Raw genomic sequence first — 57,671 nt, forward strand, 5'->3', positions numbered from 1 at the left:
TTTCAATAACATTTGTCAACAAAGATTAATAGCATTTTTTTATGTGTATTTTTTTGTTTATATACTGTGGATATAAAATTTTTCTAGGAGGATAAGCGATGAATGTCCACTTATCAGATATATGGGATAAAACCTTAACTATTATAAAAGGTGAACTTACAGAAGTAAGCTTTAATACTTGGATTAAGAGTATAACACCTGAATATATAGATGATACCACTATAACTTTTGGAGTCCCAAATGACTTTACAAGAGGTATATTAGAATCTAGATACAAAGACCTTGTTATAAATGCAATAAACATGGTCACATCTAAGAAATATAATGTAGAGTTCAAAATAATAAGTGAGGATGTTATAACATCAGATGATTCCGAACCTAAAATTCAAAAACAACATATTATAGCAACTGTATCTCCCGATGAAATGAACTCGGTTCTTAATCCTAAGTACACATTCAATTCCTTTGTTATAGGTAATAGCAATCGTTTTGCCCATGCAGCATGTCTAGCAGTAGCTGAATCACCAGCTAAGGCTTATAATCCTTTATTTATCTATGGAGGAGTAGGTCTTGGAAAAACTCACTTAATGCATGCAATAGGTCATTACATTTTAAAAAATAATTCCAAAGCTAAAGTAGCTTATGTCTCATCAGAAAAGTTTACAAATGAACTTATTAACTCTATTAAAGATGATAAAAATGAGGAATTTAGAAATAAATATAGAAACGTAGATCTTCTACTTATAGATGATATTCAATTCATCGCAGGAAAAGAAAGAACTCAGGAAGAATTCTTCCATACATTTAATGCACTATATGATGCAAATAAACAAATTATTCTATCAAGTGATAGGCCGCCAAAGGAAATTCCTACACTTGAAGATAGGCTTAGGTCTCGTTTTGAATGGGGATTAATAGCAGATATTCAGCCTCCAGATTTTGAAACAAGAATAGCAATATTAAAGAAAAAAGCAGATGTAGAAAAACTCAATGTCCCTAATGAAGTTTTAACCTATATAGCTACAACCATAAAGTCTAATATAAGAGAACTTGAAGGTGCTTTAATAAGAATAGTTGCTTTTTCATCATTAACCAATAAAGAAATAAGTGTAGATTTAGCTCAGGAAGCACTAAAAGACATAATATCTAATAGGGCAACTAAACAAATCACAATAGAATTAATTCAAGAAATTGTTGCATCTTATTACAACCTAAAAATTGAAGACTTTAAATCAGCTAGAAGAACTAAAAATATAGCATATCCAAGACAGATAGCTATGTTTTTATGTAGGAAGCTTACCGATAACTCACTCCCAAAAATAGGTGAAGAATTTGGGGGACGTGACCATACTACTGTCATACATGCTTACGAAAAAATAAATGAAGCTTATAAAAGCGATGAAAGTCTTAAAAATATTATAGAAATCCTGACAAAAAGGATTAATCAAAATTAACTAACAACTTGTTGATAATAATTAGTTAATTACCTGTTGATAAAAAATATAAAATAAAAGCCTTGTTAATTCTGTGGATAAGTGATGAAAATTTATCAAAGCTTTATCCACAGATATTTTTGGCCTATTATCTTTTAAATCAATGATATTTGTTACTTATACACATATCAACAGCCCCTACTACTATTACTATATATTTTATTATATCTTCTCTATCTATATAAAAAACTTTTCAACTGTTAATAAAGGAGGTTCTTATAATGAACTTTACATGTGATAAAACTAATTTGCAAGAAGCTATCTCTATTGCTCAGAAAGCAGTAACTGGTAAGTCTACAATGCCTATTTTACAAGGATTACTTTTAAATGCTAGAGGAAATAAACTAACAATAAATAGTTCAGATATAGATCTTGGTATTGAAACTAAGTGTAATGCTAACATCAAGGAAGAAGGATCTATTGTAGTAGATTCGAAGCTTTTCGGAGATATCATAAGAAAATTACCTAATTCAGAAATACAAATTAAATCAATAAGTGAAGGAACTATAGAAATTACTTGCCAAAGGTCAAGATTTACTCTTGTTCACATGAAAGCAGATGAATTTCCACAACTTCCATACATAGATGAAGATGAAATCATCTCAATTCCTCAAAAACTTATTAAAAACATGATAAGATCTACGATATTTGCAATTGCAATAGATGAAACTAGACCGATATTAACAGGAATATTGTTTGAAATAAAAAATAGAACGTTAAACTTAGTTGCTTTAGATGGCTTTAGACTTGCGCTTAAAAAAGAGACAATTGATACCGAACAAGAATTTAGTGCAGTAATTCCAGGAAAAACTCTTCATGAAGTAGTTAAAATACTTGAAGATGAAGGGGATGTTGATATAACATTTACCACTAACCACATTTTATTTAATTTAGGAGAAACAAAAGTAGTTTCAAGACTTTTAGAAGGTGAATTCATAAAATACCAAGCAATAATTCCAGAGGAACATGAACTTAGTATTTCTGTAAACAGAGCATCTTTGTTAAATTCAATAGAAAGAGCTTCACTAGTTTCAAAAGATGCTAGCAGTAATTTGATCAAATTCAATATTAGCGAAGATAATATTGTTATTACTTCTAATTCTCAATTAGGTGATGTTAGAGAAGAGGTATCTATAAAGCTACTAAAAGGTAATGAGCTACAAATCGCTTTTAATTCAAAATATTTAATCGATGCTTTAAAAATTATGGAAGAAGAAACAATAACACTTCAATTCACTTCAGCAGTAAGTCCTTGTATAATTAAAAATATTGAAAATGATAATGTTATATACTTAGTTCTTCCTGTTAGAATATCAAACTCATAGAAAACAAAGTCTTGCAAGAATAGAATACTTAACTTGCAAGACTTTTATTTTTAATGCATAATTATTAATGGGGTATACAGTACCATATTATGATCTGGGAAATAATCATCTGCAATATTAAATCTATATTTATTTTTTTTGAAAATTAGTGTAAAATAATATTTTAGGGTATTAGAATGATTAAAATTGTTAATAAGGAGAGTCAGCATAAGTATGCTGAAGATATTATGAGCGAAATAGTCATAGAAACAGAATTTATTAAATTGGATTCATTTATGAAACTTGCTGCAATAGTTAGTTCTGGATCAGAGGCAAAAATGATAATAAAAAGCCAAGAAGTAACTGTTAATGGAGAAATAGAAGAACGAAGAGGAAAAAAACTTTATAAAGGTGATGTTGTTGAATTTAATGGCGAATCTTATAAAGTTGTTTAAGTCGCCTTTAAAGATAATAATTAGCAAAACGATTTGCCTATGCAATATCATAAGGAATTATTTAAACCGTTATAGTCTAAAAAATACCTTATGTTATTAACGCATAGGCTGAAACTTTTAGCATGTTGTTAAATTTCATATGTTTCAGTGAGTTTAAACTCCCTTTATGGTATAATTAAAGGAGAAAAATATGTTTATCGAAAATCTAAAATTAAGAAATTTTAGAAATTATAAAGAACTTAATATAGACTTATATAGTGGTGTAAATGTATTTACTGGTGATAATGCTCAAGGAAAAACAAATGTCTTAGAGGCTATTTATTATTGCAGTCTAGGTAAATCACATAGAACAAACAAAGACAAAGAATTAATATTATGGGATGCTTTAAGTGGTCAACTTGAAGTAACAGTAAATAAGACTAGGTTAAACAAAAAAATAAAAATTGATATTTTAAAAGAAGGTAAAAAAGCAATATCAATTAATTCAATAAAGTTAAAAAAAATATCTGAGCTTATTGGAATTTGTAACGTAGTTATGTTTTCACCAGAAGATTTGAAAATTGTAAAAGACTCACCATCTTATCGTCGTAAGTTTTTGGATATAGAACTTTGTAAGTTAAACTCTAAGTATTATTTTAATCTTGTTCAATATAATAAAGTTTTAAACGAACGAAATGTTGTATTAAAGAGTAATAATGGCAATAATCTTGATATAATCGAAGTATATGATATGCAACTGGCTAAATTTGGTTCACATATCGTAAAGGATAGAGTTGATTATATAAATAAATTAAATAGATATGGACAGGAAATTCATAAAGACATAACCGTTTCAAAAGAAAAAATTTCTTTTAGCTATATCACTGATGCAAAAAACTTAAATGGTATTGAAGTGGAACTAATTAACCTACTAAAGAAAAATCGTCAAAGAGACTTTATTAAAAAAAGTACTACTGTTGGACCTCATAGGGACGATTTCTCTATCGAGATAAATGATATCGACACTAGGAGTTATGGATCACAAGGACAGCAAAGAACTTCGATCCTGACTATTAAATTTGCCTCTCTTAAGATAATTAAAGAACTTATAGGAGAATATCCTATACTCTTATTAGATGACGTACTCTCTGAGTTAGATACAAATAGACAAAAGTATATTTTGAATTCCATAAAGGATGTTCAAACCGTAATTACATGTACTGGTATGAATGAGATAAATAATTATCTAAATGATGATTATAAACTTTTTATTGTTAATGAAGGATGCATTGAGGAGAAAATTTGAAGGTGAGGAGTGGATTGTGTGTTTTTACATTTAGGAGAAAATGTAGTGGTTCCTGTTAGAGATGTTATAGGCATTTTTGATATAGATACGACAATGTATGGTGCAGATACTGTTCAATTTTTAAGGCTAGCAGAGGAAGATGGCTTTATAGAAAAAATAACAAATGATAAACCAAAGTCATTTATTGTGGCAGAGGTGAATAAAAAGTCTAAGATATTTTTATCACCTATCTCTTCAGCTACATTGTGTAAGAGAACACAATCTATATACGAGGAATACTAAAATTCAAGATTAAGTAATAGGAGGGTCCTATGACAGATAAAAAACAAAGCTATGATGCAAGTCAGATACAAGTACTTGAAGGTTTAGAAGCAGTTAGAAAAAGGCCAGGAATGTATATTGGAAGTACTAGTTCTAGAGGACTTCATCATCTAGTTTATGAAATAGTTGATAATAGTATAGATGAGGCTTTAGCAGGTTTTTGTAAAAATATTGATGTTATTATTCATGAAGATAATTCTATATCAGTAAAAGATGATGGCAGGGGTATGCCTGTAGGTATGCATGCTAAGATGAATAGACCAGCAGTAGAAGTTATTATGACTATTCTTCATGCTGGAGGAAAATTTGGTGGTGGTGGTTATAAGGTTTCTGGAGGATTACATGGTGTTGGAGCATCTGTAGTAAATGCATTATCTGAAACTTGTATTGTAACTGTAAGCATAGATGGAAAAATTCATAGGCAAGAATTTCATAGAGGAAATGTTGCAACTGAATTAGAGGTAATAGGTGAAACCGAGGAACATGGAACTGAAGTTTTCTTTACACCTGACCATGAAATATTTGAAACACTTGAATTTGATTATGACACTTTAGTTCAAAGATTAAGAGAATTAGCATTCCTTAACAAAGGAATTAATATATCCATAGAAGACAGAAGAAATGATAAGTCTGATAGTTTTCATTATGATGGTGGTATAAAATCATTTGTAAGTTACTTGAATCGAAACAAAGAAGCATTGTTTCCTGAACCAATCTACATTGAGGGAATTCAAAATGATATACTAGTTGAGATTGCACTTCAATACAATGATACATATCAAGAAAATATCTTTTCTTTTGCAAATAACATAGACACAGCAGAAGGTGGAACTCATTTAGCAGGTTTCAAGAATGCAATGACTAGAGTTATAAATGATTATGCAAGAAAGTTTGGTTTTTTAAAGGAAAATGATAAAAATTTATCAGGAGAAGACGTGAGAGAAGGTCTTACAGCAATCATCTCTGTAAAAATTCCTGAACCAGAATTCGAAGGACAGACTAAAACAAAGTTAGGAAATTCAGAAGTAAGAGGAATTGTTGATAGTATACTTGGCGGAAGTGTTAGTACATTCTTAGAGGAGAATCCTTCTGTTGGAAAGATAATAGTGGATAAAGCATTAACTGCTTCAAGGGCTAGAGAAGCTGCTAAAAAGGCTAGAGAGTTGACTAGAAGAAAGTCTATACTAGAAAGTACATCACTTCCAGGAAAGCTCGCTGACTGTTCATCAAAGGATCCTTCAGAGTGTGAAATCTATATAGTTGAGGGAGATTCGGCAGGAGGCTCTGCAAAGCAAGGAAGAAACAGACGTTTCCAAGCAATCTTACCACTTAGAGGTAAGATTATGAATGTTGAAAAACAAAGGTTAGATAAAATTCTAGGATCAGATACAATAAGATCTATGATAACAGCTTTTGGAGCTGGTATAGGAAAAGATTTTGACCTAGATAAACTTAGGTATCATAGGATAATAATAATGACTGATGCCGATGTTGATGGAGCTCATATAAGAACTTTATTACTAACATTTTTCTATAGATACATGCGAGATATGATTGAGAAGGGGCACGTGTATATAGCTCAACCACCGCTATATAAGGTATCTAGAAATAAAAAAGAATGGTATGCATATAACGACGATGAGCTAAAAGATATCTTGAAGGATATAGGTGGTAAAGATAATAGCACTGTAATTCAAAGATATAAAGGACTTGGAGAAATGGATGCTCAACAACTTTGGGATACAACGATGGATCCTGAACATAGACTTTTATTAAAAGTGGATATGGGTGAAGCTATGATGGCAGATGAAATATTCACAATACTGATGGGTGAAAAAGTTGAGCCAAGAAGAGAATTTATTCAAGAAAACGCAAAGAATGTAGTGAATCTTGACGTATAGTCCATAGATTGAGGTGAAAGCATGAACAACAATGAAGGTAAAACATTACCTGTTGATATTAGTAATGAAATGAAAAAATGCTATATAGATTATGCAATGAGTGTTATCGTTGGTCGTGCACTTCCAGATGTAAGGGATGGTTTAAAGCCTGTTCATAGAAGAATACTTTATTCGATGTATGAACTAGGCATAACACCTGATAAGCCACATAGAAAGTGTGCAAGAATAGTCGGAGATGTACTAGGTAAATATCACCCACATGGTGATTCATCAGTTTATGATGCATTAGTTAGATTAGCTCAAGATTTCTCAATGAGATATACTCTTGTAGATGGCCATGGAAATTTTGGTTCTGTCGATGGTGATGGTGCAGCTGCCATGAGATATACAGAAGCAAGAATGGATAAGATGGCTAATGAAATGGTCAGAGATATAAACAAGAACACTGTAGATTTTATTCCTAACTATGATGGAGATGAACAAGAACCAACGGTAATACCTTCAAGGTTTCCTAACCTTTTGGTAAATGGTTCATCTGGAATCGCTGTTGGTATGGCTACTAATATACCTCCGCATAACTTGACAGAAGTTATCGATGGTGTAAATTTATTAATTGAAAATCCTGAAGCTACAGTACTGGATCTTATGACTAAAATTAAAGGACCAGACTTTCCTACAGCAGGAATAATTATGGGTAAGTCTGGAATAAGAGAAGCTTATGAGACTGGAAGAGGTAAAGTTGTAGTTAGAGCAAATGCAACCATTGAAGAAGATGGTGGAAGACATAAAATTATAGTTACAGAAATACCTTATCAAGTAAATAAAGCTAAGTTGATAGAAAACATAGCAGACCTTGTAAAGGATAAAAAGATTGTTGGAATTTCAGACCTTCGTGATGAATCAGACAGAGATGGTATGAGAATAGTAATAGAACTTAAAAGAGATGCAAATCCAAATGTAATATTAAATCAATTATATAAGCATACAAAACTTCAAGATAGTTTTGGTATTATAATGCTTGCCTTAGTTGACAACCAACCAAAAGTTCTAAATTTAAAGGAGGTTCTAGTTCATTATCTTAACTTCCAAAAAGAAGTTATAACAAGAAGAACTCAGTTTGAATTAGAAAAAGCAGAAGCTAGAGCTCATATTTTAGAAGGCTTAAAAATAGCATTAGATAATATCGATGAGGTTATAAGTATAATACGAAGTTCAAAATCAACTAATGAAGCCAAGGAAAGACTTCAAGAAAGATTCGCCTTATCTGAAAAACAATCAACTGCTATAGTTGAAATGAGGTTAAGAAGTTTAACTGGTTTAGAAAGACAAAAGATAGAAGATGAATTAAGTGAACTTATGGCCTTAATTAACAAGTTAAAAGAGATTCTGGCAAATGAAGCTTTAATTCTAAACATCATAAGGGATGAACTTAATGAAATTAAGGGAAGATTCGGTGATGAAAGAAGAACTGCTATAGAAGCGTCACAAAATGATATTAATATAGAGGACCTTATACAAGAGCATAAGGTTGTTGTGACATTAACGCGTGCTGGATATATAAAGAGAATAGCAGAAAGTACTTATTCAGCACAAAAAAGAGGTGGGAAGGGGATCCAAGCTGCTACCACCAAGGAAGATGATATAGTAGAAAATATATTTGTTACATCGACACATGATCATATATTATTCTTCTCTAATTTTGGAAGAGTATACACATTAAAAGGTTATGAGATTCCAGAAGCAGGTAGAACTGCTAAAGGAACTAATGTAATAAATTTATTATTGCTAAGACCAGAAGAAAAAATTCAAGCTGTTATAACTTTAAGTGAGTTTGAGAAATCTCAATACTTAGTATTTGGAACTAAGAAGGGTATCATTAAGAAAACAACATTAGAGGATTTCAGTAATATTAGAAAGAATGGTCTTAATGCAGTAGGACTAAGAGAAGATGATGAGTTGATTTCTGTTAGGCTATCTAGTGGGGAAGATCAGATTATAATGGTTACTCAAAATGGATATTCTATTAGATTCAAAGAAGAAGATGTAAGACCAATGGGAAGAACAGCTACAGGTGTAAAAGGTATATCACTTCGTGATGAAGATAATGTTGTAAGTATGGAAATTGTAGATGAATCTATGGATATATTGGTTGTAAGTGAAAATGGCTATGGAAAAAGAACTCCTATAGGAGAGTATAAGTGCCAAAATAGGGGTGGAATGGGCATAATAACTTACAAGGTATCAGAGAAGACTGGAAAAGTTGTAGCAGCTACTATGGTTAATGATGAGCATGAAATCATGATTATAAATAGTGCTGATATAGTTATTAGGATTAATTCAAAAGAAATATCTACAACAGGCAGAAGTGCAATGGGAGTTACCTTAATGAGAAATAACGATGAAACAAAGGTTCTTGCCATAGCAAAAGTTATTAGTGATGATGAAGAAATAGAAGATTTACAAGAGCATAATGAGATTCAATCGTTAGAACAAGAAGCTGAAGTGCAAGAAGATACTAATAATAGTGAAGAGTAATAGAAGGCTGCTCTGAGAACTTAAAAGTTCCAGGGCAGCTTTTCTGCTTTGAATTTTAAATATATCTTAATTACAAGTAAAATAAGAGAAGTTTTTCTTTAACAACGCAATCTAGTGTATCAATATAAAAAAATAAAAGAAAAATTGAGAAATATGAAGATTATTATATATAAATTAGAAAAATGAAATAATATAAAATACTATTGTAATTAAATTATGTTAGAATAAATTTCGTCGCTTAGAGCAACAGAAAAATAATGTTGATAAGTGATGAAAAAAAGTTGTTGACAAATAACTTTTTAACTGATATACTGAATAAGCTGTCAGATGACAGTAGTTGATCTTTGAAAATTGAACAGAAGAACAAGACCAGACAAATTCTGAGGTTTTAAAATAAAAACCAAAGTCAAGATTAGAACTCAACAATTTAAATTGAGAGTTTGATCCTGGCTCAGGACGAACGCTGGCGGCGTGCTTAACACATGCAAGTCGAGCGATGAAGCCCTTCGGGGTGGATTAGCGGCGGACGGGTGAGTAACACGTGGGCAACCTGCCTTATAGAGGGGGATAGCCTTCCGAAAGGAAGATTAATACCGCATAAAATGCAATTCTCGCATGAGAGATGTATCAAAGGAGCAATCCGCTATAAGATGGGCCCGCGGCGCATTAGCTAGTTGGTGAGGTAACGGCTCACCAAGGCGACGATGCGTAGCCGACCTGAGAGGGTGATCGGCCACATTGGAACTGAGACACGGTCCAGACTCCTACGGGAGGCAGCAGTGGGGAATATTGCACAATGGGGGAAACCCTGATGCAGCAACGCCGCGTGAGTGATGAAGGCCTTCGGGTTGTAAAGCTCTTTGATTAGGGACGATAATGACGGTACCTAAAGAACAAGCCACGGCTAACTACGTGCCAGCAGCCGCGGTAATACGTAGGTGGCAAGCGTTGTCCGGATTTACTGGGCGTAAAGGATGTGTAGGCGGATTTTTAAGTGAGATGTGAAATACCCGAGCTCAACTTGGGTGCTGCATTTCAAACTGGAAGTCTAGAGTGCAGGAGAGGAAAGTGGAATTCCTAGTGTAGCGGTGAAATGCGTAGAGATTAGGAAGAACATCAGTGGCGAAGGCGACTTTCTGGACTGTAACTGACGCTGAGGCATGAAAGCGTGGGGAGCAAACAGGATTAGATACCCTGGTAGTCCACGCCGTAAACGATGAATACTAGGTGTAGGGGTTGTCATGACCTCTGTGCCGCCGCTAACGCATTAAGTATTCCGCCTGGGGAGTACGGTCGCAAGATTAAAACTCAAAGGAATTGACGGGGGCCCGCACAAGCAGCGGAGCATGTGGTTTAATTCGAAGCAACGCGAAGAACCTTACCTAGACTTGACATCTCCTGAATTACCCGTAACTGGGGAAGTTACCTCTTTGAGGTGACAGGAAGACAGGTGGTGCATGGTTGTCGTCAGCTCGTGTCGTGAGATGTTGGGTTAAGTCCCGCAACGAGCGCAACCCTTATTGTTAGTTGCTACCATTTAGTTGAGCACTCTAGCAAGACTGCCTGGGTTAACCAGGAGGAAGGTGGGGATGACGTCAAATCATCATGCCCCTTATGTCTAGGGCTACACACGTGCTACAATGGCGAGTACAACGAGACGCAAGACCGTGAGGTGGAGCAAATCTATAAAACTCGTCCCAGTTCGGATTGTAGGCTGAAACTCGCCTACATGAAGTTGGAGTTGCTAGTAATCGCGAATCAGCATGTCGCGGTGAATACGTTCCCGGGCCTTGTACACACCGCCCGTCACACCATGAGAGTCGGCAACACCCGAAGTCCGTGAGGTAACCGTAAGGAGCCAGCGGCCGAAGGTGGGGTCGATGATTGGGGTGAAGTCGTAACAAGGTAGCCGTAGGAGAACCTGCGGCTGGATCACCTCCTTTCTAAGGAAAATGACACAGTAGTTTTACTTGTAAGACACTGTGTCCACTGGGTCTTTCTTCTGTTCAATTTCCAGAGATCAAAGCCTAACGGCTAAGAGATTTGGAAGTCTTTTTTATGTAAAGCGAAAGCTTGTATAAAAAGGAAAAGTTGTTCTTTGAAAATTGCATAAGATATTAAAAACCAAGTAAAGTTATTTATATAAACTTTGTATAATTAAGACTAATTTAATTTGATAAGATTAACCGATAACGTGTTAATTAGACCAAATTAAAAAATTGATAGAACCAAGCAGTGCGAGGAACTGAAAACTCGAGGAAGCGGAGTTTACTTATGTAAATGAGCACCGCAGAGGCGAAAGTGACGAAGCAATGCGCAGGTTATAGCAATTTTTAGGTTAAGCTACAAAGGGCGTATGGTGAATGCCTTGGCACTAGGAGGCGAAGAAGGACGCGATAAGCTGCGATAAGCTTCGGGTAGGCGCAAATAGCCAGTGATCCGGAGATTTCCGAATGGGGAAACCTATGCATCAAACGATGTATATCCTGTAGTGAATACATAGCTACATGAAGCCACACCTGGGGAACTGAAACATCTAAGTACCCAGAGGAAGAGAAAGAAATTCGATTTCCTAAGTAGCGGCGAGCGAAAGGGAAAGAGCCCAAACCAGAGATTTATCTCTGGGGTTGTGGAATACTCATAAAAGCTAGAGTTTGTTATTCGAAGATAGCTGGAAAGCTAAGCCATAGAGGGTAATAGCCCCGTAGGAGAAAGCGAATGATAGCGAGAGTATATCCAGAGTACCACGAGACACGTGAAACCTTGTGGGAAGCAGGGAGGACCACCTCCCAAGGCTAAATACTACCTAGTGACCGATAGTGAAGAAGTACCGTGAGGGAAAGGTGAAAAGAACCCCGGAAGGGGAGTGAAATAGAACCTGAAACCGTATGCCTACAACCGGTCGAAGCACCATATGAGTGTGACGACGTGCTTTTTGTAGAACGAGCCAACGAGTTACGGTATGCAGCAAGGTTAAGTACTTAAGGTACGTAGCCGAAGGGAAACCAAGTGTGAACAGCGCGACTAGTTGCATGCCGTAGACCCGAAACCGGGTGACCTATCCATGGCCAGGTTGAAGCGAGGGTAAAACCTCGTGGAGGACCGAACCACATTGGTGTTGAAAAACCATGGGATGAGCTGTGGATAGCGGAGAAATTCCAATCGAACTCGGAGATAGCTGGTTCTCCTCGAAATAGCTTTAGGGCTAGCGTCGGGTAAAATGAGTAATGGAGGTAGAGCACTGAATGAGCTAGGGGCTGACAACAGTTACCGAACTCTATCAAACTCCGAATGCCATATACTTTTACCCCGGCAGTCAGACTGCGAATGATAAGGTCCGTAGTCAAAAGGGAAAAAGCCCAGACCATCAGCTAAGGTCCCCAAGTGTAAGTTAAGTGGAAAAGGATGTGGGATTTCTAAGACAACTAGGATGTTGGCTTAGAAGCAGCCACTCATTTAAAGAGTGCGTAATAGCTCACTAGTCAAGAGATCCTGCGCCGAAGATGTCCGGGGCTCAAACTTACCACCGAAGCTATGGACTCCGTAAGGAGTGGTAGAGGAGCTTTCTGTATGGGCAGAAGCAGTACCGGAAGGAGCTGTGGACTGTACAGAAGTGAGAATGTTGGCATAAGTAGCGAGAATTAAGTGAGAATCTTAATGGTCGAAAACCTAAGGTTTCCTGGGGAAGGCTCGTCCGCCCAGGGTTAGTCGGGACCTAAGCTGAGGCCGAAAGGCGTAGGTGATGGACAATCGGTTGATATTCCGATACTACTATTAGCGTTATTATCGATGGGATGACGCAGGAGGATAGGGTGTGCCAACTATTGGATGTTGGTCTAAGCATTTAGGGGTGTACGTAGGCAAATCCGCGTGCTAATACTCTGAGGTGTGATGGGGAGCGAAATTTAGTAGCGAAGTACCTGATTCCACGCTGCCAAGAAAAGTCTCTAGAGAGCAAAATAGTACCCGTACCGCAAACCGACACAGGTAGGTGAGGAGAGAATCCTAAGACCAGCGGAAGAATTACAGTTAAGGAACTCGGCAAATTGACCCCGTAACTTCGGGAGAAGGGGTGCCTAGCGCAAGCTAGGCCGCAGAGAATAGGCCCAAGCAACTGTTTAGCAAAAACACAGGTCTCTGCTAAAGCGAAAGCTGATGTATAGGGGCTGACGCCTGCCCGGTGCTGGAAGGTTAAGGGGATTGCTTAGCGCAAGCGAAGGCATGAACTTAAGCCCCAGTAAACGGCGGCCGTAACTATAACGGTCCTAAGGTAGCGAAATTCCTTGTCGGGTAAGTTCCGACCCGCACGAATGGCGTAATGATTTGGGCACTGTCTCAACTGTAAATCCGGCGAAATTGTAGTGCAAGTGAAGATGCTTGCTACCCGCGATTGGACGGAAAGACCCCGTAGAGCTTTACTGTAGTTTAGCATTGAGTTTCGATATTGTCTGTACAGGATAGGTGGGAGACTGGGAAGTAGGGCCGTCAGGTTCTATGGAGTCAACCTTGGGATACCACCCTGACAGTATTGGGATTCTAACGGAAACCCATGAATCTGGGTGCCGGACATTGTTAGATGGGCAGTTTGACTGGGGCGGTCGCCTCCAAAAAAGTAACGGAGGCGCCCAAAGGTTCCCTCAGAACGGTCGGAAATCGTTCGAAGAGTGCAAAGGCAGAAGGGAGCCTGACTGCGACACCTACAAGTGGAGCAGGGACGAAAGTCGGGCTTAGTGATCCGGTGGTTCCTCGTGGGAGGGCCATCGCTCAACGGATAAAAGCTACCTCGGGGATAACAGGCTGATCTCCCCCAAGAGTCCACATCGACGGGGAGGTTTGGCACCTCGATGTCGGCTCGTCGCATCCTGGGGCTGGAGAAGGTCCCAAGGGTTGGGCTGTTCGCCCATTAAAGCGGCACGCGAGCTGGGTTCAGAACGTCGTGAGACAGTTCGGTCCCTATCCGTCGCGGGCGTAGGAAATTTGAGAGGAGCTGTCCTTAGTACGAGAGGACCGGGATGGACTGACCTCTGGTGTACCAGTTGTTCCGCCAGGAGCATGGCTGGGTAGCTATGTCGGGAAGGGATAAACGCTGAAAGCATCTAAGCGTGAAGCCCACCTCAAGATTAGATTTCCCATAGCGTAAGCTAGTAAGATCCCTTGAAGAACACAAGGTTGATAGGTGAGGGGTGTAAGCATGGTAACATGTTCAGCTGACTCATACTAATAGATCGAGGGCTTAACCTAAACAAAGTTTTTAATATCTATGCAATTTTCAGAGAACACTCTGAGCTTTAAAAGAAATTTTAAAGTGTATCCAGTGATTATGCCTGGTAGGTAACACCCGTTCCCATTCCGAACACGACGGTTAAGCTACTAAGGGCCGATGATACTGCAGGAGAGGTCTTGTGGGAAAGTAGGTTGTCGCTGGGTATTGGATCTTTAGCTCAGTTGGTTAGAGCATCCGGCTCATAACCGGACGGCCTGGGGTTCGAGTCCCTAAAGGTCCACCATGGGGGATTAGCTCAGTTGGGAGAGCACCTGCCTTGCACGCAGGGGGTCAAGGGTTCGAATCCCTTATTCTCCACCAAAAACCGTGATTCATTATCACGGTTTTTTTATTTTTTGATTTATAAAATAAATTCAATATTTTTATGAGATATAAAATTAATAATAAACAAGTTTTAATAAAGAAAAGTAAAGGTATTATTTTAATTAAGAAACTAAACATTATATTATTTTAACTAAATATGTGCTAATATCATTTTATAATAACTAATTTAATGATATAGGTGTAAACTTAAAATTTTAAAATTAAGGTCAAATAATATTAAAAATAAAATAAATTAAGCTTATTTAAAGTTATTAGATACGGTGATAATAAAATGGGTATTAAAAGAGTAAGACAATTTGTTATTCAACTTACAGATACAATGAGAGAAGAAGACTATATATATGTTAATAAATATCTTACATCTAAAGAGACTATTATTTTTAGAAAGCTTTCTAAAAATGATCAAAAGCATTGTGTAAGGGTTGCAAAAGGATTAGAGAATATAATTATTGAAAAGTGTGGAGATAATTATAATAAGGCGGAAATAATAAAATATATAAGACTTGGCTTATTACATGATATAGGAAAATCATTTAAAAAAGTAAATGTAATTAATAAGTCAGTTTTAGTTATGTTAAATAGTCTGACAAAAGGAAAATTAATAAAATTTGTTAATATTAAGAGTATAGATTGTTATTATAATCATGGTGAAAAAGGCTATGAAATGTTAAAGGATCAATGTGACGATAAAGAATTTTTGCAAGTAATAAGATACCATCATAACAGGAATTATAACAATGTTGCAGTAAAACTTTTAAGAGATATTGATGATAAAAACTAAATATAAAGTTACAATAATAGGTTTTAAGAAAGTTACTAAACACTACTTCAGGTAATTTTATTAGTTGAACATTATTATCTGAAATGTTATTAATGGTAATTGAGAGATAATTAAATAAATATAAATAATATTAAGGAGAATAAGATGTCACCAGATGAGAGAAGAAAATTTATTCTTAATAAGTTAATAGATGATAAAGAAGTTTTGAAAGGACAGGTATTAGCAGAGTTTCTTAAGGTTACTAGACAAATAATTGTTAAAGACATAGCTATTTTAAAAGCAGAAGGACATAATATAATTTCAACTCCAAAAGGTTATATGATACAACAAGAGAATAAAGATTTGAAAAAGGTAATAGCTGTTTTTCATGATGAAAAAGATATTGAAACAGAACTAAGCATCATTGTAAAATATGGTGGTATAATCGAGGATATTAGAGTTGAACATGCTGTTTATGGTGAAATAACAGCTATGCTTATGATAAAAACTATTTATGAAGTACAAAGTTTTATACAAAAATTGAAAGATTCAAAGCCTCTTTCAGCGTTGACTGGAGGCGTGCATTTGCATTTAATTCGATATAAAGATGAAGAAATGCTTCAAAATATCCTTAGAGAATTAAAAGAAAAAAATCTATTATTAGAATAAACATCAGTAAATATATGAAGCATCACTTTTAATGAGGTTGTAAATAGTGTAAAATAAACATACATATAAAGTGAAAATTTTTATGGAAAAAGAGAAAAATAGAATGTATTAGAGCATAACTTACTAAACTTAAGTAAGTAATAATAAAATATATACAAATTAAGAAAGTAGGAGGAAATAATAATTGGCTTATAAAAACGGTGTTTTAAAAAAGTTCATAGTACCTATAGTTGTTGTATTTTTTCTTTTAGTAGGGTTCTTTAATAGTATAGTAAATCTAATAGTAAATATACAATGGTATGAAGAGGTTAAATATTTAGCTATATATTTTACAAAGTTAAAATCATTAGCTATTGTAACCATCCCATTATTCTTTGTGTTTTTCATACTCATATTTTTGTATTATAAAAGTATAAGAAAAAGTTTCAATAAATCTAGGAGTGCTGTAGATACAGGTAGCAATAAAAGAAATAAGTTAGTTTTTCTAGTGGATGCAGTTATATCATTCTTTTTATCAATATCTATAGGAAATGGTTTTTGGTATGAGATATTGCAGTTTGTGAATTCTACTAATTTTAATGATACTGATCCTATTTTTAATAAAGATATAAGCTTTTACATATTTAAATTACCTTTATTAAAAGGAATATATCAAGTATTATTAACGACTTTAATTTTACTTATAATAGCAACAGTAATATTTTATATAGCTGTAACTGCCTATGATAGACTTAATAAAACAGTTAATAACAATGTTATAAATTTAAATAAGAGTAATATTAAGATTATTTCCATGGAAATCGCTCAGTTTGCAGGTAAGCAATTAGCTTCTTTAGCAGCTTTAGTACTTCTAGTTACTTCTTATGGATATGTTCTAAAAGGATATGAAATTGTATATAGTTCTGCAGGTGTTGTTTATGGAGCTAGCTATACTGATGTAACTATAACATTAAACTTTTTTAGGGCAATAGCTATTGTATCATTTGTTGCAGCAATTGTTGTGTTTATGAGTATATTAAGAAAGAAGATAAAACCAATAGCAGTATCAGTAATTGCTATATTTGTGTTAACAGCAATACAACCATTAGTTTCTACTGCTACAGAAAGTATTATAGTTAAATCAAATCAGAGAAACTTAGAAAAGAAATATATTGGATATAACATAGATTATACTAGGAAAGCTTTTGATATTAATGATATTAAGTATGAAGAATATGATGTAAATAGAAATTTAACCGCTGAGGATATTAATAATAATAGAGGTATAATTGATAATATTAAAATCAATTCATATAAACCAGCTTTAGAATTCTATAATCAAGTTCAAAGTATGAAATATTATTATGACTACAATGATATAGATATAGACAGATATACAGTGGATGGGAAGTTTACTCAGGTATTTTTAGGTACTAGAGAATTGAATCCAGCATCATTGACTCAAGGTACAAATACATGGGAAGGAAAGCACCTTTTATATACACATGGTTATGGTGTTGCCATGAGTAAAGTTAACTCTATTACTGAATCAGGAAAACCAAATTTTATAATAAAAGATATTCCAATGGAGAATAAGTCTGGGATAAAAATAGAAAACCCTAGAATATACTTTGGAGAAGCTGATAGCAACTATGTAATAGTAAACACTAAGAGTGGAGAAGTTGATTATCCAGAAGGTGGAGAAAATAAATTAAATAAGTATGATGGTAATGGTGGAATAAAACTAAGTTTTGCTAAGAAGTTACTTTATGCAGCTTATTTTGGAAGTGAGAAAATCTTATTAAGTAATGAAATAACTGCTGATAGTAAGATTATGTTTAATAGGACTATAACAGATAGAATAAACAAAATAGCACCATTTCTAACTTACGATAGGGATCCATATATGGTTATTAGTGAAGGAAAGCTATATTGGATAATTGACGGGTACACTACTAGCAATAGATATCCAATGTCTCAACCATATAACAATATAAATTATATAAGAAATTCTGTAAAGGTAGTAATAGATGCTTATAATGGAGATACAAATTTCTATATCTCAGATGAAAAAGATCCTTTAATTCAAACATATAAAAAGATATATCCAACATTATTTAAGGATTTAAATACGTTATCAAAGGATATAATAAGTCATTTTAAATACCCAGAAGACATTTTTGATTTACAATCTGAGGTTTTAGGAAAGTATCATGTTACAGATCCAGATGTATTCTTTGATGGTAGTGATTTATGGCAAGTGTCAAAGGATGATACAGATGTATCTAATAATGCAAATGAAGCGAAAAATACTGATTACCAAACATTAAAGTTACCAAAGTCTAATAAATCTGAGATGGTAGTTATTAATTACTTCAATATAAGAAATAAGAATAATATGTCATCTATGTTAGTAGGAAGAATGGATGGAGAAAACTATGGAGATCTGGTTGCTTATAGATTCCCAAGTAACGAAAGTATATATAGTCCAGCTTTATTCCAAAAGCAATTTAAACAGGATGCTGTAATCTCTAAGGAACTTTCGCTTCTTAATACGCAAGGATCAAATGTAAATTATGGTGATACTGTAATAGTACCGATGGAAAACTCACTCTTATATATAATGCCTTTATATATAAGAGCCACTGGAGAAAATAGTATACCAGAAGTAAAGAAAATAGTATTATCCAATGGTGAAAAAACTGTAATGGGTGATAACATGGAAGTAGCATTGGGATTATTATTTGGAGATATAAAAAATACTGAAAAAACAGATGGTACAGAAGGTAAGAATGATAGTAATACAGGCAATTTAACCCTAGCTAAACAAGCAAAAGATATATATAACAAGATGATAGAAGCTCAAAAGAGTGGAGATTGGTCTGCTTATGGTAACTATCAAAAACAACTAGGGGAGATAATAGAACAGATAAATAAATAATGGTTCCTATAGGGAGGAATAGCTTTAATGGATTATGATGTTCTGATTTTAGGTGGTGGCATCTTTGGGTGTGCCATCGCCTATGAATTATCGAAATATAGTTTAAATATAGCAGTAATAGAAAAAGAATATGATATAGCTACAGATATTGAAATAATCAATTCTACTATAGTGTTTGATGGAACTATAGCAAAAAATGATATTATGTCTACTTTAGAACAAAGAGGGAATGTATTGATAAAAGAACTTGCTGAAAAGTTTAATTTATCATATCAGCCCAAGGATATGTTATACTTAGCTTATTGTGATAAAGAAGCTCAAAAGTTGCAAAAAACTTATGAAGATGCTGTTGATAGAGGCATTGAAAATATCGAGCTCATAAACAGTAAAAAGGTAGCAGAGGTAGAACCTAACCTTAAAAAGGAAGTAATAAATGGTATTTTATCTAGAAATACAGGAATAATTGAGCCATATGATTTAGCTCTTGCATTAGCAGAAGTTGCTTTTGATAATGGAGTTAATTTTAGATTTAATGAGAAAGTATTAAGTATAGAAACAATAGCGAAGGGTTCAATAATTACAACTACTAAAAATAAATTTAAGTGCAAGATGGTTATAAATACAATTCCCCAAAAGAATTATGATATAGAAGATAATCTGATTGATGAGGAATATAAAGCTGTAAGACGAAAAATAAATTATTTTCTAATGGAAAATGAGGGTGATAAGAAACTTTCAAATATCATGCTTTCTATTAGTGAGAATAATCAAATATCTGTGGCAGTTCCCAATCCTAATTCCACAGTTGGAGCTATAATACATGATGATATAATTTCTATGAGAGAAGCTAAAGATATCATAAAGAAGCAGGTAAAAGGTATAAGAAATAACTATATTAGTGCATACTATAGTGACACCTATTACAGTGATACTATAATAATAAATGATAGTTATGTTGATAAAGGTTATATTAAGATATCAGGTAAAAATTATTCAGAGGTAACTATGACACCTGCTATTGCAAAAATTATTTCTGAAACTATAAGAGAAAATATAAAGTGCACTCTAAAAAAGGATTATACAGATAAGCGTAGAGATATATTTAAGTTTAGAGATCTTTCTAATGAAGAAAGGCAAGAACTTATTGATGTAGATAAAAAGTATGGTAATATAGTGTGCTATTGTAACAAAGTATCAGAAGGCGAAATAGTAGATGCTATTAGAAGACCTTTAGGAGCTAGAACGGTTGAAGGGGTAAAAAGAAGAACTGGAGCAATGCAAGGAAGTTGTAAAGGGGCAACTTGTCTTCATAAGATAGTTAATATATTAGCCAGAGAACTTAATAGAGACGTCCTAGAGATAGTAAAGGATACAAAGGACTCTAATATTATTGTAGGTAGAATGAAGGAATTTGATGGAATATAGGTGTGATAGGTGATGAAAGAGATATTTACCACTATTGTGAGAATTAAAGGTGGCAATGCAAAAGTATGCCCTGTTAAATCAACAGAACCTGTAGAAAAGGAACTATTTATAGAGCTTTCAAAGGCAATCAGCAGAGTTTATATAGGTTTGCCAGTCAAACGAGGAGATATAATTTGCAAAAATATATTAAACACTGGCGTTGATATAATCGCAACTAAAAATATATTGGAATAGTGCTATTGACAAGGTTTACCTAAAATTTTATAATATACTATGTGTAATATTATAAATAATATCAGTTTATGAAGAGTCTAGTAGCAATGTTTTATATTATAGAGAGTCAGTGGGCGGTGCAAACTGATATATAGATATTTGTGAATCCAACTCGGAGACAATGCGATGAGCAATCGGTTAATTACCGTTAAAGATTATTAAGAGGACTATATATATGTAGTCAATTAGGGTGGCAACGCGGAGCTCCGTCCCTTTCATTAGGGATAGGAGCTTTTTTATTTTTAAATAGAACTGAAAGAGAGGAAGAATAAAATGTTAGATCTTAAAAGAATAAGAAGCAATAAAGATGAGATTAAAGCAGCTTTAAGCAACAGAGGTGAAGATTTTGATCTTACTGTTATAGATAAGGTAGTTGAGCTTGATGAGTCAAGAAGAGCAATCTTAGTAGAAGTAGAAAACAAAAAGAACCAAAGAAATACAGAATCAGCATTAGTACCAAAGCTAAAAAAAGCTGGCGAAGATGCTTCTGAAGTGCTTCAAAGAATGAAATCTCTATCAGACGAAATTAAGGAATTAGATGACAAAGTTAGAGCAATAGATGAAGAAATAGAGTACATAATGCTTAGAATTCCAAACATACCTAATCCATTAGTTCCAGATGGGGCAACAGATGAGGATAATCTTGAAATTAAAAGATGGGGAGAACCAAGAAAATTTGAAAATGAGCCAAAAGCGCATTGGGATCTAGGTGTGGATCTAAAAATATTAGATTTTGAAAGAGCTGGGAAGGTTACTGGTTCAAGATTTACTTTTTATAGAGGTCTTGGTGCTAGATTAGAAAGAGCACTAATCAGCTATTTCTTAGATACACATGTTGATATAAATGGGTATACAGAAATTATGCCTCCATTAATGGCTAATAGAAATAGTATGAAAGGTACAGGACAACTTCCTAAGTTTGAAGAAGATGCTTTTACAATACAAAATAACGGATACTTCTTAATTCCTACAGCAGAGGTACCTGTAACTAATTATTATAGAGATGAAATTTTAGTTGGTGAAGAATTACCTATAAAGCATGTAGCTTATTCAGCTTGTTTTAGATCTGAGGCTGGTTCAGCTGGAAGAGATACTAGAGGACTTGTAAGACAGCATCAATTTAATAAAGTTGAACTTGTTAAGTTTACAAAACAAGAACAAAGTTATGAAGAATTAGATAAACTAGTTAAAGACGCAGAAAGTATACTAGAAGGACTTGGATTACCATATAGAAAGGTAAGAATATGCAAGGGTGATTTAGGATTTACAGCGGCTTTAAAATATGATTTGGAAGTATGGATGCCAAGTTATAATAAATATGTAGAGATATCAAGTTGTTCAAATTTTGAAGATTTCCAAGCTAGAAGAGCAAACATAAAATATAGAGAAGATGCAAAAGCTAAACCACAATTTGTTCACACATTAAATGGATCTGGTCTTGCAGTAGGAAGAACTTTTGCTGCTATTCTTGAAAATTATCAAAATGAAGATGGCAGTGTAACAATTCCAGAAGTTTTAAGAAAATACATGGGTGGAGTAGAAGTTATAAAATAGTTTCATTAGAAAAAAATAAAGTATGAAAATTGTTAATGTATAGTTATTTGGTTATGTAAAAATATAATAAAATAGTTTTATAATTTATATAAAGTTGTCTTATGATAAGTAAAGAATTTTGGTTATTCTTATCTGTATCAGGAGACAACTTTTTTATTGAAAAGGTTTCCTAATATGTACAATATATTGATTTATTTTACTTTCACTGATATTATTAAGTTAATATTTTAGGGGGTATAGCAGTGAAAAATCATTTAACGGAAAAAGATAAAAATATTTTGATTACATTTACTTTAATAATAGCTTTTTCGATAATTTCAATCATGATATATTCTATTTCAATGATTGATGATAGAAGATACTTAAGTCTTCAAAGCAAGGCTAATAATGAAATGATAGCTAAAAACTATGATGATGCTATAGTGACCTTTACGGAGATGCTTGAATATGATCGAGATAAAGAAATCATCAATAAGAATATAGAAGAATTAAAAGCTTTAAGAAAAATAGAAGTTAATAATATTAATGTTAATGGAGGAGAACGTAGCGTAAAATGTGCTGTGGATGCAAGATACGTAAAAGATGTTGTTGTAATAGAAAAACCAAGTAAAGTAGAGAAAAAGGAAGATGATAATAATGAAAAATCTTATAGTAGTTTTAAAGACAAGCTACAAGACGGAATAAATAGTTTAAAAGAAGGATATGATAATCTTATCAACGGTCTTTTAGGAAGAAATTAAGAAAATTCAGAAAAAAATAAAAAAATATGTTGACACGAATATAATTTGCTGATAAAATTATATTCGTATCCGATATGGAGAGATGGTCGAGTTGGTTTAAGGCACCGGTCTTGAAAACCGGCGTGCGGGTAACCGTACCAAGGGTTCGAATCCCTTTCTCTCCGCCAAAGCTACCTTTAAGTAGGTAGCTTTTTTATTTATAAATTAGATTTTTTTTAATATATCAATGCTCAGTGTAAGTCTTTTACCTTAATCTTATTCAATTTGGGTATTATAGACTAAATTTTTGGATATTCATTAAAATCCATATAGCATTCTCTGGTCATTAATATACTAGTAACATAGAATTAGCTAAAAGTTACTAATAAACCTAATTAATAAAAGTTCTTGTTGTAAATTTATAATGAAAATATCTTATTAAGGAAAGAAATTTGAGTTTTTTATAAATATTATTAAAAATACTGTTGACATACGATTTCATAGTTGTTATAATAAAACTCGTGATAAACGAGGAGAGATGGTCGAGTTGGTTTAAGGCACCGGTCTTGAAAACCGGCGTGCGGGTAACCGTACCAAGGGTTCGAATCCCTTTCTCTCCGCCATATAGTTTTAAACTTAATATAGTTTCTAACTTCACAACCTGGAGGCATACTCAAGTGGCTGAAGAGGCGCCCCTGCTAAGGGCGTAGATCGGATAACCGGTGCGAGGGTTCAAATCCCTCTGCCTCCGCCAAAAACACCTATTAATTAGGTGTTTTTTATTTCCAAAAAAATTTGTAGTAGTAATTGATTTTCTCTTATTACTATGATATACTACATTTGTTGCATGCGGCAGTAGCTCAGTTGGATAGAGTAGCTGGCTACGAACCAGTTGGTCGGGAGTTCGAATCTTCTCTGCCGCACCATAAAAAACAAGGATTGGATTTTTTCAATCCTTGTTTTTTTGCATATAAATAATATTTAGAACTCGTTTAGCGTAAAAAATACTATAAGGCTAAAATTTCATGCCTTATAGTATTTTTGTATTATAGAGAAATAAATAAAAAAGTTACGAACTATAGATGAAACAAAAATATAAGTAATTTAATCTAAATAAGGATTAACCATAATGCCATTCCCCCATCCTTCAGACTGTGTTGAAGAGAGGACATAAAATTTATTATTTTGCTTTACTGCAATTTGGTTATCATCAGTTTTATAGACTTCAGATCCTTTTCTAAAAGAATTTGATGAATAATTGAAAATAGGCTTAATGAAAATATTTGTTTTACTCTCGATTGTACCAATTTTCGTAAATTTATCAGTTTCATCGAGATTCTGAATATTATATGTGCAAAGTACATATAGTTCATCGTTTACTTTTAAGTATGACCAATTCAAAGTTGCAGTTCTAGATAGGATATCTATAGCAATTATTATGAAAATAGATGTAATTATAAATTTAAAGAACTTTCTCATAATGACCTCCAATGTTTATTTAATGTAATAATAACATGTAGATTAAATAAAAAATAATAAACTTTTGTTTATAAATTTACAAAAAATATATATAGTTACAATATCATAGTAAATAATATAGTTTATTTGATGGAAGAATTATATAATTATAATTGGCAGTGATTTATTTATAAGTTTGGGGGTCAAAAAATGCACAAAAATGAAAAACAATGGTATAGGTATGCGTTTATTATATTATCTGTTACTATATTTCTACTTTTGGTATATAGGTTAACAACATCAGCGGAAATTAGGCATGGGATTAATGCTGTTAACGGACAAATAGATTTATCTAATGTAGAACTTGATAAAAATAATTATGTTGATTTAGATGGAGAGTGGGAGTTTTATTGGAAAAAGCAGCTTTCCTATTTACAGCAAGATCAATTTAAGCAAAAGCCTGATGCAGTACTAAAGCTTCCAAGTGTATGGCGCAGAAATATTGTCAATGGAGAAAGATTGACTTCCTTTGGATACGCTACATATAGATTGAAGGTGAAAGTTAAAAACAAAGATCAGTTATTAACATTAAAGTTGCCTGCAATTCATACTTCTTATAGTGTTTATATAAATGATAAACTAATAGGTTCAGGTGGTATAGCAGGACAAGATAAGGCGACTTCTAAGGCTGATTTAAAAACTGTAATTTCAACATTTGCACCTCCTGGAGAGGAATTTTATATTATTATTCATGTATCCAATTTCAGTGGATCTTTATCTGGAATTTGGGATTCTATACAATTAGGAAATCAAGAGAGCATTAATTCTCTTTGGTCAGATTACATAAAAAAGGACTTATTTTTATTTGGTAGTTCATTAATTATGGCTATATACCATTTGAGTATATTTTTTATGAGAGGAAAGAAAAAACCTTCCTTATATTTTGCTATTCTGTGTATAATTGTAAATATTCGAATCAGTGTTCTTGATAGTTATTTTATCTATAAAATCATTCCTTCTGCTTCCTATGGATTAGTAAACTTTTTAAATTTCTTCACAATATTCTGGGGACCAGTTATATACGCTTTTTTCATTTTTGAATTATTTCCTTTTAAGAAAGCTAAAGTTATAAAAAATGCTATTAGTTACATAGCTATTCTTGAAACATTAATTGCGCTGATAATGCCTGTACATGTATATACCGTAGGCACAATAGTTTATGATGCTATTGATGTAGTTACATTAGGAATTTGTACTTTTATATCCATTAGAGCAGTATTTAAAAAACAAGAAGGTGCAGTGATAATTTTAACAAGTAGTATCATTGTTGTTTTTTCAATGATATATGACACTGTCTTTGAATTAAAGTTAGTTGGTGGACATACGGAGGTTACCCCTATTGCATTTTTCATATTTATATTTTTACAGGCGTTTACCTTAGCTAGAAATTTTTCTAAAGATTATAATGATGTAATAGTTATGACAACGCAGTTAGAAGATATGCTTAATAAAGAAAAGACTCTTACTGAAAAATTAACAAAGCTTGATAAGTTAAAGGATGAGTTTTTAGCTAATACATCCCACGAACTTAGGACTCCATTGAACGGAATAATAAATATGACTGAGGCAGTATTAAGCGGTGCTGAAGGATATGTTAATGATATGCAGCGTAGAAACTTAAGTCTTGTAGTTTCTAGTGGAAAGAGATTAAACAATCTTGTAAATGATATTTTAGATATGTCTAGACTTAAATATAAGGATATTAGATTAAATAGAAAAACCTATGATGCAAAAAAATTGATTTTTTCGGTAGTAAATATTTTTGAATATATTAAACCAAATAAGCAAGTGAGAATAGAGTTAAGTATTGAAGAAAAGTTACCATTTATACTTGTTGATGAGGATAGGTTTAATCAGATTCTATTTAATATAATCGGTAATGCTATGAAATTTACTCACAAAGGAAAGATTGCCGTTAGTACTGAAAGAATTGATAACTTTGTGGAAATTAGGATTGAAGATACTGGTATAGGTATATCAGAAGATAAGCTTGATCAGATATGGAATGCATTTGAGCAGATAGATGCATCTATTACAAGAAAATATGGTGGTATGGGGCTTGGATTATCAATAACAAAAAATTTGGTAGAACTTCATGGTGGAAGTATAAATGTAGAGTCTCAAATAAATAAAGGAACAATCTTTAGATTCACAGTACCAATATCAGAGGAAGAAATTGAAGAGAATAGTTCAAAATCTAACTTAGAAGATAAAAAGTATAACTATGCATTATCAGTACCAGAAAGAATACATGGAGATTCAGGAAAAATATTGGTAGTAGATGATGAAATAATTAATTTACACTCCATTGCTAATATATTAAAGCATGAGAATTATGATATAACTTGTGTTGCTGATGGGGAAAGTGCTATAGAGATACTTAAAAGAGATAAGAGCTTTTCTTTAGTAATTTTAGATATAATGATGCCGGATATGACTGGTTATCAGGTATGTAAGGCAATAAGAGAAACAGATAATTTATTTGAGATGCCAATTTTAATGCTAACAGCTAGTAATCAGCCAAAGACTGTTATACAAGCATTTAAAGAGGGAGCTAATGACTTTTTGTACAAACCTTTTGAAGTAGATGAACTACTAGCAAGAACTAAAACTTTGACAGAGCTAAAAAAGTCAGTTATCAAAGCTTTCGATATGGAGATGGCATTTCTGCAAGCACAAATAAAGCCACACTTTTTATTCAACGTAATAAACACAATTGTAGCTCTTTGTGATGATAATCCAGAGGAAGCTAGTGAATTATTAATTGAATTTAGCAGTTATCTAAGAAGTAGTTTTGATTTTAGAAATTTAGAACAAGCTATAGCATTAGAAAAAGAAATAGAGTATGTGAATTCTTATTTGAAGTTAGAGAAAGCTCGATTTGGAGAAAAGTTAACTATAGAATTTGATATAGATGATAGCATTAAGGCAAAAATACCTCCACTAGTGATTCAACCATTAGTTGAGAATGCTGTTAAGCATGGTGTTATGAAAAAAAGCGAAGGTGGTACGGTTAGATTGTCGATAAAAGAGACTAATGGAGAAATTAATGTTTCAGTAAAAGATGATGGGGTTGGTATTTCTAAGGATATTCTACAAGGTATATTAAAAAATGATTCAAAAAGGAGAAGTGTTGGGGTAAAAAATATTGATAAGAGATTAAAAAGAATTTCTGGCAGGGGGCTTCAGATAAATAGTAATGAAGGGGAAGGAACTGAGATTCAGTTTTCAATTTAGCTATTTGTTCAGTTTTTGTTCAGAGCTAAAGAGTACAATATATTATAATGAAGTTCATAATAATTTCGATTATATGACACATTTAGACAAATGAAACATAACTGTACAAAAATTAATTCGAGCTATCATAAGGCTTCTATTAATTAATATGTTTTGTACTGATATATTTGTTCTGATAATCAACTACATACTTCTAATTATTTAACAAAGCAAACCTAATTTTAAATTACATTTCAATAGTAATAATAAGCATCCATTATCAGCAATTTATTTGTTGTCAATGGATGTACCCTATCTTAAATTTTCATTTAAATATTGTGTAGAAAAATTATCAGAACTTATGTATCATGATTTATACATAGTAGCGGCCCATAAACAATAGGGGAAGTAAATGTTATTAAATGATAATTAATACATAAACTGATGTATATAAATTTTATATAAAAATATATGTTTAGTCTATATTTTATTATAGGTGGTTAAATTACGGATGGATAATTATAGAGAGAAGTTGAAGAAAATCACAGAAACTTTATTAAAAGATGAAGATGATTATGGTGAAATAAAAAAGGCTACAGATGATTTATATGATGTTTTTGTAGCTGTGTCGGATTTAAAGGAAGATGATGCAAGTTGCAGAGAGGATGTTTATCTTTCTAAAGGAAAAGCAATAGGAACAGTTTGGGCGGCAATGTGTATAAAAGAATTTATGAGGACTAAAAGATTTATCAAAGGTGTATTTCTTGCAATAAAAGAAGCTCAAAAAAAATTCAAAGATACACAAATTCATATATTATATGCTGGAACTGGGCCTTTTGCTACTTTAATATTACCATTGACTACTATGTTTTCTAGTGAAGAAATTAAGGTTACTTTACTTGAAATAAATTCTGAAAGTATTAAAAATCTTAAGACGGTTATTAGTGTTTTGGGAGCTGCAAGTTATATAGAAGAAATTGTTCAATGTGATGCAACCACATATAAAGTAAATAAGGACAAGAATGTTCATATGATTGTTACGGAGACTATGCAGAGGGCACTTAAGAAGGAACCTCAGGTTTCCATCACTTTAAATTTAGTTCCGCAGATGATTGAAGGTGGTATATTAGTACCACAGAATGTAACAGTATCTGCAGCATTAATAGACCCCAAGAGAGATTTAGATAGAATTATGGGGATTGAAGGTGCCGACGAAGATTTTTGCTATATGCTAGGCAAAGTATTTGAACTAACTAAGGATACAACGGTAGTAGAAAATAAAGAGGGATATAAATTTCCAGAGATTGAAATTCAGATTCCAATGAATATAGAAAGAAGATTTAGAAGTTTAAATTTGCTTACGGATATACAGGTTTTTGGAGAGGAAAAATTGACATATTTGCAATGCTCATTAAACTTACCTCAAAAGCTTATGTACATAGAGTGGGAAATCGATAATTTAGAAAAATTTATATTTGAATACATAGTAAACGAAACTCCAGGATTTATGTTTCGAAAGATATAACAATTGATTTAAGGTATTATAGGAGATTTATCTTGCAATATGTAAGAAAATGTGAAGCTATATAATGGTTTTCTAACTAAATATCTAGTTTAAATTAATAAAAACTAAACTAGTATAAAATATATAAACTTTTAAAACTACGAAATTGGGATTTAGATTAAGGAAGTGAAAATAAAGTTGAAAAGCTCTATATATAATTATGATGAAGGTAATATTTCATTATGCCCGGTAGAGTCATATCATTCAGAATTTCTGTTTAGATTATTTATCGAAAGTCGTTCTGACTTGTCCTTAATAAGTGGTTTAGATGAAGAACAAAAGTTAAATATTATATATCAACAATTTATTATGGAACAGCAACAATTAGAAGTAATGTATCCGAAAGCTGACTTTAATGTTGTGATGCTTAATAATGAGCCAATAGGAAGGTTTTATGTTTATTATGGAGAGAGGAAAGTGCGTGTTTTAGAAATAGCACTTTTGGAAAAATATAGAAGGATAGGAATTGGTTCAAAATTACTGATAACAGTAATTGAAGAGGCTGGTAGGTTAGGAAAAAATCTAAATCTTCAAGTAGCATGGTTTAATGCAGGGGCATATACATTCTATGAAAAGCTTGGATTTAAGGTTATAGATGATTCTTATGTATATAAAACGATGGAATATGCAAAAGGCTATAATCGTATGTAGTAATACTACATACTTAGATTATAAATGTTTTTAAATTATATTATGGAAGGGGAAATCAATTATGGATCCAATTTTAGCTCAAATTATTTTATGGCCAGGAAATTTTGTACCAAGGGGTTGGCTAGCTTGCGAAGGACAGGAATTACCAATAAACCAGTACACTGCACTTTATTCACTTTTAGGAACAACTTATGGGGGGAATGGAAGTACCACTTTCAAACTACCAGATTTAAGAGGAAGAGTTCCAGTAGGGTCAGGTATCTGCGGTGGTATTAATTTTCAACAAGGCAACAGTGGAGGAAATTTTAATGTTACATTAACACAACAACAAATGCCAGCACATACACACTCAACTACTGTAACTCAAGGAGCAGTAACAGTAAATGGAGGAATACCTTTTAATGGAGGAGAAGGCACTACTAATACACCTTCAGCAAGTTCTAAATTAGCAGTAGGTATTACAGCTGGTGGGGATATACCTAATATTTACAACACATCAGAGGCAACGGGTTCAGTTACTGGTAGCTTTACAGGTCAAGTTACTGGAACAACAGTAACAGTTGGAAGTGCAGGAGGCAATCAAGGTGTTAATGTGATGCAACCATTTTTAGCATTAAGATATATTATTGCTACTGAAGGAATTTATCCTAGTAGAGATTAACAATAATATTTGGAGGTAAGATGGTACTATTTAAAAGTAAGAATAATAGATGTAAAAGAATAGTTGCAATACTTCTAATATTTACAATGCTTAATTCTATCATTTATGGATGGAATTTTGGTATGTTAGAGGTACATGCAGTAGGTTTAGTTAATGGAGGAAATAACGGTGTTATCACTTTTGGCACATTAAGTACACTTGAGCTTAAGTCGTCAACTTCTGTTGCTGGTGGGCAAATCAATGTCATAGATAACCTTGGAAGTGGATTTGATATATATTCTGAAAATGGGTCATCAACTAAGTTAATGATCAGGAATATGACAGGAGCTGGATCATTTACTACTTATAACGCTACTCCGCCAGCTGCATTTGTACAAGTTATAGGAACGGCGCAAAATGCATCTAATCCTACACCTATACAATATGTAGACTTTAGAGCTAATACAGGTATCTTTGATCTTGATAGCTTAAAGGTTACTAGTGGCGACAATAACTTTAGTAGTTATAATTTTAATGTTGAACCATTAGACAGTTCATACATGCCTACGGGACAAATAAAGACTGTTTCTAATGTAGCTACATACGTTTTTTCAACATTAGATTTATCAGGAGATAGCAATTTTGATGGGATTTATGGTTTTAGAATCACTGTAAGTCAAGGCTGTCAGATTTGCGTTGATGATATAGCTGTTACGAATCCACGTATGCCAGTACCGCCAAATATTTCCCCAACTCTTAATCCTTTTATGCCTATATTGCCAGCTATAACAGAAGACGATACTGCAAATAACGGACAAATTATTAACTCATTTATAGGTACATCAATAAATGATGCTGATACTGGTGCACAAAAAGGAATAGCAATAATTTCTATGGATAATCAAAATGGAGCATGGGAGTATTCAAGTGATGGGGTTAGTTGGAACCCTATTAGTTCAGTAAATCTCACTAATGCTTTATTATTGAGGGAAGAAGATAAAGTAAGGTTTGTTCCTGATGGTAAAAATGGTACAATACTTCCAGCAAAATTAACATATAAAGCTTGGGATCAAACAGTAGGTACTACAGGAACTAGGTTTGATGCTTCAACAAGTGGGGGGAGTTCAGCTTTTAGTATAAATTTTGATATTGTAACAGTTAATGTTGCGAGTATTAATGATGCTCCAGTCATTACTCCCCCAGGTAACAATTTCACACAAATAAGTGAAGTTGATACTAATAATGTAGGTAACACAGTAGCTGATATCATAGGAACATCAATTACTGATGTAGACACAAGTGCAACAAAAGGTATTGCTATTATACACGCGACTAATGGTAATGGAAGTTGGCAGTATTCAACAGATAATGGATCAAATTGGTTTGATGTTGGTGTTGTTGATGATGAGAGCAATTCATTATTACTAGGAAATACAGATAAAGTAAGGTTTGTTCCTAATGGAATAAAAGGAACAACTGCATCAATATTTTATAGAGCTTGGGATAAGACTTCTGGAAATGCAGGAGATAAAGTTTCAACAATTTCAAATGGAGGAACTTCAGCATTTAGCTTTGATTTTAGTAAATCAAATATTACTGTAAGTGATGTCAATTATGCACCGACCTTAACAAGTGTAGCTACACTCAATGGATTAGATAAAACTAATACTATAACTTATGCAGACTTGGTAGCAGCTGCTGACGAAGCAGACTCTGATGGAGATACTGTAAGCTTTAGAATTGAAGGTGTAAATACAGGAAATTTACTTAAAAATGGTTTACCAGTAGCTACTGGGGTAACAACTATTGGGCCAGGTGAAAGCTTAAGTTGGACTGTAGCAAATAATACAAGTGGTTTAATAAATGCATTTACAGTAAAAGTTTTTGATGGAACAGCTACTTCAAGTACAGCTGTTCAAGTTAAAGTAAATGTACAAGATACTACTCCACCTGTAATACCAGGTGCAAATTGCCCAAATGACGGGACTTATTTGGTAGGAAATACTCTTAATTTTGGAGTTTTCTCAAATGAAGTTTTATTTGTAACAGAAGGTGCAACTGGTAAGCCGTATCTAGAAATACTACTGGGCAAAGGTACAGCAAATGCAAGAACAGTAAGAGCAGAATATGTTTCAGGCTCAGGAACTAACACTTTGAACTTTGCTTATACTATTGTAAGTGGAGATTCTTCTGGTCAATATGAAACAGAGCTAAACCCAATGATACAATTAAACAATTGTACCATAATGGATACATCAGGGAATAATGTAGTATCAAGCTTTTCAAACTATGATTTATCAAGAGTTATTGTTGATACTTTTGCTCCAGTATGGAGAACTGGTTATCCAAAGGTAGATACAATAACATCAAACTCAATAAAAGTAGTGATGCAATCAATTGATGAGACAGGAACAGCTTATTATGTTTGTTTACCAAATAATTCAGGTGAACCATCAGTAGCTCAAGTGAAAGCTGGGCAAGATGCTACAGGAAGTCCATTAGTGTCAAGTCTTAGTGGTTCGTCACCAGTAAATATAACGTCAGATACTTTCTTTACTGTAAGTTCATTAGCCGTAGCAGCAGATTATGATATATATGTTGTTGTAGAAGATGCTTTTGGAAACATAGTAACAACAAATAAAAGGATAGATGCTAAAACAAAAACAATTCCAATAGCTGATTTTTCTATAAGTTCAAAGACTGCTAATACAGCAAGTTTAACTTGGACTAGTGCAATCGGAACTTCTGGTATAGTCGTTGAACAAGCCTTGGTTGGTACAGTAAATTGGATTCCTGCAGTAACAGGACCATTAGCACTAAATGCTAGTACAGCAAAGGTAATAGGGCTTGCAGCAAACACTGCTTACAAGTTTAGATTAATTGTAACTGGTGGAGTTAATGAAGGAATTTCAAATGTAGTAACAGTCTCTACTGATGAACTTCCATTAGTAATCTCAGTGGCTGGACCTTCTAATAGTACGTATAAAGTGGGGGACATTCTTGATTTTAAGGTAACTTATGATAAAAATGTAACAATATTAGGAGGAACGCCAAGTCTCAAGCTTGCAATAGGAAGTAATGCAAGGGAAGCTACTTATAAATCAGGCTCAGGCTCAAGTGTATTAAGTTTTAGATATACAATTCAAGCAGGTGATTTAGATACAAATGGAATTACATTTGCAAGTAGTAATATATCACTTAATGGTGCAACAATTAGAAGTACAGCTAATGAAGATGCTAATCTAAGTTTAAATGGTGTAGTAAATCTTTCTGGAGTTTTAGTTGATGGAGTGTCGCCTATGGTAACCTCATTATCATTACCAATAAATACAACTTACAAAACTGCAGATGCCATTTATGTTACAGCAAATTTTGATGAAAGTGTATTTATATTACCAGGACCAACTGGTGTGCCATATATTGAATTGACAATTGGTACTAAAAAAGTGAAGGCTCAATATTACTCAGGATCAGGCTCTCAAACTATAAAATTTGCTTACACTGTAGCAAGTGGAGAAGTTGATAGTGATGGAATAGATATAGCTACAATCATAAACCCAAATACTGGAAGTATAAAGGATAATATAGGGAATGAAGCAGTATATGCTTATACCAATGTTAATTCCTCAGGTTTATTTGTAGATGCAGTAGCACCGACGTTGACAAACTCAGTAATAAGTTCAGATAAAAAGACTATTATTCTAAGTTTTAGCAAAAATTTAGTTAGTGCTGTAGCTGATTTTGGTAGTGTGGTCAACCTTTCAACAGATGGTGGATTAATTTATAAACCAGTTAGTTCATTGGCTAATATTAATGGTTTGGATATTAATGGAAAAGATATAGTGATAACTTTTGATACTCCATTAACAGGTAGTAAAAATAAAGTAGCTATAGGAGCAAACTCAATAAAGGATGTACTTGGAAACTTACAAACAAATGTTATAGAAACAGGCAACTTAGGTTTAGCTAAACCTATAGCTGTAAAAGTACCAACTGTTGGTGTATATAAAGCAGGAAGTCAGCTTAATTTTACAGTTGTATTTGATGAAAATGTAATAGTGGATACATCATTAGGAACACCAACGCTTCAGCTTACAGTAGGAAGTACCTCAAGAGAGGCTGTATATTTCTCAGGAAATGGTTCAAATGAGATAACTTTTGCTTATACTGTTGAAGCTGGTGATAATGACAATGATGGAATAAAAATAGCAAGTACAGCTATTGAGCTTAATGGCGGAACTATTAAAAACTCATCAAATGATAATGCTGATTTAATTTTAAATAACATTCAAGATTCTTCAGTAGTTAAGATTGATACTAAATCGCCTACTATAACTTCATTAACATTACCACTTAATAAAACGTATAAGGTTGGGGAAGCCATTCAAATTATAGTAAACTTTGATGAACTAATACTTCAAATGGCCCCAACAACTATTACAATTAAAGTTGGTGATAAATCAATAGCGGTTCCATGTATAACACCGCCACCAGGTCCTGTAAATGCTATGGTCTTTATTTATAATGTTACAGCTGGAGATATTGATGAAGATGGAATATCTTTAGGTAATATTATATATTATATCGGAACTGTGAAGGATATGGCTGGAAATGATGCAATACTTAGCTATAGTAGTGTAGATACTTCAGGAATACTTGTAGATGCAGTTGCACCAAAGTTTGTAGGGGTTGAATTGAATCCAGATAAAAAGATAGTTACCTTAAGTTTTGATGAAGATATAGTGGATGTAACAGGTTCTTTATTAGAGGATTCAGTTTATCTTTCAACAAATGGAGGAACGACTTATAGTCAATTTAGTTCATTAGCTAATAAAGGATCAATTTCTATTAATGGCAAAGACTTAATTGTAGATTTCATTACACCATTAGATGGTAGTAAAAATAAAATAAAAGTTGTAGAAAACTCAATAAAAGATGTTTTCCAAAATATAAAAACAGACGTTACAGAGACATCAAATCTTGGAACTACTATTTCAATAGCAATGGATGAACCTTTTACAGAGCAAAATTTAAATGGAAGAGTTCTTACTATAAATATTGACGGTGAAACCTTTAAAGATGCAAGTTTAGATAAAGCTAACTTTATTATAAACAATGCACCAAAGGGGGTAACTGTTAAAGCTGTAACCTATACAGATAGTACACACGGTCTAATAACCCTTAGTTATGATGGAAGCGATATGGATTCATTTATAACTAATGTAGGTGTTACAGTTTTAGGTTCAGAACTTACAAAAGGCAAAGATATTAAAACCAATGGTATAGTGATCAAAGTAATGGATGATCCAGAAGCAATTAGTATTAAGAATCTTTCACCTATAAAGGAAAGAGAAGAAGACAAACAAGTTATCACAGTTAATATAACAGGCGGTCAATTTAATGATGGTTTAAATAAAGATAACTGGACAGTAACAAATCTTCCAGCTGGAGTAACTGTAGGCTCAGTTACAAAGGTAAATGCTAATACAGCTGAAATTGTATTGGTTGGTAATTCAACAGACGATTATGATAGTGATATTAACAATGTTACAGTAAGCTGTGGAACATCAGAATATAATGATTCCACTGGTGGAAGTTCATTAATTGCTGATACTGGAGTAACTTTTACAGCTAAGACTATTGGAGTTGTAACTACTAATTCAATAGCAAGTATAGGTAAAACGTCAGCTACATTATCAGGAGATGTAATAAGTTCAGGTGATGGAACAATAAAGGAAAAAGGTTTCATTTATAGAATTTCAACTGAAGCAACTGGAGCTAAAAAGGTTGTATCAAATGAAAATACTTTAGGACAATTTATAGCAAGTCTTACAGGCCTTAAAGCAAATACAACTTACTATGTAAAGGCTTATGTTGAAAATGAAGAAGGTATAAGTTATGGCAGTGAGATGTCTTTTACAACTATGCCATATTCAACAAATGCTAAGTTAAAGAACTTAGAAAGTAGTAGTGGAACATTAACTCCAAAGTTCGATACTGATACTAAGAATTATACAGCAGTTGTAGATTATACTGTAGATAGTATAATCATTACCCCTACATTAGCTGAGGAAAAGGTAGTTATGCCATCTACCATGAGCTTTGCATCTATATTAAAAGATACAAATATAGCTACAGCTACTATAAAGGTTAACGGTGTTCTAGTTAATAGTGGACAACCAAGCCAAAGCATTTCCTTAAAAGAAGGAGACAATACAATAACAACGATAGTAACAGCAGAGGATGGAGTTACAACAGAAACTTATACATTAGTTGTAACAAAAAAGCCAGCTCCAACTGTTGTCAAAGGTAAAGTTGTTGATAGTGACGGTAAAGTTGTTGATACTATTGAAGTAAAAGTTACAACTGAACTTGATGGCACATTAACTGCAGGACTAAAAGCAAAAGAGATTTTATTTATTAATACTGCAAGTGGTAATAACAGCGTATTAGAGGATTTACTAAAACTAAGTATTGATACAAATTCTGATTCTAAGGGTTCTATTTTACAAGATGGAACAGTTAAATTTAGTAGTTTAGAAAAAGGAAAAAATTATGAATACAAGGTTATTTGTTCTATTGGTAAATTTAAAATGGAACTTGGAATAATAAGAATAAAAGTAGACAACAATGGCAACGTAGAATTAACTAGTACATTAATAGATCCATATGGAGTAATAACTGATGCTAAGAGTGGTAAGGTTATTGATGGGGTAAATGTAGTAGTATTCTATGCGGATACACAAAGAAATAAAGACGCAGGTATTGTTCCAAATACAGAGGTTTCATTACCTATAATTTCTGGATTTGCGCCTAATGATAATAAGAACCCACAAATCAGTGATAGTTTTGGTTCTTATGCATTCATGGTATATCCAAATACAGATTACTATATTGTAGCAACAAAAGATGGTTATGAAAAATACACAAGTCCTATAATATCAGTAGAAAAAGAAATAGTAAAATGGGATTTCAAGATGAACCCATTAGAAAATAATACTACATTTGTAACTAATCCAGATACTAGCATGCCAGCGACAGGCTCAGCTATTGATAAAAAAGTATTAGTTGAAGTTGGTATAGTGCTAATTTTAGTAGGAATAGTTTCAGTGTTTACAAGTGTTAGAATCAGCAGAAAGAAGAAATCAAATAATAAATAAGTGAATTAAAACAAGTTTAAGCTACTCAATTAATTAGGATTGGGTAGCTATTTTCTATTGCACAAAAAAATATAAATATCTTTCTCTTTTGAAGTACATTGCTTATATGAAGTCTTTGGATTAATAAGAGCTAATGCTTAAAAGTTCCACTACTAAAGAAAGAATAATGATATCGCTATCAGTTATTACTGATTTATCATGGTTAAGCCGAGTTTTAATAAATTCTCAAGTTATTTTTTGGTATAAACCATTGATTATAACAGAAGTAAAAACAATAGAATCTTTTAAGTTGTTTATTCTTATAATAAAATTTTTATTAAACTCTGACATATGAGTTATCCCCTGTCGTTGAATTAATGAATTTTTTAACGGTAGCTTAGTAAATATGCTGGAGTTTTTTGTTCTCAAATATCTCCATAACGTTTAACTAGCGCAACGAGTTAATTTATTTTTGAATTTCAATTACATAAATTTGAATATTATACATTTGTATCTTGATTTCCATTTAATAATTACAAGTATAAGATATAAAATAGAAGTGTAAGCACGAACCAGATGATAATTATCGTCAAAATAACAAAAATATTAAGTGTTTTCGATAAAGTTTTTATAAAGAAACAGTAAAAAGGTCGAAAGTATGATAAAATATAAGGGTTAACATTTAGATTGAAACGGAATTATAACAAATATAAATTATAAGAAAAAATTATGAAAGGAGATATTTATGAGAAGAAGAAAAAGAAAAAGAATATTAGCTGAGTTTCTAGCTTTGACTTTGCTAATTAATATGTTCTTTACAGGGGTTACACAAGAAATAGCCTATGCAGCGTCTGGAACTATTACGTTTAATACAACTGACGGAACTTCAATGGGATCACTTCTGTTAGATGGTCAGTGGAATTCAACTGATATTTCAGGAATTGACTTAAAATTTTTTAATGCAAATAATGCTAGTGATGCTACAAATGAGGTTTTGGCAGGAGGTTTTATTTACTCTGTGGATTATAGTGGTATTGTTGCAATGGATGCTTCAACAGGGACTCAATACCAATATACGGTTATTAAAGCTGGAAATGGTAGCAAGTTTAGTTTGAATGCTATTTATTTAAATGATTGGGTTGGAGGAATGGGAGCAACCATTGAATGTTATGATGGGAACATGTTCTTAGGATCAGATAATATCAATGCAGATGGCGGAATTTTGTTTCATACTTCATCTGTATCAAACCCAAGTAAGTATCAAGCTATAACAGAAATAAGAATATCAAATAGTAGTGATGTTACTTATGGAAATCCTGTTGCTATTAATAATATAAGTATTGGAGATCCTATAATTCCAAATGCAGCTCCAATTCTTAATCCTATAAGCCCTACAATGCCTAATATTACAGAAGATTCTACCATAAGTGGTGGACAAGTTATCAGTTCATTTATAGGAACATCAATAACTGATTCTGATGTTGGAGCAAAAAAAGGAATAGCAATAATTTCTACAGATAATCAAAATGGTGCATGGCAGTATTCAGTTGATGGGATTTTCTGGAATGGAATTAGTTCGGTGAGTAATACTAGTGCTCTATTATTAAGAGTTGAGGATAAAGTAAGATTTGTTCCTAATGGCAAGAATGGTTCATCGTCACCAGCAAAAATAACATATAAGGCTTGGGATCAAACATATGGTACTGACGGAAGTAGAGCAGATTGTTCTTTAAGTGGTGGTAGTTCAGCATTTAGTGTAAATAGTGATACAGTAAGTCTTAACATCACTAATGTTAATGATGCGCCGGTTCTTACTACAGGACATAATTTTACTAGTATAAGCGAAAGTGATATTAATAATCCTGGTAATTCAGTAGCTGATATTGCAGGGACGTCTATCACTGATGTAGATATAAATTCAGCAAAAGGAATTGCTATCAATTCAAGTAATAATGGAAATGGAGTATGGCAGTATTCAATAGATGGTGGATCAAATTGGACAAATATTGATGTTGTTAATAGTGCTAATTCATTGTTATTAAGAGATATTGATAGAGTGAGATTTGTTCCTAATGGGATGAAAGGAACAACAGCATCGATAACTTATAGAGCGTGGGATACTACAACTGGTACCTATGGAATTAAGCAGTCATCTGCTGCTTATGGTGGGTCAACAGCATTTAGTTCTGCAACTAATTCAGCTAGTATTAGTGTAAGCAATATTAATTATCCACCAACGCTAACAAGTGTAAATGATCTTAATGGAGTTGATAAAACTAATACTATAACTTATGCAGATTTATCAGCTGCTGCTGATGAAGTGGATTCTGATGGAGATACAATAAGTTTTAGGATTGAAGCGTTAAACACAGGTACATTGCGTAAAAATGGTAATTTATCGGTAACTGCTGGAGTAACAACTATTGGACCTGGTGAAAGTTTAAGTTGGACTGTACCAAATAATACAAATGGTTTATTAAATGCTTTTACAATAAAAGCTTATGATGGAACTGTTGCATCAAACACAGCTGTTCAAGTAAAAGTTAATGTACAGGATACTACTAAGCCAGTAATAAATTTAGTAGATCGTCCATCGGATGGTGCTTATGTAGTAGGAAATACTTTAGTTTTTTCAATTCATTCAACTGAAAACTTATATCTTACACAAAATGGTGTTGGAGTGCCATATTTAGATGTAAAACTTGGAGTAAATATAGTTAGAGCTTATTACGTTTCAGGGGCGGGAACCTCTACATTAACTTTTGTTTACAATGTTGTAGATGGAGATTATTCTGGTCTAAATGAAACAATAATTACTCCAAAAGTTCAAGTAAATGACTATTTTATAAAAGATATAGCAGGAAATAATTTGGTGGTAGATTTTGCAGCTTGTGACTTATCACAAGTGAAAGTAGATACTCTTGCACCAACATGGGCAGCTAGTTATCCAAAGACAAATATAATAACATCAAGTTCAATTGAAGTAGCGATGAAAACAGCTGATGAATTAGGAACTGCTTATTATGTTTGTTTGCCAAGTGGTTCAATGGAACCAACATTAGCTCAAGTGGTAGCTGGACAAGATGCTGTAGGAAATTTATTGCAATCAAACCTTAAAGGTTACACAGCCATAAATAAAATTTCAGATACTTTCTTTAATGTAGATTCATTAGCTCCAGTAACAGATTATGATATATATATTGTTGCAGTAGATAGTTTAGGAAATGCGAAAAAAACAGTTACTTCTGCTAAGACAAAATCGATTCCTATAACTGACCTATCACCAAGTTCAAAGACAGCAAATACAGTAACTTTAACTTGGACTAGTGCAATTGGAGCTTCAGGGATAATAATTGAACAATCATTAGTAAGTTTGGAAGATTGGGTTCCTGCAACGACAGGTCCTTTAGCATTAAGTGCTGATACAGCAAAAATAATAGGCCTTGTAGCAAATACAGATTATAAGTTTAGAGTAGTTGTAATTGGTGGAGTTAATGAAGGAATTTCCAATGCAGTAACAGTAGCTACTGATGAACTTCCCTTAGTAACTTCAGTGACTGGACCTTCTAATGGAACATATAAAGAAGGAGATATTCTTAATTTTATTGTAACTTATGATAAAAATGTAACAATATTAGGCGGAACACCAAGTCTTAATCTTATAATAGGAAGTAATACAAGGGAAGCTACTTATAAATCAGGCTCAGGTTCGGGTGTATTAAGTTTTAGTTATACAATTCAAGCAGGTGATTTAGATACAGATGGAATTACACTTGCAAGTAATAATATATCACTTAATAGTTCAGTTATTAGAAATAACTATGATGAGGATGCTAGTTTAGTATTAAATGGTGTAGCTAATTTTTCAGGAGTTTTAATTGATGGAGTGGCGCCTACAGTAACTACAGTTTCATTGCCAGCAAGTACAACATATAAAGCTGGAGATCAGATTTATGTTATAGCAAACTTTGATAAATGTGTATTTATAATGCCAGGGTCAAGTGGTATACCATATATTGAATTAACTGTTGGAGCTAAAAAGATAAGAGCTTATTATTATTCAGGTTCAGGCTCTCAAAATATAAAATTCGCTTGTACTGTAGCTAGTGGCAATTTCGATGGAGATGGAATTGATATAGGCACAACTATAGCATCAAATACTGGAGTTATAAAGGATTATGCAGGGAATGAAGCAGTATATACTTATAGTAGTGTAGATTCTTCAGGATTGCTTGTTGATGCAGTTGCTCCAATATTTAAAGGAGCAGTAATAAGTACAGATAAAAAATCTATAACTTTGACATTTGATGAAGATATAACCAGTAAGGTAGCTGATTTAGGTAGTCAAATCTCTCTTTCAAGTGACGGTGGAGCAAATTGGATTATGTTTAATTCGTTAGCTAATAAGGATGCTATGACTATTAGTGAAAAAGATTTAATATTAACTTTCAATAGTCCATTGATAGGCAGTAAAAATAAAATATCTATATTACAAAACACCATAAAAGATTTATTTGAGAATATAAAAACAAGTAATACTGAAACAGGTAATTTAGGTTCATCTATTGAGGCCAAAGAAGATGCAGCACTAGTTGAGGACAAACTAGATGGAAGAGTTATTAATCTAGCAATTACAGGTGATAACTTTAAGAATAATGATCTAGACAAAACAAACTTTATTCTAAATAATGTGCCTAAGGGAGTTACTATAAAAACTGTAGGGTATATAGATAGTACACATTGTTTAGTAATTCTTAGCTATGATGGAAGTGACTTTGATGCAGATATAAATAATCTAAGTATAACAGTAGATACTTCAGAATTAGTAGGAAGCCCAAGTATTGTAACAAATAATATGATAGTTACAGCAATTAATGATGATGAGAAGATAAGTATAAAAAATTCTTCGACTATTAAAGAAGGGGCAGAAGATCAAACAATTATTACAGTGACGTTAACTGGTGGTCAGTTTGCTGATACTTTAAATGAAAGTAATTGGACAGTAAGTAATCTACCATTGGGTGTAAATAAAGGAGTTGTTACAAGAGTAGATTCCCACACTGTAGAAATTACACTTGTAGGAAACACAACAGAAGATTACGACAATGACATTACAAATGTTAGCGTAACTTGCACAAGTTCAGAATATACTGATTCGACAAGTGGCAATTCATTAGTAGCTAATACTGGGGTTGTGCTTTCTGCTAAGACTGCGGCAATAGTAATTACAAATCCAGTAACTGAGCTAGGTAAAACTTCAGTAAGACTTAATGGAAATATAACAAGTTCAGGTAATGCTATAATAAAAGAAAAAGGCTTTTTATATATAGAGCAAAAAGATCCAGTTGAGGTTAAAAAGGTTGTATCGACTGAAGATTCTATAGGCGAATATTCAACAACTCTTTCAAATCTTATTCCAAATACCGTTTATGAAGCAAGAGCTTACGTGGAAAATGAAGAAGGTATATGGTATGGTGATGTGATAAGTTTCACAACAATGCCATATTCGACAAATGCAAAGTTAAAAAATATAGAAACAAATAGTGGAACTTTAAGTCCTATTTTTAATAGTGAAACTAAAGCATATACAGCTATAGTAGAATATGATGTAGATAATATAACAGTTGTACCAACAGTAGAGGATACAGGTTTAGCTGCTATAAAAGTAAATGATATTTCAGTTGATAGTGGAAAGCCAAGTCAAGATATTTCTCTTAAGACTGATAAAAATACAATAACGATTTTAGTAACAGCTGAAGATGGAATTACAACAGACACATATACTTTAGATGTATACAAAAAGCTTCAACCAATCTTAGTAGAAGGAAAAATTATTGATAAAGATGGTAATAATGTTGATAAAGCTAAGGTTACAGTAAGACCTGAACTTGATGGAACTTATACTGTTGAAGTAAAGTCAAATGAAGCTTTATTAATTAAAACAGCAAGTGGAACTAAAACTACTATAAAAGATTACTCTAAGTTAAAGTTTATATCAACATCAGGTCCAGAAGGATCAATTTCAGGTGATGGAAATATTAAATTTAGCAGTTTAGAAAAAGGGAAGACTTATGAATATAATGCAATTTGTAAAGTTGGTAATTCAGAAATAGTAATCGGAAAAATTAAAGTTCAGATTTCTGATAGTGGTAATGTAGAGGTTATTAGTGATTTAATAGATCCATACGGAACAATAACTGATGCTACTAGTGGTAAAGTTATCGATGGTGTTTCAGTAGTTTTATTCTATTCAGATACAGCTAGAAATAGAGTAGCAGGAATTGAACCTAATACTGAAGTCTTATTACCTATCATTGATGGATTTGCACCAAATGATAATAAGAACCCACAAATAAGCGATAGTTTTGGTTCTTATGCATTTATGGTATATCCGAATACAGATTACTATATAGTTGCAACAAAAGATGGTTACGAAAAGTATATAAGTCCTACAATTTCTATAGAAAAAGAAATTAAAAAGTGGGATTTTAAGATGAATCCTATAGTACCAAGTAAACCAACAAAACCAAGTACTCCAGTTTCTACTGATAAAGAAACTGTTATCCCAGCAACAGGGTCTCCTATTGATACAAAAGTATTAGTTATAGTAGGAATAGTATTTGTTGTAGCTGGTTTTGCAATCAGCAAAAAGAAAAAATCAAATAAAAAATAGTAAAAATAAAAAAACTAAGCTTTTAGAATAATTCTAAAAGTCTTAGTTTTTGTGCTTTGATAAAATCTAATTTTTGTAGGGTGAAATTATATCTATCTGAAGGAAGTTTTAAATGCTTCCATAAGCACCGAAGGCCTTTTGTTATACGGAGTTACAGGAATTATTTTTTTATCCTTAACATCCATCAATGTGTATATGGCAATCTTTGCAGCACGGATTGAGTATTCTTCAGTGAATACCATATCCTCTGGTATTTCAACAAATTGGCTTATCATAGCAAAGTTTATTGAACCATCTGGAACAACTTTTGGACGATCTTTCATTTTACGTGGTTGAAATTGAGCATCCACATAAGGCATCATACAAGGAATTACATTAACAATGGATTCCAGTATCTTGTCAATTTCATCTTCCATATGAAGATGGTATATAAGCTCTGTTAGTATTTCCTCACCATTACATTCTCTCATTGGCTTCTTTATATAGTTGCCAAGTTTATCAGTGTATAAACCATAACCCCAGAAGATAGTTGTATCAAGAGGTTGGTTTTTAAAGTGAGGTTGAGCAGCTACAACTATGCTCATTAGCCAACTTGAATCTTTAAAAGTCATTAAAGCACCACTACCAGGAATATTTCCTGAGAATTTTTCTATTAACTTCAAGAAGTGATTTCCTTTGCATGTAACAGTGAAGCTTTCCCAATTAGTTTCTTCTGGCTTACTGAAAAATGGTATAGGATCACCAAGTCCAGGTTTTTTATTAGCAACCTTTACCCAAAGCTCGCCAGAAAGTGGCTTGTTAGGATTATATTCTGGTGATGTATGCATATCACCTAAAGTTGCACTATCAGTCATGCAAGCATTAGTCATAATACATAAATCTTCAGTCTTTAGTTCAATTACTCTTGAACCAAAGTTATCTTCTATATGAATTGCAGTTACTGTTATATCATCACCTGGTTTAAAATCTAAATCAGTTACTGCAGAGTTTGTATTAAAATCAACATTAAAACTATCTAAATAAGCCTTTAGAGGTAGAATTATAGATTCATATTGATTATAAGGGGTACGTGTAACACCCTCTAAGGTTTCAATACGAGAGAATTAAAAAATCATCCGATGCATATAGCGTTTAAATTCAAAAAGACTAGACCATTTTTGGAATGCAAAAGTAGTTTGCCACATATACCAGAAGTTTGTTTCGAAGAAATGTGGTGTATTTTTGAACCAATCCTTAATAGTCATATCATCAAGAGTTTCTTCCTTGGTAATCATAAGCTTCCCAAGTGTTAAGCGATCTGCATTATTGAAGCCCATAGAAGTAACATCTAAGATAGTAGCATTTTTATCTATTAAACGTGCTTGTGCATGAGTTGGATGTAAATGATCAAAATTCAATATTTCCTCAGTTACACTTTTATCCGGAGAATCTAATGAAGGAATTGTTGAGAATAACTCCCAAAAGTTCTCGTAAGTTTCTTCATTCAACATTCTTCCACCACGGCATATAAAGCCATTTACTGCATCACCAGCACCATCATTGCTCCCACCTAAGATTTTCATTCCTTCAAGAATATGAATATTTTCACCTTTGAAATTGCAATCCCTTATAAGATAAGCGGCACCAGCTAGAGAAGCTAAACCACCACCGATAAAATAAGCGTGTTTATCTTCAGTTGTTTTATATGGTAGTGTTTTTACTGCTTTATCTGGCTTATTTTTAAGTTTCTTAGCAGTTATAGCGGCTACAGTAGCAGCACCAGCTATTGCACCTAAAGCAAGTAATATGTTTGAGTTATCTTTTAATGATTTTTTACTCATAAACTATCATCTACCTTCTGTATTTATTTAGCTTCATATTATTTATTATAGGCTAATGTAAAAAGTTTGTAATTATACAATATTATGATTTTGTAAAAAGATTAGTAGCATATATATCTAAATATTATTAGTATAGTCAGGTAAAAATATTATAAATGAAGCAACTTACTTAAAGCATAAAACTGTGACTTATTACAAAAGTGGACAAATTCTCTGTAGATTTTTTGAAGTCTATTGACTTAGATTTATAAATGTTGAATAATGAAGTAACAAACTTATTTTGAGTTTTATAGGCTCCAACAATGAGACTATATAAATTTAAATATCTTAGTTATAAGGAATGTAGTCGATTTATTGGAGTATATATTAAAATTAATAAATACATATTATAAGAAGAAAACTAATGATTAATACAATGGTTAAAAAATATTTTCTATATGATTATTAAAGTGATAATAGGAGGACAAAGATGAGGAGCAAAGCATCTAGGGAAGAGCAAAAGCAGTTTGGTGATAACATTTTTACTACAATAATGAACTATGTATATTGGTTTTTAGCAGGTAGTGGACTGTTTATAATTAGTAACATACTTTTTATAGCGTGTATGTTTTTCGTTTTAACCACCGCAGCATTAGGATATCAAATAGATATAATTTCTGCACTTATATTACTTTTATCAGCCATATCGTTAGGGCCATCAATTACTGCACTTATGGGTACCATGGGTAAGCTTGTTCGAGAACAAGATGTTAAAATTTTTTCTGAATATATAAGAAGCTATAAGCTTAATTTTAAACAATCAATCTCCTTATGGGCTATACAATTATTAGTCATAGGGATACTAGTCATTGATTATAAGATATTTATCTCTACATCTTATGGTAGATTTCTAATACCAGCTGTATTTATCATCATCTTTTTACTGGTTAATATGTATATATATATGTTTTCGCTTATGTCTAGATTCTTCTACAAAAGTAGAGACTTGATAAAAATATCGTTTTTCTATACTATTTCCAAGGTGAAAAATACAGCGATAAATAGTGTTATAGTAATAGTTGCAACTATATTAATTTTTCAATATAGTAACATTGTTTTATTTTTCATACCAGCTGTAATGATTTATGGTATTATGTTTAATCAGAAATCATTATTTGAATCTATTGAAAATAAAATAGACGAAAAAAAATCTACATTTTAGTAAGATTCATTAATAGTAGGAATCTTAAATATGATTGATGCAAAAATGAAGAACCATAAAAATACTGTTTATAATAATTCAACAGTATTTTTATGGTTTTAATTAGGTTGATCTAATTTGTCATCTTTTCTAAAGATTCGCTAAGAGTCTTGATTTCATTTACGGAAGCATTAATTTTAATTATATCTGAATTAGTACTTTCAGCAGTAGCTGACAGCTCTTGTACAGTAGCTGCATGTTGCTCAGAAATAGTAGCTATAGAATTTATTTTTTGTAATGTAGACATGAAATTTTTAGAAGTTTCACTACTTACATTAGCACCTTCTCCAAAAAGTCTATTGGCCGTAACAAATTTTTTTTCTATAACTGAAAAATTTTCACTTACCTCAGAAATTAATTTCTTACCAGTTTCAACAGCGGTATCTCCAAGTTTAACTTTATCAACAACTAGTTTGGTTTGTTCATTGATAGTATTTATTATTAAGTTTATATCTTTTACTGTCGTTGAGCTTTGCTCAGCTAGTTTCCTAACTTCCTCAGCAACAACAGCAAAACCTTTGCCGTTTTCGCCAGCTCTTGCTGCTTCTATAGCAGCATTTAATGCTAAAAGATTAGTTTGTTCTGCAATTTGATTTATACTGTCAAGATATTGGTTTATCTCAAGGATTTTAGTTTCTAAATCGCTAACTGTATTAAAAGATGTGTTTACTGCTTGATATATTATATCCATTTGAGCATTCATTTCTTTAACTTTAGATGATCCTTCTGTTACTTGCTCTGTAGTTTTAGATACTTCAACATTTACTGTAGTAGAGATTTTTTCATTTTTTAATAAGTTGTCTGCAGCAAGATTCATCTCTTCATTTATACTATTTAAATCCTCAGCTTGTTCATTTATTCCACTAGCCATTTCATGCATAGCAGTATTCATATTTGAGATAGATTCTCTAGAGGAAGAGATACTTCTCTCAAAATCTACAACAGTTTTGTTTAAAAGATTTGTTCCACTTTTTATTTCTTTTAATGATGCATTTAACTTTGCGGAAAGGTCTTGAGAAATTTTTTCTTTTTTTATAGCTTCATTTACTGTTTCTTTTCCCCACTTTGTAAGGAAATATAGTATAGTCAAGATGCTATTAAGACAAAGTATCAGATACCAAAAAACCCATATGTTTCCGGAAGATATAGGTAAGAGGTTGGATCTATATCCAATGAATAGATAAATAAATAAGACATTCGTAATAACTTGATGAATCAAAATCAGTTTATCATTGAAGTATAAAGCTATCATAGCTATAGAAAGCGCTATTAAATAGTGATTACCTATGGGATTACTTTTCCCAACTATAAATTGTAAGGTTGAAATTATCAAGGGTATGATACTAAAAATAAGAGCTTTTATGTTATCTTTAATTTTAATGTGATAAATTACTCCAATAATTATCCAAACGGAAATAGTTTCTATAATAATAGGAGTAGCAAATGATAAACCAACCCCTACTATAGAAATCATCATAAGTAATATTGATAAAAATACTATTACTGAGATGTTTACTAAGTGTGCTTTTTTAACATTATGTCCTTTTTGTGTTTCATTTTTCATGTTACTCATCCTTTCTTTTGTGATTTGTCATTTTCATTATTAAGTTATTGTGGAACATAAGTTTTATAAACTTATTATTTTAAGGTTATAAGTAAGAATTTTAATTAAGAAATTTTATTTAAAATATTAATGGTATTAATATTTTTTCTATTATTTATATAGGATTTCCCTGTCTTTAAGTAACTTATGCATATATGTAAGCTTTAAAGTTTCTATAATTAGAGTGAAGATTAGGATATGTTTGTGTTAGAAGTATTATGATATTGTTAGCATAGAAATATGAAAAAGTGAAAATGCTGATCGATTATTGATATCAGCATTTTTTAGGGGATTAATTGATGTAATATTAACTTGTCATTTTTTCTAAGGATTCGCTTAGAGTTTTGATTTCATTTACAGAGTTAATAATCTTAATGATATCTCCATTGGTGTTTTCTGTAGTAGCCGATAATTGTTCTACTGTGGCAGCTTGTTCTTCAGAAATAATAGCTATAGAATTAATTTTTTCTAGAGTTTTCATGAATACTTTAGAAGTTTCACTGCTTATATTAGCTCCTTCTTCGAGAAGTTTATTAGAATTAATGAATCTCTTCTCTATAACTGAGAAATTTTTACTTACCTCTGAAATTAATTTTTTACCAGATGCAACAGCATTATCACCAAGTTTAACTTTATCAACAACTAATTTTGTCTGTTCATTTATTGTATTTATTATTGTATTTATATCTTTTACTGTTGTTGAACTTTGCTCAGCTAACTTTCGAACTTCCTCAGCAACGACAGCAAAGCCTTTGCCATGTTCGCCAGCTCTTGCTGATTCGATTGCTGCGTTTAATGCTAAAAGATTAGTTTGTTCAGCAATTTCATTTATACTGTTAAGGTATTGGTTTATTTCTATTATTCTAGTTTCAAGATCAGAAACTGTATTAAAAGATGTATTTACTGCCTGATAGATTATATCCATTTGCGTATTCATTTCTTTAATCTTAGAAGAACCTTCAGTAACCTGTTCAGTCATTTTAGCTGATTCTAAATTTACGCTTGCTGATATTTTTTCAGTTTTCAATACGTTCTCTGCAGCAATATTCATCTCTTCGTTTACACTATTCAAATTTTCAGCTTGTTCATTTATGCCATTAGCCATTTCATGCATAGCAGTGTTCATAGTTGAGATAGCTTCTTTAGATGAAGCGATATTTCTGTCAAAATCTATAACAGTTTTGTTTAATAAATTTGAGCCATTCTTTATTTCTTCTAGTGAGGTATTTAATTTTCCAGAAAGTTCTTCGGAAATCTTTTCTTTATTTATAGCTTCATTTACTGTTCCTTTCCCCCACTTTGTGAGGAAATAGAGTAATACCAAAATACTATTAATACAAATTATTAGATATAAAAGAACCCATATATCACCAGAGGAATGAGGCAAAAGTTTAGGTCTATGAGCGATATATAAATAAAGAAACAACACATTTGTTACAATTTGATGAATAACAATTAATTTATTATTGAAATATAAAGCTATCATAGCAATAGATAAAGCTATTAGATAATGATTACCGATAGGGTTACTAGCACCTTTCATAAATTGCAAAGCTGAAATTATTAAGGGCAATACACTAAAAATAACAGCTTTGATATTATCATTAATTTTAAGAAAATAAACAGTTGCTACAACTATCCAAGCAGCAATAACTTGCAAGAGGACAGGTATTGCAAAGGTTATTCCAACCCCTACTATAGATATAGTAAGAAGCAATAAGGATAACACTATTATTATTGAGATATTTACCAAATGAGCTTTTTTTATACTGTGTCCTGTTGATATTTCATGTTTCATATTATTTGTCCTTTCTTTTGTTAAATAGTATTCGTAATAGATTAAGATATAAAAATATATAACTAATTATGAACTTTTAGATTTGTGAAGAATTTAAATCTTGGTTGAGGTTATTATTAAGTAACAACTTAAAAATGCTATTATAAGTAATAGTCGAAATAAAAGATCATTACTATATGAAAAACATGTAAAAAAGTCCATAATTACTTCAAAAATGTTCATTAATATTATGATATTTTGTCTATAAAATATATAGAGGAATGCTGATAGAAGTTTTTCTAAGCATTCCCCGTATATTTAATTAGTTTATTTTATTGACATCATGTCTAAGGAGTTACTTAAATTCTTAATTTCATTTACAGAATCACTAATCATGATAATATCTGCATTAGTATTTTCTGCTGTAGCTGATAATTCTTCTATGGTAGCAGCTTGTTGCTCAGAAATAGCCGCTATAGAATTGACTTTTTCTAGCATAGCCATAAACTCTTTTGAAGTTTCGCTACTTACTTTGGCACCTTCGTCTAGAAGTCGATTAGTTTTGATGAAGTTATCTGCTATTACTGTAAAGTTATCATTTACCTCTGCAATTAATTTTTTACCAGATTCAACAGCAGTATCTCCGAGTTTAACCTTATCTACTACTAGTTTTGTCTGTTCATTTATGGTATTTATTATTGTATTTATATCTTTTACTGTTGTTGAACTTTGCTCAGCTAATTTTCGAACTTCTTCAGCAACGACAGCAAAGCCTTTGCCATGTTCGCCAGCTCTTGCTGATTCGATTGCTGCGTTTAATGCTAAAAGATTAGTTTGTTCAGCAATTTCATTTATACTGTTAAGGTATTGGTTTATTTCTATTATTCTAGTTTCAAGATCAGAAACTGTATTAAAAGATGTATTTACTGCCTGATATATTATATCCATCTGAGTATTCATTTCTTTAATCTTAGAAGAACCTTCTATTACTTGTTCTGACATTTTAGAAGATTCAGTACTTACATTGCTTGATATTTTTTCAGTTTTTAATACATTTTCTGTAGCTATATTCATTTTTTCATTGATGCTACTTAAATTTTCAGCTTGTTCACTGACTCCACTAGCCATTTCTTGCATAGCTATATTCATGTTTGAAATAGCTTCTTTAGAGGAAGATATATTTTTATCAAAATCGATAATAGTATTATTCAAAAGTGTTGACCCTTTCTTAATTTCTTCTAATGATGCATTTAGTTTTAAAGAAAGTTCTCCTGCAACCTTTTCTTTTCTTACAGCTTCAGTAACTAATGCTTTTCCCCACTTTGTAAGAAAATATAATAAAGCTAGAACTCCATTAGCACAAACAAGTATATAGATAAATGACCAAATAGTACCATTAGGATCAATTAATAATCTAGGTCCGCTGATTATATATAATAGAATATACGTTAAGTTAGTAAGTACTTGATGAATTGCTATTAATTTGTTGTTAAAATATAAGGCTATCATAGCTATTGATAAAAAGATAAAATAGTGGTTCCCTAGTGGGGTACTCGTAGCTTTTAAAAATGCTGCAGCTCCAGTAAGTAGAGGGATTAAAGAAAAAATCATAGCCTTAATATTATCGTTAATTTTAGAAAAATAAATTGCTGCGACTATTGCCCAAATAACTGAATTTTGAGCAAGAACAAACAGTGCGTATGAAAGTCCAAGTCCTACGTATGCTAGACCAAAAAGTAACAAAGACAATATTACTATTACTGTTATGTTTACTAGGTGTACGGTTTTTATATTGTAGCTTATAGATGTTTCAGTATTCATATTACTCATCCTTTCTTTTGTTAAATAAAAATTTTTATATGATTGATTAATAGTAATTAAACTATTTACCTAATTAGAATTAAAAAGTATTAAGAAATAACTAATCAACAAAAATGTAAGTGGCAAATCTGTCTGATTAATTGTAATCATTACTTAATATAATGAGTTAAGTGAAATAATTTATTACTTTATAATAATCACTAATAAAGATAATCGAAAAAAGTAACCAGAACTATATGAAAAAGATGCAAAAAAAGATGTAAATTTAATTGGAATTTTAATTATATAGAAAAAATAAGCGGATACATTAAAATAAAATGAAAATTTATACAAATCAATATTGAATTCATTTTCTATAACAGGTTTTAATAATAGATTAGAAGAGTAGTATGTTGAGAATAAAGTAGATTTCTATTAAGAAATTTGTCAAAATAGTGTTAAAGTATTGTACAATAATGATTGAGGATATTTTGCATACCATTATTAGGAGGAAAAAATAGTGGATATAGAAAAATTAATTATTCAGTTAATTGGAGGGGTAGGTCTATTTCTTTATGGAATGAGGCTTATGGGAGATGGTTTAGAAAATTCAGCTGGTGATAGATTAAAAGATATTTTAGAGAAAGTAACCAAAAGACCGATTATTGCTGTTGGAGTAGGGGCTATAATAACAGCAATAATACAGAGTAGTAGTGCCACAATAATTATGGTAGTTGGTTTCGTAAATGTAGGGCTAATAAGCCTTATGCAGGCAACATGGATTATAATGGGGGCTAATATTGGGACAACCATTACAACACAATTATTTACCTTTAGGTTAGAATATATAGCTCCTATATTAGTAGGAATCGGTGCTATTGCTGTCTTATTTACGAAAGGAAGAAAAAGAAGAGGGATAGAGCATGTAGTTCTAGGTTTTGGTATGTTGTTTATGGGGATGGGGCTTATGACTAATGCATTAAGACCTATTGCTCATACTTCTGAATTTAATAATATTATTCTGGCGGTAGGTGATAAGTGGATTATCGGGATTTTTATAGGCTTTTGTCTTACAGCCGTAGTTCAAAGTTCAGCTGCAACAACAGGGATATTAATAGCATTGGCAGGAACTGATCAAATTTCTATTAACATTGCAATACCAATTTTATTTGGATGTAATATAGGAACTTGTGTAACTACATTAATTTCAAGTATAGGAACAAGTAAGAAGGCACGAAAAGCAGCATTTATTCATTTAATTTATAATGTTATGGGAACAATAATTTTTATACCACTAATGGGAACCTTGGCAAAAATTGTTGTTAATATTAATCCAGATAATGTAGGAAGGCAGATTGCTAATGCACATTTAATATTTAACATAGTAAATACCGTAATATTATTACCACTAACAAAATATTTGATTATGATAGTAGAAAAATTAATACCTGGTGAAGATGAACTAAAAATAATAGGACCAAAGTTTATAGATGATAGACTTCTAGAGACACCAGTAATAGCAGCAGGGCAAGTTATAAAGGAAACAATAAGAATGGCAAATACAGCGAGAATGAATCTTGAAATAGCAATGGAGGCATTTATTAATAAGGATGAAAAACTTGTTAAATCAGTCTATGAAAATGAAAAAATTATAAATAATTTAGAAGAAGAAATCACAAGATTTTTAGTCCTACTTTCGAAATGTGACTTGTCTGATAAAGAAAGTGCCATTGTATCATCTACTTTTCATATAGTAAATGATATTGAACGAATTGGTGATCATGCAGAAAATATTGTTGAACTTGCATCTAAGAGGATATTAAAAAACATTCAGTATAGTGAAGAATCTCTAGGAGAATTGAAAAACATTTATAATTACACCTTGACAGCATTAAAGGTAGCTATTGAAAGTTATGCAATTGGGGATTTTAGAAAAGCAGAAAGTGTTAATGATTTAGAAGTGCGTATAGATGAAAGTTTTAGAATATACAGTAAAAATCATATAAGAAGATTAAATAATGATAGATGTACTGCTTATGCAGGGGTAGTATTTATGGATCTTTTAAGCAATTTTGAAAGGATTGGAGATCACTCCGTAAATATTGCTGGGATTGTAATAGAAAATGCAAGCGTGTAAAATTTTTATTATAAGTATGAGAAGATGACACAAAATTGACACATAAGTACATTAAAATAAAACTATAGTAAACAATCTTTTTTTTCATAGATCCCTTTAGTTAGTGGCGGAATATAAAATTCCACCACTTTTTTTATTATAAACAATAGCTTTAATAAAGATATTAAGATGTTCGGTATTGCTTTGGGGTAAGGTATAAGTTTTTCTTAAAAATACGGCTGAAGTAATTACTATCACTGAAGCCACATTGAATAGCTATAGTTGATATAGGAAGTGTAGTTTCCTTAAGTAGGCTACAAGCACGACGTATTCTTAGTGAAATAATGTAGTTTAGGGGTGTAGTACTATAGGTTTCACTAAAAATTCTTGCGAAGTGTCTTGGGGAGTAGTGAGAAATCTTTGCGAGTAAGTCTATGGAGATATCTTCTGTATAATGATTTTCAATATATGAAATAGACTTGGCTATGTTGATTACATCTACCTTTTCGGAGCTATTTCCAAAATCATATAGTCGAGCAAGGGTTACAACTAAAAGCATAAAGAGTGCTTTTGTGGATGTTTTCCACCCATCAGTTTTAGTCATATATTCAGAAAGCAAACTATCTAATAAAATATGAATTTTTTCAAAATCTAACGGCTTCAATGTCAAATTGCTTTTGAAGCTATGTTCTTTTGTGAAATAGGGTTCTATTACAAATAGCGCATGGAAACCCGCATTTTTTTTAATATCGTAATCAGCCAAAAGTAAATTTTCAGAACGATACATTATATTGCAAATACGAAAATCCTTAGCGTTTTCATATCCATGACAGGTGTTGCTGTTAATAACAAAAACATCTCCTTTTTTAATATTGAATTTTTCATTATCAACAATGTGAGTAGCGGTACCGTTCATTACAATGACAAGTTCAGAAAAATCGGTATGTGTATGAATAGAAAGGTTATTACTATGGTAGCCATACTGAATAAAAAATGGAAAACCTTCATCATTTGTAAAATAACTAAGTTTCATTTCGGCCATATATATCCTCCTTAAGTTGTCTGTTTTGTGCTATAAGATGGTCTAATAGTCATAGAATTTAGAGATTTAAATATGCTAATATACGACAGTATAGCATAAATGATAATTTCTAAGGAGGTTTTTATATGCCAAATCCATATCTTCCATTATGGGAGTATATTCCTGATGGGGAACCTAGGGTTTTCGGTGAACGTATATATGTTTATGGTTCCCACGATAATGCAGGTTCAGATAAATTTTGTGACTTTAAACTTAAAGTATGGTCAGCACCACTAGATGACTTGAATAATTGGACTTGTCATGGACACATCTTTCATACAAGAGATGACCGTGACCATAAATCAGATACTCCATGGACGGATGGTGATTTATATGCACCTGATGTCGTTCAAAAAGACGGTAAGTACTACCTTTACGCATATATAATGGGAGCCAAGGGTTGTGTTGCTGTAAGTGATAGGCCAGAAGGACCTTTTGAACTTCTTTCAAAGTATAAATATGAAGTTGTAGAGGGTGAGGGTAACGATTCTTTTAATGGCGGTTGGTTCATCGATCCAGGGGTACTTGTTGATGATGATGGAAGAGTATATGTTTATTGTGGTTATGAAAGTTCTTTTGTTGCAGAAATTAACCCTGATAATATGTATGAAATCATTGATGGAACATATCAGAAGGACATCATTCCAATAGAAGAGCCATTTAGATTTTTTGAAGCTTGCTCACCAAGGAAAATAGAGGATACGTACTATTTGATATACTCTCCAAGAGTAGGAAGTAGACTAGTTTACGCTACGTCAAAATCACCAACAGGACCATTTGAATATAGGGGAGTTATTGTTGACAATGGGGTTAACTATCCAGGTGGCAACAATCATGGTTCAATTTGTAATATAAACAATCAGTGGTATATTTTCTACCACCGTATGACAAATGGTACAGTTATGTCAAGACGTGCTTGCGTTGAAAAGATAGAACTTTTGTCTGATGGAACAATCCCAGAAGTTGAGATGACATCTCTTGGTTTTGAAAATTCTCTTTCTCCATATAAAATGACACCAGCAGAAATTGCTTGTGTACTAAAAGGTGGTTGCTTTATTACAGAAAGAAATTTAGCGTCAAGACCTGTTACAGCAATCATAAGTGGATGTATTATAGGGTACAAGTATTTTGATTTTGGCGAAGACTTTTCAACTGAAACTATGAAATTTAGTGCTGTAGTAAAAGGTACAGGTTGTAAAGCAAAAATAAAAATTTTACTTGATGATTATGAAAATGGAGAAGAAATAGGCGTTTGTGAGATAGGTGCTGATGATGGCGTTTATACCGCAATTGTAAAGAATGTAACTGGAAGACATGCTTTATATTTCCTTGTTGAAGATAGTTTTGGTGGGTGGTTTACTGATATGTTCAAAGGTAGACACTTATTTGAACTTGAATCTTTTGTCTTTATGAAATAACAATAGAGATATGGACAAAAGGGAAATGTAAATTGTGTTGTAGTCTATTTATACAAATATAAAGATTCAAGAACTAGAATATATTTTAGAAAAATAAAGATAAATTTTGCCTAGCAAGGTATTTTATATTTTGCTAGGCTCTAATTTTTATGGGGAATAAAGTGAAATTATCTAGGTATACGTTTACTTAAAT

At 32.2% G+C, this 57,671-nt stretch carries 28 protein-coding genes, 6 tRNA genes, 3 rRNA genes, 2 pseudogenes and 1 other annotated feature; of the genes and pseudogenes, 32 read left to right on the top strand and 7 right to left on the bottom strand.

Annotated elements, in window-relative coordinates; all coding sequences use genetic code 11:
• The first annotated feature begins 98 nt into the window (after positions 1–98).
• The 23 genes from dnaA to CLOCEL_RS00120 all read left to right on the top strand — a co-directional run bounded on the left by dnaA (position 99) and on the right by CLOCEL_RS00120 (position 24,148).
• Positions 99–1,454 (top strand): chromosomal replication initiator protein DnaA, encoded by a 1,356-nt coding sequence (gene dnaA / locus CLOCEL_RS00010; protein WP_010074408.1) that lies wholly within the window; start codon positions 99–101, stop codon positions 1,452–1,454.
• Between the two features lie 260 nt (positions 1,455–1,714).
• A complete protein-coding gene (dnaN, locus tag CLOCEL_RS00015; RefSeq protein WP_010074409.1) occupies positions 1,715–2,818 on the top strand; it encodes a DNA polymerase III subunit beta in 1,104 nt (367 codons plus the stop codon).
• Positions 2,819–3,045: 227 nt separating this feature from the next.
• Positions 3,046–3,252, top strand: coding sequence for a S4 domain-containing protein YaaA (yaaA, locus tag CLOCEL_RS00020; protein WP_010074410.1), 207 nt, complete (start codon positions 3,046–3,048; stop codon positions 3,250–3,252).
• 190 nt (positions 3,253–3,442) lie between these two features.
• Positions 3,443–4,537: a DNA replication/repair protein RecF gene (gene recF, locus CLOCEL_RS00025; RefSeq protein ID WP_010074411.1), complete on the top strand. Its 1,095-nt coding sequence runs from the start codon at positions 3,443–3,445 to the stop codon at positions 4,535–4,537.
• A gap of 18 nt (positions 4,538–4,555) precedes the next feature.
• Positions 4,556–4,819 carry an extracellular matrix regulator RemB gene (gene remB / locus CLOCEL_RS00030; RefSeq protein WP_010074412.1) on the top strand — a complete coding sequence of 88 codons (264 nt, stop codon included), beginning with the start codon at positions 4,556–4,558 and terminating at the stop codon, positions 4,817–4,819.
• A gap of 29 nt (positions 4,820–4,848) precedes the next feature.
• The gene (gyrB, locus tag CLOCEL_RS00035; protein ID WP_010074413.1) at positions 4,849–6,759 is read left to right on the top strand and encodes a DNA topoisomerase (ATP-hydrolyzing) subunit B; all 1,911 of its coding nucleotides are present in this window, start codon (positions 4,849–4,851) and stop codon (positions 6,757–6,759) included.
• A gap of 21 nt (positions 6,760–6,780) precedes the next feature.
• Positions 6,781–9,294, top strand: a complete 2,514-nt coding sequence (gene gyrA / locus CLOCEL_RS00040; protein WP_010074414.1) for a DNA gyrase subunit A — start codon at positions 6,781–6,783, stop codon at positions 9,292–9,294.
• Between the two features lie 428 nt (positions 9,295–9,722).
• Positions 9,723–11,237: ribosomal RNA gene (locus tag CLOCEL_RS00045) — 16S ribosomal RNA — on the top strand.
• A 393-nt stretch (positions 11,238–11,630) separates the two neighbouring features.
• Positions 11,631–14,535 (top strand): 23S ribosomal RNA (locus tag CLOCEL_RS00050).
• A 69-nt stretch (positions 14,536–14,604) separates the two neighbouring features.
• A 5S ribosomal RNA gene (gene rrf, locus CLOCEL_RS00055) occupies positions 14,605–14,721 on the top strand.
• Together the 16S, 23S and 5S rRNA genes with 2 tRNA genes alongside form the textbook arrangement of a ribosomal RNA operon.
• A 3-nt stretch (positions 14,722–14,724) precedes the next feature.
• Positions 14,725–14,801: transfer RNA gene (locus tag CLOCEL_RS00060), tRNA-Ile, on the top strand.
• Between the two features lies 1 nt (position 14,802).
• Positions 14,803–14,878, top strand: a tRNA-Ala gene (locus CLOCEL_RS00065).
• 295 nt (positions 14,879–15,173) lie between these two features.
• Entirely contained in the window at positions 15,174–15,683 is a 510-nt protein-coding gene (locus CLOCEL_RS00070; protein WP_010073093.1) for an HD domain-containing protein, read from the top strand.
• A 144-nt stretch (positions 15,684–15,827) separates the two neighbouring features.
• The gene (locus CLOCEL_RS00075; RefSeq protein ID WP_010073092.1) at positions 15,828–16,331 is read left to right on the top strand and encodes a transcription repressor NadR; all 504 of its coding nucleotides are present in this window, start codon (positions 15,828–15,830) and stop codon (positions 16,329–16,331) included.
• Positions 16,332–16,515: 184 nt separating this feature from the next.
• Entirely contained in the window at positions 16,516–19,251 is a 2,736-nt protein-coding gene (locus tag CLOCEL_RS00080) for a UPF0182 family protein (RefSeq protein WP_010073091.1), read from the top strand.
• Positions 19,252–19,278: 27 nt separating this feature from the next.
• A complete protein-coding gene (locus tag CLOCEL_RS00085; protein ID WP_013291565.1) occupies positions 19,279–20,676 on the top strand; it encodes an NAD(P)/FAD-dependent oxidoreductase in 1,398 nt (465 codons plus the stop codon).
• Between the two features lie 12 nt (positions 20,677–20,688).
• A complete protein-coding gene (locus CLOCEL_RS00090; protein ID WP_010073088.1) occupies positions 20,689–20,910 on the top strand; it encodes a DUF1667 domain-containing protein in 222 nt (73 codons plus the stop codon).
• 59 nt (positions 20,911–20,969) lie between these two features.
• Positions 20,970–21,166, top strand: a binding site (T-box leader).
• A gap of 56 nt (positions 21,167–21,222) precedes the next feature.
• Positions 21,223–22,503 carry a serine--tRNA ligase gene (gene serS / locus CLOCEL_RS00095; protein ID WP_010073087.1) on the top strand — a complete coding sequence of 427 codons (1,281 nt, stop codon included), beginning with the start codon at positions 21,223–21,225 and terminating at the stop codon, positions 22,501–22,503.
• Positions 22,504–22,745: 242 nt separating this feature from the next.
• Positions 22,746–23,243 carry a hypothetical protein gene (locus tag CLOCEL_RS00100; protein ID WP_010073086.1) on the top strand — a complete coding sequence of 166 codons (498 nt, stop codon included), beginning with the start codon at positions 22,746–22,748 and terminating at the stop codon, positions 23,241–23,243.
• 76 nt (positions 23,244–23,319) lie between these two features.
• Positions 23,320–23,410 (top strand) — tRNA-Ser (locus tag CLOCEL_RS00105).
• Positions 23,411–23,754: 344 nt separating this feature from the next.
• Positions 23,755–23,845: transfer RNA gene (locus CLOCEL_RS00110), tRNA-Ser, on the top strand.
• A gap of 40 nt (positions 23,846–23,885) precedes the next feature.
• A tRNA-Ser gene (locus tag CLOCEL_RS00115) sits at positions 23,886–23,976 on the top strand.
• A gap of 95 nt (positions 23,977–24,071) precedes the next feature.
• Positions 24,072–24,148, top strand: a tRNA-Arg gene (locus CLOCEL_RS00120).
• Between the two features lie 178 nt (positions 24,149–24,326).
• Here the strand turns inward: CLOCEL_RS00120 and CLOCEL_RS00125 are convergent.
• A complete protein-coding gene (locus CLOCEL_RS00125) occupies positions 24,327–24,701 on the bottom strand; it encodes a hypothetical protein (protein ID WP_010073085.1) in 375 nt (124 codons plus the stop codon).
• A 189-nt stretch (positions 24,702–24,890) separates the two neighbouring features.
• On the opposite strand from CLOCEL_RS00125, the gene CLOCEL_RS00130 reads away from it, so the two are divergent.
• From CLOCEL_RS00130 to CLOCEL_RS00150, 5 genes are all read left to right on the top strand, one after another.
• On the top strand, positions 24,891–27,977 hold the full coding sequence (locus CLOCEL_RS00130) for an ATP-binding protein (RefSeq protein WP_010073084.1): 3,087 nt from the start codon (positions 24,891–24,893) through the stop codon (positions 27,975–27,977).
• A 490-nt stretch (positions 27,978–28,467) separates the two neighbouring features.
• Complete coding sequence (locus CLOCEL_RS00135; RefSeq protein WP_010073083.1) at positions 28,468–29,481, top strand: SAM-dependent methyltransferase; 1,014 nt, start codon at positions 28,468–28,470, stop codon at positions 29,479–29,481.
• Positions 29,482–29,658: 177 nt separating this feature from the next.
• The gene (locus CLOCEL_RS00140) at positions 29,659–30,171 is read left to right on the top strand and encodes a GNAT family N-acetyltransferase (protein ID WP_010073082.1); all 513 of its coding nucleotides are present in this window, start codon (positions 29,659–29,661) and stop codon (positions 30,169–30,171) included.
• A gap of 61 nt (positions 30,172–30,232) precedes the next feature.
• The gene (locus CLOCEL_RS00145; RefSeq protein WP_010073081.1) at positions 30,233–30,832 is read left to right on the top strand and encodes a phage tail protein; all 600 of its coding nucleotides are present in this window, start codon (positions 30,233–30,235) and stop codon (positions 30,830–30,832) included.
• 20 nt (positions 30,833–30,852) lie between these two features.
• Complete coding sequence (locus tag CLOCEL_RS00150; RefSeq protein ID WP_010073080.1) at positions 30,853–37,971, top strand: cadherin-like beta sandwich domain-containing protein; 7,119 nt, start codon at positions 30,853–30,855, stop codon at positions 37,969–37,971.
• A gap of 126 nt (positions 37,972–38,097) precedes the next feature.
• On the opposite strand, the pseudogene CLOCEL_RS23390 reads toward CLOCEL_RS00150, so the two are convergent.
• Positions 38,098–38,301: pseudogene (locus CLOCEL_RS23390) on the bottom strand (IS982 family transposase); the annotation flags it as partial.
• A gap of 394 nt (positions 38,302–38,695) precedes the next feature.
• On the opposite strand from CLOCEL_RS23390, the gene CLOCEL_RS00155 reads away from it, so the two are divergent.
• Positions 38,696–44,623: a cadherin-like beta sandwich domain-containing protein gene (locus CLOCEL_RS00155; RefSeq protein WP_010073078.1), complete on the top strand. Its 5,928-nt coding sequence runs from the start codon at positions 38,696–38,698 to the stop codon at positions 44,621–44,623.
• A 92-nt stretch (positions 44,624–44,715) separates the two neighbouring features.
• On the opposite strand, the pseudogene CLOCEL_RS00160 reads toward CLOCEL_RS00155, so the two are convergent.
• Positions 44,716–46,443: pseudogene (locus CLOCEL_RS00160) on the bottom strand (oleate hydratase).
• 469 nt (positions 46,444–46,912) lie between these two features.
• Here CLOCEL_RS00160 and CLOCEL_RS00165 point away from each other — a divergent pair.
• Entirely contained in the window at positions 46,913–47,644 is a 732-nt protein-coding gene (locus tag CLOCEL_RS00165) for a YesL family protein (RefSeq protein ID WP_010073077.1), read from the top strand.
• A 112-nt stretch (positions 47,645–47,756) separates the two neighbouring features.
• On the opposite strand, the gene CLOCEL_RS00170 is transcribed toward CLOCEL_RS00165, so the two are convergent.
• From CLOCEL_RS00170 to CLOCEL_RS00180, 3 genes are all read right to left on the bottom strand, one after another.
• Positions 47,757–49,247: a methyl-accepting chemotaxis protein gene (locus CLOCEL_RS00170; protein WP_010073076.1), complete on the bottom strand. Its 1,491-nt coding sequence runs from the start codon at positions 49,245–49,247 to the stop codon at positions 47,757–47,759.
• 346 nt (positions 49,248–49,593) lie between these two features.
• Positions 49,594–51,084: a methyl-accepting chemotaxis protein gene (locus tag CLOCEL_RS00175; RefSeq protein ID WP_010073075.1), complete on the bottom strand. Its 1,491-nt coding sequence runs from the start codon at positions 51,082–51,084 to the stop codon at positions 49,594–49,596.
• 306 nt (positions 51,085–51,390) lie between these two features.
• Complete coding sequence (locus CLOCEL_RS00180) at positions 51,391–52,884, bottom strand: methyl-accepting chemotaxis protein (protein WP_010073074.1); 1,494 nt, start codon at positions 52,882–52,884, stop codon at positions 51,391–51,393.
• Positions 52,885–53,383: 499 nt separating this feature from the next.
• On the opposite strand from CLOCEL_RS00180, the gene CLOCEL_RS00185 reads away from it, so the two are divergent.
• Positions 53,384–55,000, top strand: a complete 1,617-nt coding sequence (locus CLOCEL_RS00185; protein ID WP_010073073.1) for a Na/Pi cotransporter family protein — start codon at positions 53,384–53,386, stop codon at positions 54,998–55,000.
• 163 nt (positions 55,001–55,163) lie between these two features.
• Here the strand turns inward: CLOCEL_RS00185 and CLOCEL_RS00190 are convergent, their stop codons facing one another.
• Positions 55,164–56,021, bottom strand: coding sequence for an AraC family transcriptional regulator (locus CLOCEL_RS00190; RefSeq protein WP_010073072.1), 858 nt, complete (start codon positions 56,019–56,021; stop codon positions 55,164–55,166).
• A gap of 125 nt (positions 56,022–56,146) precedes the next feature.
• Between CLOCEL_RS00190 and CLOCEL_RS00195 the strand changes: the two genes are divergently transcribed.
• On the top strand, positions 56,147–57,478 hold the full coding sequence (locus CLOCEL_RS00195; protein ID WP_010073071.1) for a family 43 glycosylhydrolase: 1,332 nt from the start codon (positions 56,147–56,149) through the stop codon (positions 57,476–57,478).
• Positions 57,479–57,671 lie beyond the last annotated feature (193 nt).

This window comes from Clostridium cellulovorans 743B, assembly GCF_000145275.1.
GTDB lineage: Bacteria > Bacillota > Clostridia > Clostridiales > Clostridiaceae > Clostridium_K > Clostridium_K cellulovorans.

Excerpts from the sequence above, each read along its gene's own strand:
- gyrB (WP_010074413.1), top strand. The coding sequence starts at position 4,849 with ATGACAGATAAAAAACAAAGCTATGATGCAAGTCAGATACAAGTACTT.
- CLOCEL_RS00170 (WP_010073076.1), bottom strand. The coding sequence starts at position 49,247 with ATGAAAAATGAAACACAAAAAGGACATAATGTTAAAAAAGCACACTTA.
- CLOCEL_RS00195 (WP_010073071.1), top strand. The coding sequence starts at position 56,147 with ATGCCAAATCCATATCTTCCATTATGGGAGTATATTCCTGATGGGGAA.
- CLOCEL_RS00125 (WP_010073085.1), bottom strand. The coding sequence starts at position 24,701 with ATGAGAAAGTTCTTTAAATTTATAATTACATCTATTTTCATAATAATT.
- CLOCEL_RS00175 (WP_010073075.1), bottom strand. The coding sequence starts at position 51,084 with ATGAAACATGAAATATCAACAGGACACAGTATAAAAAAAGCTCATTTG.
- CLOCEL_RS00180 (WP_010073074.1), bottom strand. The coding sequence starts at position 52,884 with ATGAATACTGAAACATCTATAAGCTACAATATAAAAACCGTACACCTA.
- CLOCEL_RS00190 (WP_010073072.1), bottom strand. The coding sequence starts at position 56,021 with ATGGCCGAAATGAAACTTAGTTATTTTACAAATGATGAAGGTTTTCCA.
- dnaA (WP_010074408.1), top strand. The coding sequence starts at position 99 with ATGAATGTCCACTTATCAGATATATGGGATAAAACCTTAACTATTATA.
- dnaN (WP_010074409.1), top strand. The coding sequence starts at position 1,715 with ATGAACTTTACATGTGATAAAACTAATTTGCAAGAAGCTATCTCTATT.
- CLOCEL_RS00070 (WP_010073093.1), top strand. The coding sequence starts at position 15,174 with ATGGGTATTAAAAGAGTAAGACAATTTGTTATTCAACTTACAGATACA.
- CLOCEL_RS00145 (WP_010073081.1), top strand. The coding sequence starts at position 30,233 with ATGGATCCAATTTTAGCTCAAATTATTTTATGGCCAGGAAATTTTGTA.
- CLOCEL_RS00085 (WP_013291565.1), top strand. The coding sequence starts at position 19,279 with ATGGATTATGATGTTCTGATTTTAGGTGGTGGCATCTTTGGGTGTGCC.
- CLOCEL_RS00155 (WP_010073078.1), top strand. The coding sequence starts at position 38,696 with ATGAGAAGAAGAAAAAGAAAAAGAATATTAGCTGAGTTTCTAGCTTTG.
- yaaA (WP_010074410.1), top strand. The coding sequence starts at position 3,046 with ATGAGCGAAATAGTCATAGAAACAGAATTTATTAAATTGGATTCATTT.
- CLOCEL_RS00075 (WP_010073092.1), top strand. The coding sequence starts at position 15,828 with ATGTCACCAGATGAGAGAAGAAAATTTATTCTTAATAAGTTAATAGAT.
- CLOCEL_RS00090 (WP_010073088.1), top strand. The coding sequence starts at position 20,689 with ATGAAAGAGATATTTACCACTATTGTGAGAATTAAAGGTGGCAATGCA.
- serS (WP_010073087.1), top strand. The coding sequence starts at position 21,223 with ATGTTAGATCTTAAAAGAATAAGAAGCAATAAAGATGAGATTAAAGCA.
- recF (WP_010074411.1), top strand. The coding sequence starts at position 3,443 with ATGTTTATCGAAAATCTAAAATTAAGAAATTTTAGAAATTATAAAGAA.
- CLOCEL_RS00165 (WP_010073077.1), top strand. The coding sequence starts at position 46,913 with ATGAGGAGCAAAGCATCTAGGGAAGAGCAAAAGCAGTTTGGTGATAAC.
- CLOCEL_RS00135 (WP_010073083.1), top strand. The coding sequence starts at position 28,468 with ATGGATAATTATAGAGAGAAGTTGAAGAAAATCACAGAAACTTTATTA.
- CLOCEL_RS00130 (WP_010073084.1), top strand. The coding sequence starts at position 24,891 with ATGCACAAAAATGAAAAACAATGGTATAGGTATGCGTTTATTATATTA.
- gyrA (WP_010074414.1), top strand. The coding sequence starts at position 6,781 with ATGAACAACAATGAAGGTAAAACATTACCTGTTGATATTAGTAATGAA.
- CLOCEL_RS00150 (WP_010073080.1), top strand. The coding sequence starts at position 30,853 with ATGGTACTATTTAAAAGTAAGAATAATAGATGTAAAAGAATAGTTGCA.